Raw genomic sequence first — 56,959 nt, forward strand, 5'->3', positions numbered from 1 at the left:
CCCCCCGCGATGCTCGGCGCGCCGGCGGCGCGAAGCCTCGGCACCGGCGCCGAGCCGAAGTCGCCGCTCGAGAATACGCGAGCGCGGCGCAAGCGTCATCAGCGCCACGTCACATTACGTGAGCGGCCGCACCACGTACCGGCTCGAGCGCGGGCGCCGCGCGCTCGTGCCCCCTTGCCCGGCGGGCGAACGGCGTCAGCCGTGCTCGGCCAGCCGGGCGCGCCTCGCCTCCCCGAGCTCGAACCGCCCGAAGGTCCTCCGCAGCCAGACGAACGCGACGACGCCGAACAGAACGTGCGCGGCCGCGTTCGCCCAGAAGATCCCGAGGAGGCCCACCGCGCCCGAAAGGATCCACGCGAGCGGGATGTAGGCGACGAAGAGCTTCACGAACGTGAGCGCGGTCGCCGGCAGCGGCATGCCGAGCGCGTTGAAGCACGCGGCGGCGACGAGCATGAACCCGAAGCCGCCGAGCGTCGGCGGGACGATCGCGAGATACGCCGAGGCGGTATCAATGACTTCCGCGCTGTCGTTGAAGAGCGACGCGAGCGGCGCGCCCGTCGGCCACAGAATTGCGGCGGCACCGAGGCCGTACAGGATGCAGAAATTACCGGAAAGGTAGGTCATCCGGCGCACGCGATCGAGCTTGCGCGCCCCGTAATTCTGCCCGACGAACGGGGTCACCGACGACGACACCGCGAAGATCACGAGCATCACGAGCGACTCGACCCGCGAAGCCACGCCGAATCCGGCCACGGCTCCCGGTCCGAATTTCGCGACGAACGACGTGATGACGCCGACGGTCAGCGGGTTCAGCAAGTTCGTCGCGGTGGCCGGCACGCCGACATGAAACACGCGCTTCCACGAGTCCCACATGCCTCGAGGCAGCAGGTAGCGGGCGCGGATCAGATGCTCGCGCCGATGCAGGATGTACACCGACGCGACGACGGTCGCACCGTTCGCGATCAGCGTCGCGATCGCCGCGCCGCGCAGCTCGAGCCGCGGAAAACCGAGCAGCCCGAAGATCAGAAGCGGGTCGAGCACGATGTTGAGCAGCGCCGAGAGAGTCAGGATCACGGCCGGCACGCGCGGATCCCCGACGGAGCGCATCGCGAAGTTGCCGACGAGCGGCAGGATCAGCAGGAAGCCGCCGAAGTAGTAGACCTCCATGTACTCCCTGACGAGGGGCAGCGTGCGGTCGTCGGCGCCGAGCAGGCGGAAGATCGGATCGAGGCTCGCGAGGCCGACGACCATCACGATGAGGCCGAGCAGCGCGGCGAGCAGCAGCGAGTGCGTCGTGATCCGTTGGAGCGCGTCGCGGTCGCCGGCGCCGAGCAGCCGCGCGAGAACCGACGAAGCTCCGACGCCGATCCCGAGCCCGACCGCGACCAGCGAGAACGAGACGGGGAACGTGAAACCGAGCGCGGCGAGCGGGAGGGTGCCGAGCTGACCGACGAAATAGGTGTCGACGATGCTGTAGGAGCTGACCGCGACGAGCCCGACGGCCATCGGGGCGGCGAGATCCCACAGATGGCGGCCGATCGGCCCGCTCACGAGCCGCGGAGCCGAACGAGCGCCGGGCGCAGCCCCCGGAGCGCCGATGTCCGCGTCGCCTCTAGTCAACGCGGCGCCCGATCAGCCGACGGCTTGCAGCTCGAACGTGAAGGTCCGGCAGGCGGGCAGCAGGATCTGCTCATCGTTTCGGCGCTCGTAGCGCGACTTCGAGACTGCCGTGAGCGTCGGTTCGCGGAACACCTCGTCCGATATCTCGACGAGGTGCGGATCGCTGATTTCGCCCCTGCCGTCGACCAAGAAGCAAGCGACCGCTCGCCCTTCCTTCGCCTCGCGGATAGCCTCCCGAGGGTAGCTCGGGCTGGCCATGATCGCGGGTACGAGAACCGGCATCAATCCTTCGGCGCCGGGCGGACGGTCCTCGTAGGCGTCGGCGCCGGACACCGGCGCGCACCACCATCCGCCGAGACGGCCCGGAGCGCTCCACGTTCCGCCGAGGGTCGGGTGCTCGAGATCGGCCGTGAGCTCGCGATCGTTCGCCGCGTCCTCGATACGCACCCGCGAGCGAGATTCCGTCCAGCCCGAGAGGTCGCGCCAGACGCCGCGCGTTGCGTCGGCGAGCCATGCGATCGAGGCGGCGCCGTCGGCTTCCGTCCTCAAATAGAACCTCTGGTCGCCGAACGGGCCGTACATCAAGCAGTTCCAGACGCCGATCGGCTCGAGCTCCTCGTCGCCTCGCGAGTGAGCCGGAGCAGCGAGCACCGCGCCGACGAGCAGCGCGGCGCCGGCGACGACGTTCACTCTGCCCGGTCGGCCGACTATTGATGATCCTCCATGATGATGCGCGGCCGCAGGCTGCGCTCATTGATCATGCTGCGGATCTGGCGCACTTGACGCGCGTCCGGAGCAATGTCCGCGGCGACGTCGATGTCGAGCGAGGCCTGCGGGTACATGCCCTTCAGATAGTACGCATACGATCGATTGCTGTACGCGCGCCAGTTGCGGGAGTTGATCGAGATCGACTCGTCGCAATAGGAGATCGCAGTGTCGGGATCGCCCTTCGCGGCATGCGCGGCGCAAAGGTTCGCGAGCGCGGCGGCCCGCTCGAACGGCGTGGCCGGGTAGCGCTCGAGCCCGAGGTTCGTGAGACGGATGCCGTCGTCGTAGCGCCCCGCCCGAATCGCGTCGGCGCCCGCCGACAGCAGCTCGTTGCTTTCCCCCAGGACCGTGCGGCTGTCCGGCTGGGCCCAGCCTCCGGCCGTGATCAGCGCGGCAAGGCTGCTGATGAGCATGCGGCCCATGCGATGGTTGCCTCCTGCGGGTCAGTATAGCATCGTGGACCGGGCGCCGATCACGCGCCGGCCCACGTGCAGATGACCGAAACATACGAAGCCGAACGCCTCATTCTCGAGCGGATGCCGAGCGCCGCGGCGTGCCGCGAGCGGCTCGAGCACTGCGTGGATCGCGTGCTCGCGGAGGACGTCTTCGCCGAGCGTGACCAGCCGCCGTTCGACCGCGTGACGATGGACGGCATCGCGATCGCGTATCGCGACTGGTCCTCCGGCACGCGCCGCTTCACCGCGGCCGGGACGCAGGCAGCCGGGGCGGCGCAGCTGACGCTGCCCGGGCCCGGCCGCTGCATCGAGGTCATGACCGGCGCGATCATGCCGGCCGGATGCGACACCGTGATCCCCGTCGAGCGCGTCGAGCGCCGCGGCGAAGAAATCGAGGTGCGGCTCGAGGCGGAGGTGACGGAGCGGCAGTTCGTGCACCCGCAGGGCAGCGACCGGCGCAAAGGCGCGCGCGTCCTCGCGCGGGGAACCCGGATCGGTCCGCCGGAGATGGCCGTGCTCGCGAGCGCGGGCTGCGCGGAGGTCGCCGTCGCGGCGCTGCCGCGGATCGCCGTGATCTCCACCGGCGACGAGCTCGTCGACGTCGGCGAGCCGCTGGCGCCGCACCAGATCCGCTCGTCCAACGACCGCGCTATAGAAGCCGCCCTGCTCCGCGAGCGGCTCGCGGTCGTCTCGCGCACCCGCCTGCCGGACGACGAGCGCGCGCTGCTCGACGCGATCCAGCGGCTCCACGCCGAGCACGACGCGTTGATCCTTTCGGGCGGCGTCTCGATGGGGCAGTTCGACTACGTGCCCGCCGTGCTCGACCGCCTCGGCGCGACGCTCGTGTTCCACAAGATCGAGCAGCGGCCCGGGCGGCCGATGTGGTTCGGCGTGAGCGGCGACGGCAAGCCCGTGTTCGCGCTGCCCGGCAATCCGGTTTCGACCCTCGTCTGCGTCACGCGTTACGTGCTGCCGGCGTTGCGTGCGTCGCTCGGGCTCGAGCCCTTCGTCGTGGAGTACGCCGTGCTCACGGCGCCGGTAACGATGCCGGCACGGCTCACGTATTTCATGCCGGTCGTCGTCGAGTCGACGTCGGATGGTGTGCTGCACGCGACCCCGCGGCCGACGAACACGTCGGGCGACTTCATCACGCTAGCCGGCACGGCCGGCTTCGTCGAGCTTCCGCACGGCCCACCCGCCTACCCTGAAGGCGCGTCCGCGCGCCTCTACCGCTGGTAACCGAAAAACGTGTCAGACACCATTTTCTCGTGTCCCGCAAATGCCTCTACATGATGCTTGACGGGACGCTCGCACACCCACCCCAGCGCTCACTGTGTTCGCGCAAGGGACCCCGGCGCAGGGACGCGCGCGAGCGAGCCCCCAGGGATGGGTTCACGGCGTTCCCGTCAAGCATCATGTAGAGGTATTTACGGGAGGGCTAGAACCAGAACGACATGAAGATCTGCACGACGTTCGCGTCGAACTCGTACAGCGGCTCCTGGCCGGGCGGGGCGCCGACCGAGGTCAGGTCCCGGAAATCCTCGTACTCGAACACGATGTGGTCGTACGCGAGGTTCAGGCTGCCGCGGTCGACGAATTTCCAGCCGCCGCGCATGATGTCGTAAGCCACGCCGAGGCGAATCGTGCGGCTCTGGAACGTGCTGAGCTCCTTGTCGCGCGCGATGAAGTTCTGGAAGTTCGAGCGCGGAAAGAGATCGCTGTAGAACTCGGCCGCGGTCTGCGAGTAAAACCGGAGCTTCGTCTCGAACAGCCAGCCGCCGTCGAGCGGCTGCGTGTAGCCGAGCTCGAAGGTATCGGCCTCGATGTCCCACGTGTCGGCATACGAGCGGTACTCGCCGTGGATCGCCGCGCGGAACGGCAAGTGATAACGGAACCGAACCGCGCCGGCGTCGCTCGTGCGCGTGCGCGGATAGACTTCCGGCTCGTAGCTGTAGCCGACGGGGCTCTCCTCGTCGATGAAACGCACCGACCGGTAGGGGTTGTTCAGGAAGCCTTCGTCGGTGATCGTCTCGAACGAGAAGCCCATCAGGAGATTGCGCGTCAGGATCTGCGAGAGCCCGAGCCGGTACTGCTGCCGCTGCACCGTATCGCTGAAATCCGGGTCGCCGCGCCGCCCCACCTCGTCGTTGCCGAGCGAGTAGCCGAGTGACAACGTCGTCAGGTCGCCGAAGAAATCCTGGCTGAGGCCGACGCTGAACGTCTCGGCCGAGTAGTCGTTCTCCTCGCTCGTCGTGAAGCCCAAGTTCATCAGCCAGCGGTCGTGGAGATAGTCGACGCCGACCGAGTACTGCGTACGCTGCTCGCTGTACGGGCTTGCCGTCGTCACCACGTCGATCGACGCGCTGCTGACCTTGTCGACGTAGTAGTTCGCGGACGCCGAGAACTTGCTCGCGAACTGCTTGCGGACGAGCAGCGACGGACCTTGAATCGTGACGCCGCCGCCGTCGTAGGAGTGGTAGAGCACGTCCGCGCGGTCCTCGGGCAGAACGCCGGCCGTCGCGCTCGGCGCGCGGACGAGCGCCGCTAACGCCGCGAGCGCGGCGAGCGCGAGCATCGCCGCACGGAATCCGCGCTCGCCGCCCGGCCGTCCCCGGGCGTCAGTTGCAGCCACACCCGCCTCCGGCGCTTCCGGTCGCGCCCCGCGCGCCCTCGCGCGCCTCGTATACGTGGTGGATGTAGGCCGACGAGACCGGATCCCGGTCCCACGACATGATCGGGTCGGCGAGGCGATCCCGCTCGTAAGGCTTGACCCACGGCTCGACGCTGCAGCCGGCTGCGCTCAGCAGGCCGACGGCCAGGGCGAGCGACACGGCGTGCCTCACCGCGCGGCGCAGACCGAAGCGCCCCGCCGGCCGGCATTCCGCCGCCCTCTTCGCCGCCGCCCGGCGCGCGTCAGCTCCCGCGGTGTCGATCACCGTCATGAAACGCCCCCCGTTCTATCGATTCTTGCCTCGATTCTTCACGGCGTCATTCACGCAGCAGCGCGCGAATCTCCGCCTGATAATCGTTCTCGTAGCCGGGCTGATAGCCGTGATGGATGAAGCGCAGGTTGCCCTTGCGATCGATCATCACGGTGCTCGGCATGGCGATCACGCCGTAAAGCTCGCTGACCTCGTTAGCCGGGTCATAGAGGATGTCGAAGCTCACCGGCGTCTCCTCGAGGAACGCCTCGACGCCGCGGGAGTCTTCCTCGACGTTGACCCCGAGGAGCGTGAAGCCGAGGTCGTGGTAGCGCTGGTGCAGGGCCTCGAGGTGCGGCATCTCCTGCCGGCAGGGTCCGCACCACGTCGCCCAGAAGTTGATCATCACCACCTGTCCCTTCAGGTCGGAGAGCGAGATCGTCTCTCCGCTGCGCGACCGGAGCGTGAAATCGGGTGCGGGACCGGAGAGCTGGTCCGCGGCCACCGCGGCGGTCGCGAGCAGCGCGCTCGAGGCCAGCAACACAATCGATCTCAGCATGGCTACCCCTCCATGGCGGACACGAGGAACGCGAGCGGCGGAAGGCCGGCCCGCGCTGAGGCGGCTGCACACCCGCAGCTCATGTCGTTCATGTCCGGCATCGTCGACGTCGTCAAAAGAAGAACGTCACGCCCACGTGGCATTCGAGGTTGTGCGAGGTCTTCTCTTGACCTAGCAGGTCGATGTCGAAGACGTGGTCGCGTACGTCCGCATGCACGGCCAGCCAATCGAGCGGCAACAGCCGTAGCCCCATTCCGACGTTCATCGTGAAACGGTCGTCGCCCGCGAAGGAGGTCTTGCCCACGCCTCCGATTAAGTAAAGCGACGTGTTCAACGCCCTATTACGCCCGATGAAGCTTTCGCCGGGCAAAATGTTGTAGCCCAGCGACACGTTATAGTAGGAATATTCGCGTTCCTCGTCTGTGAGCAGCTGCGCAGCTCCGCTCAATCGCTCGAAGCTCGTCTCCTCCGTCTTCGTGTCGCCTCCCGCGAGCTCGACGAAGAAGCCGGGCGTGATGTGATACGCGAAGCGCGCGCCGACCACGGTGTTCACGCCGAAGTCCTCGACGCTGAGCTGGCCCGCGAACACGCCGATTTCGAAGTCCTCGGTGTCGATGTCCGCCGGCTCGATCGTGCGCCGCTCGACGTCGGGCTCGATGACGGGCGGCGTATCCGCGTCCGCCGTCTCCACGAGACGGTGCCGCCCGCAGCCGGTCAGCGCGAGGCTCAATACCGGCATCAGAAGAAGAACGAGAACCCTGCCTTCCATTCTCTGATTTCCTCGTTGTCGTTCCGGCTGGTGAACACGACGTAAGTCTTGTACTCGGCGCGCAGCAGGAAGCGGCCCGTGAGATACGTGCGCAGACCCGCGCCCGCGTGAGCGGCGGAATCGGTGCGGTCGGTGGTCGCGACGAGCGTCGCCTTCGGCTCCGTCTTCACGGCGCCCGCGCCGAGCGTCAGATACGGCGAGAAGCGGCGGTTCGGATACAGCATGTGGACGATGTTGACGCTCGCGAGCTTGCTGTCCGAAAAGCGCCCGAGCGCCTGCGACAGCCAGAGCTCGACCGACAGGTTTTCCGTGAAGCTGAACGCCCCGTAGACCGAGATCACGTTCGCGCCGCCGAAATCGCCGTAGAGCGCGCCCGCCTCCCAGCGCCGCTCCGCGTAATCGCCGAGCTCGAGACCGGGCACGTCGAACCGCTCGCCGTCCACACCGAGCGTGCGTTGGAGCTGCTCGAGCGCGACCCATCCCTCCTCGCCGCGAGGCACGCGCACCTGGAACCAATCCGTGCGCCGCCTCAAGATCTCGACCGTCTCGCCGCGCTCTGCGACGTAGAAGACCGGGTAGCCGGGTGCGGGGCCCGTGTGGAGCTCGAGGAACGGATCCTGAACCACGACCTCGTAGACGTCCGCGCCGTGTGCCGACCACGACGCGAGCGCGCCCGCGAGCGCGACGGCGGCCTCGACGAGCCTCGATGCACGGCGCACCGGCGCATTGCGGCCCGGCCAGTCCGGGCGAGGCTCTCCGGCGGCTCCGTCCCCCATGCTGCCGGGTCGGCGGTTACGTGCCACTAGTTCTCCGGCACGTCGAACGGGTTGTTGTAGTACTGAGCGCCGATGTCGAGCCACTCGGCGATCAGGCGAAGCTCGGCCGGCGAGAGGAAGCCCTCGTGCGTGCCTCCGGGGTCGAACTTCGAGAAGAAGCGCGACGACGCGTTCGCCCCGGCCGCGCTCATCGGCGGCGCGACCGGAACGTTCTCGAGGATCGGGTTGCCGTCCTCGTCGACGCCGACCTCGATCACGACGTCCTGAAGCGCGCCGTTGACGAGCTCCTGCTCGTTGTCGGTAAAGAGCAGCTCCCGGTACGAGTTGAACTGGTCGGCCTCGTCGGGCGAGAGCCCGTCGCTCAGGTCGAGCTGCGCCGCCGGCACGGCGGTCGCGTTCATCGCGTCGACCGGAGCGTGGCAGCCGCCGCGGCTGCACGTGTTGTCCGCGAGGACGGTGACGCCGTCCGTGTCGAGCGTCTGCCGGAGCGTCGTCCAGAGCGGGTGAATGTGCTGCTCGTAGTTGATGACGACGCGGCAACCCGTGTTCCACGTCGTCAAGCAGTCCGACGAGGCCGGCGGCGGCGTCGTCAGCGCCGAGTAGCGGAGCTCGAGATCCGCATCGGGCGCGCGCACGGCCGGATCGGTCCACACGTCGGAATAGAGAAGGTCGACCGAAGGCGTCAGCGCCGCGCAGTCCGACTGGCAGCTCACACGTGTGCGCGCTTCGGCCATCGTCTCGCCGAAGTCCGGAATGATCGTCGACACGGTGTTCGGGAACGGCACGCCGGTGCTCTGCGCGCCGGCGTACGCCGGATCGAAGCTGTCGGACCGGCCGTGTGACAGGCCGCTCGACGGGTCGTGGCAGCCGTTGCACTCGAGCTCCTGCCCCGGCAACACCTGCAGCCAGTTCTGGTGCCGCGGCGAAAGCCGGCGGCCGTTGCGATCGACGACGGCCACCGCGAGGGGCACGTTCGCCGGAACCTTCACGCGGACCGATCCGTCCGGCTCGATCGGCGCGTACGCGACGATCTCCCGCATGCCCTGGCGGATGTTCGGGCCGAATGCGGTGTTGTCGAGATCGACGAAATCCTCGTCCGGGATCGAGACCGCCTTCACGACCCGCAGGAAACGCGCCGGCCGCTCGTCGGCCGTCGTGGCCTCCGGGTCCGCGAGCGTCGGGATGTCCGGGTTCGCCGTGTCGACGCCGTCGACGTCGTAGACGCTGCGAATATCGAGGATGCCGGCGTTCTCGGCCACGAGATCCGGATCGAGATCGACGCCCGGCACCTTGTCCAGAATCGCGCGCGGAGCGGGCCGCGGCTGGGCCGCGACGACGTCGCCGATCAGGACGCCCTCCTCGCCGAGCACGACCGGGAGCTGCGTCTCGTTGACCGGGTCGTACATCCAGATGCCGTAGAGCGGCGGCGCCGGAAGCGCGGCCGGGTCAGCAAGCATCTCGTCCGTGCACGGCACGATCATGCCGTCGGCGTCGACGAGCCGGCAGATCGCCCAGCTCACGAGCACCCGGTCCGTGCCGTCCCAGAGCGGAAACGCGGAGCTGAAGCGTCCGCCCGGCGACGGCAAGTCGTCCGTCCGCACGTCGTTCGGCGTCGCCGACTCTTGCGCGGGACCCGGCAGCCCGGCGTTCGCGGCCGTCGGCTGCGTGTTCTCGACGTACACCGGCGTATCGATCACGACGATGTCGCCGCCGAGCTCCGGATGATCGAAAGGACGGGCGATCGCCATGATCCGGCCGTCGGGCATCTCGCGCGCGCCAACGAACTGCACGACGCCGCCGTCCGTCCCCGTGGCGTGGCTTTCGGCGCCGTAAAGCAGCTCGAGCCCGGTGCCGTCCGGATTCATTTGATATAGATGAATCCCGTTGACGTTGCCCGCGTGGTCCCAGCGGCTGAAGAGGACCTTGCCGCTCGAGAGCACGGTCGGCTCGAGGTCGTGGCTCTGGTTGAACGAGACCTGGTGCAGGTTCTCGCCGTCGGCGTCCATCACGTGGAGCACAAAGGCCGGCTCGTTGCGGTCCTCGTCGAGCGCGTCGAACTGCGGCTTGCCTTCATCGAGCAAGATCGCCTTCGCCTGGCGCTGCCGAGTCGACGAGAAGATGATCCGGCCGTCCGGCAAGTAGTGCGGAAAGATGTCGTGGCCGGCCTCGGCCGTGATGTCCGACACGATGATCCGGCGCAGCGTATCCGTCTTGAGGTCGTACTCCCAGATGTTCCACGTCGGCTGGTCCTCGTCGTCGAGATTCGGATCGAAGGGGCCGCGCATCGCGAACAGGATTCGGGTGCCGTCCGACGAGATCTCGACGCCCTGCACGTCGCCCATGCCCTGCGTCACCTCGAACGTGACGTTGCGCTCCACGGCGGACGGCGACGCGCGGTCGAGGACGTAGAGATCGGTGCCGACGTTGAAGCGGAGCAGCTCGCGAAGATCGGTCGGGGACTGCAGCTGCATGTCCTCGTCGAACAGCGGCCCCTTCGTGTACGCAATCGGAAAGTCCAGCGCGACCGGGTCCGGCTCCTGGCCGGAGCCGACGCCGAGGCTGCCGTCGCTGTCGCCGCTGCAGCCCGCCACGGCGCCGATCAGGACGGTCAGACAGGCAACGCCCAGCCCGGGCGCGCGGCCGGGCATGCGACGAACGCTCTCTACAGGGATGCCCATCGGAGTTCCCTCTCGCGTCAATCCAACCGCCTGAGCACGGCGCGGAACGGTCGTTGGAACATCATGGACGACAGGCACCCGGCGACATCATGGGAGCGCCATCGAGACGCTGCTCCGCGAGGCCGCGATTCAACGTAATGAAGGCGTCCGGCAATCATGGGCAATGACCCGTCGTGTCTACCGTTAACGCGATCACAAGATCGCGGCGCCCGAGAGCGGCCTCCGCGATACGGTGAGCGGCGTCTCGATCCGCTCCTCGCCGCGCGACATTTCACGTAATCGCGCCGCGCGACCGGTCCGCGCAACCGCTCCTGAAAAAAGCGGCAGCAGATCACCGCCGGCGAGCTTACACGCGGGCTAACCTGCCGCCGAACTGTCGCGGAACCGAGACGTCGCGAAATTTCCACATTACGGAGGAGTTCGCGGGTGTGGTCTACTCGCCCTGCATCCGAATTCTCACTATTCGACGGGACGAAGACGAATGAGTAGCGGGATGATGTCAACCACGGGGGCCTGCATCGCGCTCGTCGCGGCGGCGACCCTCGGATGGGCCTCGAACGCGGTCGCAGGGCCTCGCGAGCAGGCGCAGCGGATACACGACCGCCTTACCGGCGTTCCGCCGAGCGACGCGATGCTCGACCAGATGGAGGCGCTCATCACGAGCGGCGACGCTCTCGGCGCCGCCCTGCTCGCGACGCACGATCCTCGTTTCTATACGGTCACGCTGAAGAACATGGCGGCGCCGTGGACGAACCGCGATCAATCGCCGTTCGTCCCTCTCAACGACTACACGACCCTCGTGATCGGGCTGGTGGCGGACGACGAGCCGTTCGACCAGATCCTCTACGGCGACTTGCTCTATTACGCCCCGAGCGTCTCGCCGGCGCCCTCCGCGTCGAGCAACGCGCATTACGAGGCGCTCGAGCAGGCGATGCTCGAGGAAGACTTCGATCCGGAGACCGACCTTCAGCAGACGACGCAGTCCTCGATCTATCCGCTGCCGCCGGACGCAACCGCCGGCGCGATCACGACGCGCGCGGCGGCCGAGGCGTTCTTCATCGCCGGCACGAACCGCGCGATGTTCCGCTTCACGCTGATCAACCACATGTGCATGGACCTCGAGCAGGTGCAGGACACGAGCATCATCCCGGACCGGATCCGTCAGGACGTCTCCCGCAGCCCCGGCGGCGACAGCCGCGTCTTCATGAACAGCTGCGTCGGCTGCCACGCGGGCATGGACCCGCTCGCGCAGGCGTTCGCGTATTACGACTTCGATCCCGTCGCGGGCAGCATCGAGTACACGGAAGGCACGGTCCAGCCGAAGTACTTCAACAACGAGCTCACGTTTCCGGACGGCTTTGTGACGCCGGACGACTCCTGGGACAACTACTGGCGCGAGGGCCGTAACGCGCTCCTCGGCTGGGATCCGAGCCTGCCCGGATCCGGCAACGGCGCGAAGTCCCTCGGAATGGAGATCGCGCGGTCGGAGGCCTTTGCGCAGTGCCAGGTCGAGAAGGTGTTCCGTGCCGTGTGCCTGCGCGATCCGGTCGACGCGAGCGACCGCGCCAAGATCGACACGATGGCCGCAGACTTCGCGAACAACAACTACCAGCTCCGCGATGTGTTCGCGGAGTCGGCGGTGTACTGCATGGGCGATTAGCCCGACGGAGTCACGACGATGCAGCACACGACCCTTCGATCGCGCGCCGTCGCATTGGGCTTGCTCCTCGCCGCGGCGGGATGCGGCGGCGGAAGCGGCCCCGGCGTCGAGGAGATCCCGGGCACCGGCTCCTCGGGCGGCTCGGACTACGAGGGCCCGGCGCCGTCCACGGCCGACGTCCAATCGTTCAAGATCAACCTGTTCGACAACATCCGCTCGAGCAACCGCTGCGGCGGCTGTCACGGCGTCGAAGGCGGTCAGGCACCGATGTTCGCCCGCAGCGACGACGTGAATCTCGCGTACGCCGAGGCCAACAAGGTCGTCGATCTGACGTCGCCCGACGACTCCATCATGGTCCTGAAGGTCGCCGGCGGCCACAACTGCTGGCTCACGAGCGACGCCGCGTGCGCGGAGATCCTCACGACGTGGATCACGAACTGGGCCGGCGAGCTCGCGGCCGGCGGAGGCCGCAAGATCGAGCTCGAGCCGCCGGCGATCCGCGACCCGGGCCAGAGCAAGAGCTTCCCGGCGGACCCCGCCCAGTTCGCGGCGACGATCTACCCCAAGCTCGAGGAGCATTGCGGAGCGTGCCACACGTCGACGTCGCCGACGCGGCAGTCGCCGTTCTTTGCCGAAGGGCCCGGGACCGACCCGATGGCCGTGGCGGCCGCGTACGAGGCCGCGAAGGCGAGGATCAATCTCGACGATCCGGCGAGCTCGCGCTTCGTCGTGCGGCTGCGCGAGGAATCGCACAACTGCTGGACGAGCGACTGCGACGCGGATGCGAGCGTGCTACAGGCGGCGATCCAGGATTTCGCCGACGGTGTGCCGCTCACCGAGGTGGATCCGGCGCTGCTGACGAGCAAGGCGCTCACCTTATATGAAGGCACGGTCGCGGCCGGCGGCAACCGCTACGAAGCGAACGTGATCGCGCTCTACGAGTTCAAGACCGGCCAGGGCGGCACCGCGTTCGATACGAGCGGCGTTGATCCGGCGATGGACTTGCAGCTCTCGGGCGCGGTCGAGTGGGTCGGGGGCTGGGGCCTCAGCTTCTCCGGCGGCAAGGCGCAGGCCTCCACGGCCGCGAGCGCGAAGCTTCGCGACCAGATCGCCGCCACCGGCGAGTACTCGATCGAGGCCTGGGTCGCGCCCGGCAACGTCGTGCAGGAGGACCGCCGCATCGTCAGCTACTCGGCCGGCACGATGCTGCGCAACTTCAATCTCGGCCAGACGATGTACAACTACGACTTCTTCAACCGCTCGAGCAACTCCGACGAGAACGGCAACCCGCAGCTCTCGACGCCGGACGCCGCCGAGGTGCTCCAGGCGACGCTGCAGCACGTCGTCGCGACGTTCGATCCGGTGGAAGGGCGCAAGATCTACGTGAACGGCATTCTCGTCGCCGATCAGGATCCGGCGCCGGGCGGGACGCTGACGGATTGGGACGACACGTACGCGTTCGTACTCGGCAACGAAGTTTCCGGCGACAAGCCGTGGACCGGCGTGATTCGTCTCGTCGCCATTCACAACCGCGCGTTGACGCCGGAGCAGGTTCAGCAGAACTACGCGGCCGGTGTCGGCGAGAAGTTCTTCCTGTTGTTCTCCGTCGAGCATCTGACCGATGTGCCGGAGAGCTACGTCGTGTTCGAGGCCGCGCAGTTCGACAGCTACGCATACCTCTTCCGCAACCCCTTCTTCATCAGCCTGGATGAGACGGTTCAGCCGAGCGGCATCGACATCGAAGGGATACGCATCGGCCTGAACGGAGCCGAGGCGCCGGTCGGCCAGTCGTTCGCGCGGCTCGACGCGACGATCTCGAGCGACGCGTACGATCCCGAGACCGGGCAAATCCTCGCCGATCTCGGCACGGTCGTGCCACTCGAGAAGGGACCGGGCTCCGACGAGTTCTTCCTCACGTTCGATCGAATCGGATCTCACGTTTTCGACCGGCCGCCTCCGCCGATCCCGGCCCCCCCGGCGCCGCAGGATCTGCCGCCCGCGTCCGACATCGGCGTGCGCACGTTCGACGAGATCAACGCGACGATGGCCGCGATCACCGGGGTCAGCCCGAACGAACCGAACGTCCGCGCGACGTTCGAGACGGTGCGCCAGTCGCTGCCGGCGGTGCCGACGCTCGAGGCGGTGCTTGCGTCGCATCAGGTGGCGATCGCGCAGCTCGCGATCGAGTATTGCAATGCGCTGATCGAGGACACGAACCTGCGGCACGACCTTTTCGGCAGCTTTCCGTTCGGGTCGCCGCCATCCGTCGCGTTCCCGGCCTCGCAGGATGCGCTCTTCGATCCGCTGCTCGACCGCATGCTCGGAACGATTCATCTCGCAACGCAGCCGGACCGCGCGTTCGTCGAGCAGGAGCTCGACATGATGATCAACGGCCGGCCGAGCGACCCGTCTCGGCCGGGCCTCGCGAGCACGGACAGCGGCGATCCCGAGCGGACGGAAACGATCGCGAAGGCCGTCTGCTCCGCGGTGCTCGGCAGCGCGGCGATGCTGGTGCAGTGACGGTCACGAACGCAGTCGGGCCGAACGCCCGTCGATGCAGGACAGAGGTAGCGACGCCATGCTCATCAAGGTGAAACGCAAACCGAGGCATCCGGACGCGCCGCAACGCCACGAGCGGCACCACCGGCCGATGACGCGGCGCGAGCTGATCGGGCAGGGCTTCGTCGCGGGCTCCGCGACCGTGCTCTCCGGCGGTGTGCTCGGGCTCTTCGCGAGCCCGCGGCGCGCACTGGCCGATCTCGCCAGCGACCTCCAGGCGCTGACGGTGGAATGCGGCATCACGAACGGGGCCGGCAAGATCCCGTTCATCTGCTTCGATCTCGCCGGCGGCGCGAACATGGCGGGCTCGAACGTGCTCGTCGGCGGCCAGGACGGCCAGCTCGACACGTTGAGCACCGCCGGCTACAGCAAGCTCGGGCTGCCCGGCGACATGGTGCCGGGCACGCCGGAGGCGACGCCGACGGCGACGAGCAACGGCGACCACACGGACACGAGCTTGGGGCTCGCGTTCCACAGCGACAGTGCGTTCCTCCGCGGCATGCAGGCGAGCTTCCGCACGCCGGGCATCGCGGCCAACATCAACGGCGCGGTGATCCCCGCCCGCTCCGAGAACGACACGGGCAACAATCCGCACAACCCGCTCTACGGCATTCAGAAGGCGGGCGCTGACGGCTCGATCCTGACGCTGTGCGGATCGCGGAACTCCGATTCCGGTGGCAACTCGATGGCCCCGCTCGGGATGATCGACCCGGAGTTCCGGCCGACGAAGGTCGACCGCCCGAGCGACGTGACGGGTCTCGTCGACACCGGCCAGCTCGTCGGGCTCCTCGGACCGGAGGACGCGACGGCCGTGCTCGAGTCGATCTACCGGATCAGCCGCAAGAAAATGGACGACCACGTCTCGACCGGGCTCTCGGTCACGCAAGACGAGGTCGTCAAGGACCTCGTGAAGTGCGGGTATCTGAAGGCCGCGGACGTCGCCGACCGCTTCGGCAACGTGATCCTCGATCCGGGCGCCGATCCGGAGATCGTCGGGCCGAACGGCATCTTCACGGCCGAGGAGTTCTTCGCGAACGACAACGACGGCGACGAGTTCCGCAAGACGGCCTCCATCATGAAGCTCGTCATCGAAGGCTTCGCGGGCGCGGGCTGCATCACGATGGGCGGCTACGACTACCACGGCGGCATGCGCCAGGAAGGCGAGATCAAGGACTTCCGGGCCGGCCGCTGCATGGGCGCGTGCCTCGAGTACGCCGCGCGGGTCGGCGTGCCTCTGATGCTCTACGTCTTCAGCGACGGCTCGCTGTCGAGCAACGGCGTGATCGACGACTCGGTCGACGGCCGCGGCAAGGGCGAGTGGACGAGCGACAATCAAGACACCGCGGCGTCGTTCTTCCTCGTCTACAACCCGACCGGGCGCCCGGCGCTGTTCCAGAGCGGCTCCGACGGCCAGACGGCTGCACAGCATCAGCAAATCGGGTACTTCTCCGCGAACGGCGACGTGCAACGCGCGGGCACGCCGGGCGCGAACAACGTCAACCTGCTCGTCGAGATGGTGCTCCTGAACTACATGGCCCTGCACGGCGAGCAGAACCTCTTCGCGGACCGCTTCCCGACCCACGGCCTCGGCGACAGCACGAACCTCGACCGCTTCACCGCGTTCGAGAAGATCGTGAACGGCACGATCGTCATGCCCTGAGCCCCGAAAAAGGTGTCAGACACCTTTTTCTCGGAAAAGGTGTCTGACACCATTTCCCCCCGGAAAAGGTGTCTGACACCTTTTTTTCCTTTTTTTCTGTCCGGGAGTGAAATCGGCATTGCAGCACATGAGAAGCCCGTGCGGTCGTCGTGCCGCCGGCGACCCCACCGATGAGTGAAGCGCAGGGCCCCGGCGCCCTCCTCGCCTGCCCCCGCTGCGACCGCACGCCGCTCGAGCCGCTCGAGCGCGGCTACCGCTGCGCGGGATGCAAGGTCGACTTCCCGCTGCTCGACGGCATCCCGTGGCTCTTCGCGGAGCCCGCGGCCGCCGTCGGCGAGTGGCGCGGGCGGCTGCATTTCGCGCTGCGCCGGCTCGACCACGAGCAGGCCGGCGTCCGCCGCGCGCTGGAGCGGCCGGGGATCCGCGCGTCCACGCGCAAGCGTCTCGAGCGGCTGCGCGACGCCGTCGCCGGCCAGAGCGAGCGCCTGCGGCGACTGCTCGCGCCGCTCGACGTGGACGCACCGACGGCCGCGTACGAAACGTACCTCGCGCTGCGCACGCGGCCGCCGTCCGATCAAGGCCTGCTCACGTACCAGGCGAACCTCCATCGCGACTGGGCCTGGGGCGACGACGAGAACCGCGCGTCGCTCGCGCTCGTTCGGACTGCGCTCGGTGCGACGGCCCCGGGAAAGACTCTCGTCCTCGGCGCGGGCGGCGGCCGGCTCGCGTACGACATTCACCAAACGCTCGCGCCGGACGTGACCTTCGCGCTCGACTTCAATCCTCTGCTGCTGCTCGTCGCGGCGCGCGTCACGCGCGGGGAGACGGTCGAGCTCTACGAGTTTCCGCTCGCGCCGAAGGACGCGGAAGGCCACGCGGTGCTGCGGCGTCTCGGCGTCGACGTGCCGGCGCGGGCAGGCTTCGAGCTCGTGCTGGCCGATGCGCACCGGCCGCCTTTCGCGAAGGGCGCGTTCGACACGATCGTGACCCCTTGGCTCGTCGACATCCTGCCGGAGCCGCTCGATGATCTGGCCGCGCGCATCAACCATCTGCTCGCGGACGGCGGCCGATGGGTCAACTTCGGCTCGCTGAGCTTTCACGATGCCGACCCGGCGCTGCATTACCCGCTCGACGAATGCAGCGAGGTGCTCGTCGAGAACGGCTTCTCGGCGCCGGAGGCGCGCGAGGAGCGCATCCCGTACCTCGCCTCGCCGGCGAGCCGGCACGCGCGGAGCGAGGAGATCGTGGTGTGGCGCGCGGACAAGCAGCGGCGCGTGAAGCGGCCGCCGCGCCACGAAGCCCTGCCGGACTGGATCGTGCGCGGCAACGAGCCGGTGCCGTTGTCCGCGTCGTTCCGCTCGCAGATCACGGCGACGCGGATCCACGCGTACATCATGTCGCTGATCGACGGAAAGCGATCGTTGAAGGACATCGCGCGCATCCTGGCCGAGCAACGGCTCATGACGGCGGATGAAGCCGAGCCCGCGTTACGCTCGTTTCTGATCAGAATGTACGAGGATGCGCGCCGGCAGCGGGCATACTAGTGTATGCGTCCCGCAAATATCCATACATGATGATTGCCGGGGCGCTCGCGGGCAGGGATGCCCGCGAGCGAGCCTACAGGGACGTATTCACGGCGGCCCCGGCAGGCATCATGTATGGGTATTTGCGGGACACGATACTACTAGGACGCTGCCCGAGAACGAGCCCATGGCCTGGATCATTCTGCTGCTCGCCGGACTTCTCGAAATCGCCTGGGCCATGGGCCTGAAGATCAGCGACGGATTGACGCGTCCGTGGCCGGCGGCCGCGACCGTCGTCGCGATGATCGCCAGCATGGTGCTCCTCGGTCTCGCCGTGCGCACGCTGCCGATCGGCACCGCGTACGCCGTGTGGACCGGCATCGGCGCCGTCGGCACCGTCGTGCTCGGCATCGCGATGCTCGGCGAGCCGGCCACGCTTTCGAGGCTCGCCTGCATCGCGTTGATCGTCATCGGCATCGTCGGCCTGAGGCTCACGGAGCCCGGCGCGGGCTGAAGAGCGCGCGGGTTCAGGATGCGGTCGCGGGCCGCCCTGCCGCGCCGAGCAGCGCGTTCAGCTCCGGGATGCAGGATCCACAGCGCGTGCCGGCGCCGAGCACGCGGCCGACTTCGGCCGCCGTCGTCAGCGATTGCGTACGGATCGCGTCGGCCAGCACGTCGTAGCCGATCGAGAAGCACGCGCAGACGAGGCCTCCTCGCGCCTTCGACCGGCCGGCCGGCTGGGCCGCGAGGACTCTCGACCGCGCGGCCGCATCGACGTGGGCGACGCCGACGAGATCGACGATGACCTCGCGATCGATCGGCAGCGGGGCCGGCGCCACGTAAACGCACGCCTCGAGCCGCGTGCCGTCGAAGCGCGCTGCCCGATAACGCCCCGCCTTCGCGTCGGACAGCCTCACGTCCGCCGTGACCACGACGCGGGCGATCATCCGGCCGCGCTCGTTCACGACCTCGGCGAGATCGCCGGAAGCGAGACCGCGATGCTCGGCATCGATCGGGTGAACCTGCACGAATGGCTCCGCGTGATGGCCCGACAGCCGGGCCGAGAGCCCGGTCCGCGTCATCGTATGCCAGTGATCCCGCACACGGCCCGTGTTGAGCGCGAACGGCGCGGCCGCGCTCGGTGCGTGCCGAGGCGGCCGCGGCAGGACCGGCACGAGCCGCGCCTTGCCGCTCGGCGTGAAGAACCGCCCGTCGGCGAACGGGCGAGCGCCGTCGGTCAGCCCGCGGCCGCCCGCCGGGCACGGCCAAGCAACCGGCTCGAGCGCGTCGTACTCGGCATCGTCGAGGGCCGCGAGGGCACCGATGTCGAATGCACGAGTCCCGGCGTTCTCGTACGCCGAGAGCCGCGCATGCTCGCGGAAGATCTCCGCGGGCGATCGATACGCAAAGGCGTCGCCGAACCCCATGCGCCGCGCGGCTTCGGCGACGATCCACCAGTCCGGCCGGCTCTCGCCGGCCGCCGGCGCGAACGCGCGCTGCCGCGAGAGTCGCCGCTCCGAGCTCGTCACGGTGCCGGACTTCTCGCCCCAGCCCGAGGCCGGCAGCAGCACGTCGGCGAGCGCCGCCGTGTCGGTGCCGCGCATGCAGTCGGATACGACGACGAGCTCGCAGCGCTCGAGCGCTTCGGCGACTCGACCCGCGTCCGGCATGCTGACGACCGGGTTCGTCGCGATGATCCAAACGGCTTTGATCCGACCCCGGTGCATCGCGTCGAAAAGCTCGACGGCCGCGAGACCTGGCCGGCGCGCGACGTTCGTCGTGCCCCAGAAGCGCGCGAGCCGCGCGACGTTCTCCGGCGTGAAGTCCATGTGCGCCGCGAGCTGCGTCGCAAGCGCGCCGACCTCGCGGCCGCCCATCGCGTTCGGCTGACCGGTCAGCGAGAACGGCCCGGCACCACGCTTGCCGATCTTGCCGGTCGCGAGATGCGCGTTGATGATCGCGTTGACCTTGTCGGTGCCGCTCGAGCTCTGGTTCACGCCTTGCGAGAACAGCGTCAGCACGCGCTCGGTGCGGGAAAAGGCCCGGTAGAGCTCGGCGACGTCGGCCTCGGGCACGCCGCAGGCACGCGCGACCGCGTGAATCGACGGCGCGGTCGCGCGCGCTGCCCGAACCGCGGCGTCGGCGCCCTCGACATGCGCATCGAGATGCGCGCGGTCGAGCGCGGCTTCGCCGCTCGCATGGCTCAACAGCCCGTTGAACAGCACGGCGTCCGTGCCCGGCCTGATCTGCAGCAGCAGATCCGCAATGTCGGCCGTCGCCGTCCGCCTCGGATCGACGACGACCACGCGCGCGTCCGGCCTTCGAGCCTTCGTCTCGCGGATGCGCTGAAACAGCACCGGGTGGCACCACGCGGTATTCGAGCCGACGATCACGAAAAGATCCGCCGCCTCGATGTCATCGTACGCCACCGGCACGACGTCGGCGCCGAAGGCGCGCTTGTGGCCGGCCACGGCCGACGCCATGCAGAGGCGCGAATTCGTATCGATGTTCGCGCTGCCGATGAAGCCCTTCATCAGCTTGTTCGCGACGTAGTAGTCCTCCGTCAAGAGCTGACCTGACACGTAGAACGCCACGGCGTCGGGGCCGTGTTCAGCGATCGCTCGAGCGAAGCCGCGCGCGACGGCGTCGAGCGCCTGGTCCCAGCCGGTGCGCCTTCCGTCGACGATCGGGTGGAGCAGCCGTCCGTCGAGGCCGAGCGTCTCGCCGAGGGCGGCGCCTTTCGAGCCCAGACGGCCGAAGCTCGACGGGTGCTCGGGATCGCCGGCGATCGCGAAGCTCCGCGGGCCGGCCGCTTCGTCCGCGCGCGCGACGATGCCGCATCCGACGCCGCAATACGGGCACGTCGTGCGCACGCCGGTCATCGGCCGCGCCCGTCGAACGCCGCAGCGTCGATCGCTCGGACGAGGACGCGCCCGGCATGCACGCGCACCTCGAACGTCGCCGTCTCGCCTTCGTCCGGCTCCGATGCCTCGCCCGTCGCGAGATCGATGACCCAATCGTGTAACGGGCACGTCACGCAGCGGCCGTGCACGAGGCCTTGCGACAACGGTCCGCCGCGGTGCGGGCAGCGATCGAGCAGCGCGTAGACGGCGTCGTCGGCGGTCCGAAAGAGCGCGATGTCGGCCTGCGTGGTGCGGAGCACCCGCGCGCCGCGCCGGGGAATCGAGTCGAGCGGCCCGGCATCGAGCCACATCACGCGGGCTCCGCCGCTCGCGCCGGCTCGAGCGGCACGAACTCGTTGACGTCCTTGCCGGACGCGCGCTCGGCCCACGGATCGACCTGCGCATGCCGCTGCGCTTCGAGAAAGCGTCCGTGCAGCGCGCTGCGCGACGCAGCGTCGTCGACGACTCGCTGCTTCACGTGCGACAGCCCGACGCGCTCGATCCATGCGGCCGTGCGCTCGAGATAGCGGCCCTCCTCGCGATAGAGCTGCAAGAACGCGCCGCAGTGCTCGAGCACCTGCTCCTCCGTCTCGACCTTGCAGAGGAAATCCGTCGCCCGGACCTTCATGCCGCCGTTGCCGCCGACGTGAAGCTCGTAGCCGGACTCGACGCACACGACGCCGAAGTCCTTGATCGTCGCCTCGGCACAGTTGCGCGGGCAGCCGGAGACGGCGAGCTTCACCTTGTGCGGATGCCACGAGCCCCAGGCGGCGCGCTCGAGGCGGATGCCGAGCGCAGTCGAATCCTGCGTGCCGAAGCGGCACCACTCCTTGCCGACGCAGGTCTTGACGGTGCGCAATGCCTTGCCGTACGCGTGCCCGGACACGAAACCGGCGGCGTTCAAGTCGCGCCAGATCTTCGGCAAGTCCTCCTTGCGCACGCCGAGGAGGTCGAGGCGCTGCCCGCCGGTGACCTTGACCGTCGGCACGCGATACTTCTCGGCGATGTCCGCGATCGCGCGCAGCTCGTGCGGCGACGTGACGCCGCCCCAGATGCGCGGCACGACCGAGTAAGTGCCGTCGCGCTGAATGTTCGCGTGCGCGCGCTCGTTGATGAGCCTCGAGTGCCGATCGTCCTCGTACTCGCCGGGCCATGCGCAGAGCAGATAGAAGTTCAATGCGGGCCGGCACTTGTGACAGCCGTCGGGCATCTTCCACTCGAGGAAGCGCATCACGGCCGAAATCGTCTTCAGCCCGTACTCCGTGATCGCCTGGCGCACCTCCTCGTGCGTGTGCACGGTACACGCGCACATCGGCTTCTTCGCGGGCGGCACGGAGTAGTCGCCGCCGAGCGTGTTCGCAAGGAGTTGCTCGACGAGACCCGTGCACGACCCGCAGGAGGAGGAGGCCTTGGTGTGCTTGCGAACCTCGTCGAGCGTGAACAGCTTCTTCGCGGTAATCGCACGAACGATCTCGCCCTTGCAGACGCCGTTGCATCCGCAGATCTCGGCGCTGTCCGGGAGGGACGTCACCGCGTCCGCGCCGGCGGTGCCGGAGTCGCCGACATGCGCCTGGCCGAAGAGCAGGTTCTCGCGGAAGTCGGCGATCGGCGTAGCGTCGCGCATCAGCTTGAAGTACCACGCGCCGTCGACGGTGTCGCCGTAGAGCACCGCGCCGCGAATGCGGTCGTCCTTGACGACGAGCTTCTTGTACACGCCGCGGCCCGCGTCGCGGAACGTGAGCTCCTCGGAGTCGGCGTCAGCGATGAAGTCGCCGGCGGAGAAGACGTCGACCCCGGTGACCTTGAGCTTCGTCGAGACCGCGGAACCGGAATAGCGGGCGATGCCGAGCTCCGCGAGATGATTCGCGACGACTTTCGCCTGCTCGAAGAGCGGCGCGACGAGACCATAACAAGCGCCGCGATGCTGCACGCACTCGCCGACCGCGTAGATCGCGGGATCGAAGGTCTGCATCGTGTCGTCGACGAGCACGCCGCGGTCGCACGGAAGACCGCACGCGCGCGCGAGCGCGACGTTCGGACGAATGCCGACGGCCATGACCACGAGGTCGGCCGCAAGCTCCTCGCCGCCCTCGAGGCGCACGGCTGCGACCCGCCCGGCGCGGCTTCCCGGACCGGGAAGGATCGCCGCGGCCCGCGCGGCCATCCGAAAGTTCAGGCCGCGCTCCTCGAGCGAGCGCCGCAGCAGATCGCCGGCAGGCGCGTCGAGCTGACGCTCCATCAGCGTTTCGCAAAGATGCACGACCGTGACGTCCATGCCCCGCTTCTGAAGGCCGTGCGCCGCCTCGAGGCCGAGCAAGCCGCCGCCGATCACGACGGCCCGGCGTCCCGGCGCCGCTGCCGCGGCCATTCGTTCGACGTCCCGGATGTCGCGGTACGTCACGACGCCGTCGAGCTCGCTGCCGGGTATCGGAAGCAGGATCGGAGTCGAGCCCGTGGCGAGAAGCAGCCGATCGTACGGCGCGCCCGACCCGTCGGCGGTCGAAACGCGTCTTCCCGCGCGGTCGATGCACACGACCTCGGCCCCGGCACGCAGGGTGATGCCGCGCTCGGCGTACCACTCCGCGCGATTCAGCATGATGTCGTCGAACGTCTTCTCGCGCGCGAGCACGGGCGAGAGAAGAATCCGGTTGTAGTTGCCGTGCGGCTCGGCGCCGTAGACGGTGATGTCGTAGAGATTCGGCGCGAGCTCGAGCAGCTCCTCGATGGCCCGCACGCCGGCCATGCCGTTGCCGACGAGCACGAGCCGGCGCCTGGCACGGCGAGGCCGCATCCTTCCTGGCCGAGCAATCGCCGACGCGTCGAGAACCGGTTCCATTCGTCCTCACCTCTCCTTTCCTTTCGCGGCATTCGCAGCGGCCGTGTGGCCGGCGGCCGAGTCCAATCTCGCGAGCGCCTTTTACAAGCGTCGTGCCACGTCGCCGTGGAGGCGGGGGGCCGTGCGCAAGTCACTGAACCCAAGAAATTTTCTCCGGCCGAAAGGCCGAGCGGATCAAACGAGGACACCTGCCCCGCGCACCGGGAGAAGGCAGCGGCCTGCGGCGAGGCGCCGCCGCGGTGCAGCGCACGGTGTGATGCGTCCCCGTGTTGCCGATCGGATCGAGAGCGTGCGTCGCACCGGCTCGCCGGACTGTCGAAGCGCGCGCCGTCCGCGTAAGATCGCGGCATCCGTTTCCGCAGGATGACGCGATGAAAACCATACGAACCGCCACCATCTGCCTCGCCGCCCTCGTCACCGGCGCGGCGCACGCCGCCTATTACTACGAAGCCGTGACGACCGTTGAAGGCGACGGCGTCGGCAGCCAAAGCTCGTCGGTTCGCGGATGGGTCGACGGGGCGAACGCGCGCATCGAGTTCGTCACGGGCGATCCCACCGGTCTTTTCTCCGCAGGCAGCTACCTGTTGAGCAACGACGGAGGAGAGACGCTCTATGTCGTCGACCCCGGCGCGAGAACGGTCGCGGAAGTCGACCTCGCGCAAATCTTCCGCTCCGTCGGTGCACTGACGGAGGCGACGGGCGGCGCGCTGAAGATCGAGTTCAGCGACTTCACGACCGAGCAGCTCGGCCGGGAAGCGGGCGCGCCCATCGTCGGCCACGCCACCACGCGCTACCGCTTCAAGACCGGTTACACGATGAGCGTCGGCGTGCTCGGCTTTTCCCGCGAGAGCCGCGCGGACACGGATCTCGAGATCAGCTGCACCGAAGAGATCGACGACGCCGGCTTCGCGGTGTGGCTGCGGCCGGATCGATTCCGCACGGGCGACGAGGACATCGATCGCCTGATCGCGCAGCAAGTCGCGATCCCGGGCTGCGTCACGCTGAGAAACCGGAGCGTCACGACGATGACGGCCGAAGGCGGACGCGCCTCGACGACGACCACGACGATGGAAGTGACGGCGCTACGCGAGGAGGCGCCCCCCGAGGCCGCGTTCGTGCTGCCGGCGGATTATGAAAGGACGTCGTTCTTCCCGGACCTCTCCGAGCTCGGCGCAACGCCGCCGCCCGAGGAAGCGAGCGGCGAGGGCCGGGGCTTTGGGCTGCGGGACCTGATCGGACGCTGAGCGCGGCCCGGCGCGCGGACGCGAGTCGAACTTCGTTGCCCGGAGAGAAGCTTACGGCTCATTGCGAGCCTTCGCCCAGCAGGTACGTGACCGTCACGTTCGCCGTGACCTGCACGCGGCCCGGCTCGACGGAGGTCGCGGCAATGTCGACCGCCCGCTCGGCGAAGTACGGCGTCGGCGGCCGCACGTCGTAGCCGCCGGCGACGACCTCGCGGACGCCGGCGATTCGCATCCCCATCGCGTCGGCGACGGCGTCGGCCTGAATACGAGCCTCCTCGACGGCGAGCCGCATCGCTTCCGCACGGGCGCCGGCATCGTTCCGGACTCGGAACGAGATGCCGTAGAGCTGGTTGGCACCGGCCTCGATTCCGGCATCGACGATCTCGCCGATGCGCGCGAGCTCGCTGACCTCGACGCTCACGACATTGCTCGCACGGTAGCCGACGACCCGCGGTTCCTGCGGGCTGTCGGCCGGCGACCGAGGCGGATTGGAGTAGACGGGCGAGAGCGAGAGCTCTTCGGTGCGCACGGCCGAGTCCGGCACGTCGCGGCCCTTGACCGCCTCGAGCACGCGCTGCATCACGCCGTTCACCTGATCCTGCGCGGCGGCCGCGTCTGCCGCCTGGGCGGTGACCCCGAGACGGACGACGGCTTGATCGGGCTGCACGGCCACCTCGGCGCTCGCCGAGACCGTCACGGTCGGAGGCCCGGCCGCGCGGTCCGCCCCGTTGCCGCCCGATTGGGCGAGCGCGGGACCCGTGGTCACGAGAAGAGCGCAGCCGGCCGCGGCCGCTCGACGCATGCTGATCATGCTGTTGCCTCCGTTCGTTCGATGCTCCACCGAGGACGGCGCCGCGCGCCGGTCCATGCCCTCGGCCGCTGCCTGCGGCCGAGGCCGCCGCTTCGGCCGCGCGTTCCGTCGCGCGGGCGGCGCTCCGCGGGCCTGGGCGCCGCGATCGCAAGCGTAACCGTTCGGTGGCTGGCCGGGTAGGTGCCCGGGAGCCCGCGCCGAAGTGAGAAAAGGCGCGCCGCATTCGCGGCGCGCCCCTGGCTCGTCGGAGGGGTGGCGGCCGGAGGTCAGCCGGGCCGCTGGTCGACCGCGAGAACGGTCAGCTCTCGCGTGCTGCCGTCTTCCATCCGCCAGCGAATCGACTGGCCGACCGAGAGGCCGATCAGCGCCGCGCCGATCGGCGACAGAACGGAGATTCGCCCCGCGCTCACGTCGGCTTGCGCGGGAAACGTCAAGCGGACCGTCTGCGTGCGCCCCGTGGCGCCGTCCGCGAACGTCACTGCGGCGCCGAGCTTCACGACGTCGGCCGGCACGTCGGCCGTGGGCCGGAGCTCCGCACGCTCGACCTCCTCGAGCAGCTGCCTCGCGAGCTCCGGTGCGCGCTTCTCGGCGCCGATCGCGAGCCCCGCGAGCAGGTCGTACTGCGCGGTGTCTATGATCAACGGCGGCTTGCCGGCGTCGATCGAAACTCGATTCGCGTCAATCTTCGTGGCCACGTCATCGTTCCTCCTGAGCATCGAATGCCTTTGCGCGGCCGTGTCGGTCGCCGCACCGCCGTGCGTCGATTCGCGAAGGCGTTCGGTGGTGCGGGAGACGCCGCATGCGCCGGCGGCGCGCTCGGCATTTGGATCATGAATCGGATTCCCCCGGCGTGGATGCGAGGCTGTGCCTCGCGCGCCCAGCCGGGGCTAGGAGCGTGCGAGGAGTTCGCCTGCGTGCTGCAAGAAACGCCGAGCTTCGATAATCGCGTGCATGGTCGATTTCATGCTGGCCGAGGGTCGCATATTTGTCAAATCGGGGCTCGGATCGTCGATTTCAACGGTCGATTTCAACGGTAGAACACGTGGCGGCCGATCCTCGCGACGCGTTCCTTGGTCCGCGCCCAGGTCGGCTCGACGCGCGTCGCGTGGTAATAGAGCGCGCCGTCGAGCGCCGGGGGCCGCTCGTTGTCATAGACCTCCTCGGCCACGCGAAGTGCGCGATCCCAGGCCGGGCCGACGGGTGCCGGGAGCGGCTGAAGCTCCGTCCACGAGAACGCACCGACGAAGCGGTCCCGCAGCGGGTCCCATCGCCGCTCGTGCACGACCTCGCAGACCGTGTCCGGAAACTGCGGCGAAGCGACGCGGTTCATCGTGACCTCCGCAACTCCGTACTGGCCCGAAAGCGGCTCGCCGCGGGCCTCGTAATAAACGTTCTCGGCGAGGCAGACGAGCTCGGCACGCCGGTGACGCTCGGCCCGTATGCGCTCGTAGTCGCCATGGGCGAGGTAGATCAGCCCGCCGAGCAGCACGAGCGGCAGCGGCAGCAGCGAGAAAAAGAGGAAATTCCCCTTCTCCCAGCCGTGCCAGCGCAGAAGCAAACGGTATCGCCAATCGGCGATCCTCGACGGGCGCCCGACGCCCTTTCGGGGCCGGCGCGGGCGCGCGGCCCGGCTCAAGTGTCGAAAAGGCCTTCCAGCCGATCGAGGTCGTTGATCACCCGCCAGGTCCCGCCTTCGGCCTCGACGCGCTCCCGCCATTCCTCGAGGCGCCCGAGGTAGTTGCGCGGGTCGAGATTGTCGGTACGCAGCTTCGTGACGTTCAGCGCGATGACCTCGAAGCCGTCGAGAGGCACGGTGATGTCTCGGACGTAGCCTTCATCGAGGTCCTCCTCGAGATCGGAGAAGATCAGCACCGTCTTGCGGGCGGGCTCCTTCTCGTTCAGCCACTCGACGGCCTGAAGCAGCCCGCCGGTGATGTCGGTGTGCTGCGCGGGCTCCACGTGATCCAGAAAGTCGGCGACGGTCTGCGAGAACTTCCGCTTCTGCATGTTCGCCGTGCTCGGCCGATCGTCGAACGTCACCTTCGCGATGATGTCCTTCTCGCTGAAGCTGCCGGTGTCGATCCTCGCGACCGCGAACGAATCGTTCGCGTCGAGGCGCGACAGCGTGTAATTGATGATCTGCTCGGCCTTGTCGAGCTCCTCCCGATAGGTGCCGGACGTGTCGAGAAGGAGATACACGCCCGTGCCCCGGGAACCGGAGGACGGCGCGCACGCGGCGGTAGCGACCGCCGCGGCCGCTGCGAGCGCGAGCGTCGCGCCGCGAACCGCCGGGCCGTTCATGACGCGATCTCCGCATACTGGTCGGCAACGCGGTCCGCGGCCGTGCGCTGCGCCGCATCCCGTTTCCGGTACGCCGACTCGATCCAAAGCGGCATGAAGATCGGGATGTCGTACAGCCTCACGAGCGCGTTGCCCGCGTGCAGGAAAAGGTTCCCGAGCAGCCGCAGCACGAGGTGCACGGTCCTGAGAAGGCCGATGCCGCAGAGCCCGAGAACGGTGCGCAACGAGTGCACGAACGTCTCGAGCGGAATCGCGACGAACACGAGCGCGAACGGCAGCGTGAAGCCCATGCCCATCTGCGCGGCCGTCGTGATCCAGACGTAGTCGCTCTGCGCGATCGGCTCGCCGCCGCGCAGGAGCTCCGCCGTCGCGAGCTCGTCCTGCATCAGGATCTCGCGCATGTAGGCGAGCCCCGCCTCGACGGACGCGAGCAGCAGCAGAATCACGAAAGTGACTGCGACCATGCGCACGCGCAACTTGTCCGGCAGAGCGCCGATCACCGGGAAGAGCCGCGTGATCCGCAGCGATTCCATCAGGAACAGCCCCATCGAGATCTCGACCATGATGATCACGAGCGCCGCGATCTCCGCCGTGCGGAATCCGCCGATGAAGACCGTGCCGCCGACCATCTCGGCCATCGGCCTCGCGATCAAGGAGAAGTTGATCGCCGCGCCGCCGACGGCGACGGAAAGCACGAGCGCCGACACGAAGAACTGCACGAGCGACGACGAGGAAAGCACCTGCAACGCACGCTCGGTGCCCTGCACGATCTCCCGGTACTCGTCGATGTGGCGGTCGATCGAGCGCGAACGGTCGAGCAGGCTCTCGACGTTCTTGTTCACGCGGTGCAGGGTCTGCTGGATGCGCCGCCAATGCGGCATCATCCGGCGCAAGAGCTCGTGCCGCTCGCGGCTCGCGTTGCGGTACTCGGCGAGCGCCTTGTCCTGCGCTTTGATCAGGGACTCGTGGATGTCGGCGAGAACCTCCGCCACGGCGCCGTCCTTGCGCGCGTCGATCTTCGCGATCGCGTCCACCGCCTTCACCCATCCGGGCGGGTCGGGCGGCACGTCGACGGCTTGCTGATGGTCTTCCTCGATTCGCGCGATCGATTCGCTCAGCGTGCGCTGGAGCGCGGGGTATCCGGAGAGATCGCGATGCACGCTGTCCGCGACGCGGTCGAACTCGCGCTCGATGATGCGCTCCTTCGCCTCGCGGCCGGCGGCGAGCAGCACCTCGCGGTTGCGCTCGGAGAGCCGCTGCTCGGCGGCATGAAACGACTGCGCGGCGAGGCGCAGCACGTCGTGCATCGCCTGACAGACGGTGATGATGACTTTGTGCGCGGACGCTCTCGCGAGATACAGCACCCCTGCCGCGAGGACGAGCCAAAGCACGGCGGACACGGCGGGATACGGCGTGATCGCGAGGAGATTGTCGAGAGTCATGACGATTCTCCGTTGGCGCGCCCCAGGCCCGGGAAACACGCTCGACGGAGGGGTGGGGGTACGGTCCCACGACCGCCGTACCGGCAACCCCGCTGTCGTAGGTTTCCCCTTAGACCGGTGGCTTTGCGACCCCTTCTTGCGAAAGGTGTGCCTTTTTCAGTCGCCGCGAAGCATCTCTCCGGCCCGGTCGAGTGTCAATCAACCACGGCGCAAATCGGCCTCGGCACTGCCCCTCGGCCCAAGGCCGCGGCTCGTTATGTGAACTGCAGGTGCGGTCGGTCGTAATTGGTGTCTGACACCTTTTTCTCGTTATTGGCGTTATTGGTGTCTGACACCTTTTTTTCTATTCGTGTCTGACACCTTTTTGCGCGCGGTGCGCATTCCGTTAAATGCTGGCTTGAACGGCGAGCCCGAGCCGCGCAGACTCGTGGGCTGCCGCAAACGAGGGCAAACCCGCCGAAAGGCGGGGACGCAAAGCTTCCGGTCTAAAGGCGCGCGCGAGCCGCAGCTCGAACCGCGCTCACGACAGCGGGGTTGCCGGTGCGATGGACGCGATTCCTCAGCCTCCCGATCTCTTCGTCGCGATCGAAGCCGCAAAGCCCCTTACGCTCGCCGATCTCGGCCCGCTTCTGCTCATGCTCTTCTTCCTGCCCGGCGATTGGCTGATCTGGGCCGCGCTGACTCACGCGCCGGCCGTCGCCCGCTTCCTCGAGCTCGCTCCGCAGAGCTACGGCGGCCTCTTGTCCGGGTTCGTCTCGGCCTGCGCATGGATCGCGCTCCTCATCGGCACGTCGATGACTTACACGGCGATCCGCGATTTCGACGAGGCATTGACCCGGCGCATCGTGAACCTCTACCAGGACGCGTGCCGGCGCGCGCGGATCGCTGCGGCGCTGACGGCTTACCGTTGGCGGCGTTTACGCGGCAGCCTGGAAGCGCGGCAGACGCCGCAGCTCTCGGAAGAGCTCGTGCTCACCGACGAGGAAATACGCGTGCTCCGCGCTCACGCGAAAGTCGGGCCCGGATATGCGCTCGCCGTCGGCGAGCTCGCCGCCGCGCTCGGCGCCCGCACGTACGAGGTGCAGCGCACGCTCGAAAGGCTGACGCGGCTGAACCTGCTACGTTCCACGATCGGCGGGCTCGACGGGCAGAACGCGTACCATCTGACGCCGGCCGGCAGAGCCTTTCTCGTATTCAGGCAGATGGCGCCGAAGGATGCGTAACTCCTCCGGATTCCTCCCGGCGCACGAGCAGAGACAGCGTCAGCAGAACGAGCGCGGCCAGATACAAGACCGCTCCGACCGCGTGCGAGTATTCCCATTGTTGCCGGAGCGCCTCCCAGCCGTCCGGCAGCATCGTCCAGTTCAGCGTCTGCTGATTCGCCGGGAACGTGAACGAAAAGAAAACGGCGAGGCTGCCGGCGACGCAGATCGCCGCCGCGAGCGTCAGTCGAAACTCCGACCGCGCGCCCCGCAGCCGAAAGGCGAGGATCGACGTGGAGAGCAATGCGCCGATCACGGCGATGCCGAGCAGCGCCCAGCCGCGGTAAATCTGCTGCACGGTGAGGTAGGCGTCGCGCGGCAAGCCGATCTTGTTCGGCAGCGCGAACAAGTGGGCGAGACCGGCCGACATCGAGATCGCGACGAGCAGGATGCTGACGAAGCGAAGGACGTTCGTGAGCGTCACGATCCGCCTCCACTCCCCTCCGCCCTTCTCGACCAGGCCCGCTCGACCAGGATCCTTACGAGCGCGTCGAACGACACGCCGGCGGCCTGAGCGGCCTCCGGATACAGGCTGGTCGGCGTCATGCCCGGCAATGTGTTGACCTCGAGCACGATCGGCTCGCCATGCTCGGGCACGACGAAATCGACCCGCGACAAATCCCGGCAGCCGAGCGCCGCATGCGCGAGCTGGGCGAGCGCCTGCGTGCGGGCGTACTGCGCCGCCGGCAGCTCGGCCGGGAGCACGTGCTCGCTGAAGCCGGGCGTGTAGCGGTGCTCGTAGTCGTACCACGATCCTTGCGGCGTACGAATCTCCGTGACCGGCAGCGCCTCGACGACGTCGCGCTCCAGGATGCCTACGGTGATCTCCCTCCCGGCAATTCGCTCCTCGACGAGCACCGGGTCGCCGTACGCGAGCGCGTCGGCGAGTGCCTTCGCGAGCTCTTGGGGGTCCTGCGGGAACGCGACGCCGAGCGCCGACCCTTGCCGAGTGGGTTTCACCACGACGCGCGGCCCCAACTGCTTGATCGCGCGCGCGGCCGCCCGGGCGAGATCCTCGCCGGGAAACACGATGACGTCGCGAGCGACGGGCAAGCCGCGGTCACGAAAGAGATGCTTCGCGACGCGCTTGTCCATCGCGCACGCGCTCGCATGTACGCCGCTTCCGACGTAAGGCAGCCGGGCGACCTCCAGGAACCCCTGAAACGTGCCGTCCTCGCCGGGAGGACCGTGCAGCACCGGGAACACCACGTCGGCGCCGCTCGCGACGACCGACTCGACGATGCGCTCGTCGAATTCGAGCACGACGACCCGGGAGAACGTGGCCCGCAGCGCGTCGGCGACGCCGCGGCCCGACACGCGCGACACGTCCGCCTCCGCGGAAGGGCCGCCGCAGACGACGGCGATCTTCAGATCGTCGAGCGGGGTCATTGCCGAATGCCGAGCCGAGCGACGGCCTTGCCGGCGGTCTCGATGATTCCGCTGCCGGGAGCGGGAACGAATGCGGTCGTCGCCATGGCGTACAAGGTAATGCTTTCTCCCGGAATCAGCCAACTCGGTTGACGGTGCGCCGCTTGCGGCCCGGGCGGCGGCAAGGGAGCTGCGGACATTGCCCGGGCAGCGCCCCCGCGTCCCGCCGGGAGCGCCTTCGGCTCATCGTACAATGGGACGTCCCCTCCACGGACGGGCGAGGCACCGCCGTCGGCGGGCCGCAAATCACCGCGTGGGATTCTCCAGGTCGATGTTCGAGCTGAATCACGCGCCGCAGGGCGTTCTCACATGCTGCTCACGCTGATCGCCGCGCTGCCTTTCCTCGGCTGCGCTGCGGCGGCGCTCCTGCCGGCCAAAGCCCGCAACGCCGCGGCGTGGCTCGCGGGCGCGGTCGCGATCGCCTGCACGGTGCTCGTCGCGGGCCTCTACCCGGAGGTCACGAGCGGAGGCGTCGTGCGTACGGTCGTGCCCTGGCTCCCGCAGCTCGGGCTCGACCTCCACTTCCGAATGGACGGCTTCGCGTGGCTGTTCGCGCTGCTCGTCTCGCTGATGGGCGCGCTCGTCGTGCTGTACGCGCGCTACTACATGTCGCCGGAGGACCCGGTCCCGCGCTTCTTCTCGTTCCTGCTCGCGTTCATGGGCGCGATGCTCGGCATCGTGCTCTCTGGGAATCTGATCCAGCTCGTCGTGTTCTGGGAGCTGACGAGCCTTACCTCGTTCATGCTGATCGCCTACTGGTACCACCTGCCGGATGCCCGGCGTGCGGCCAGGATGTCGCTGATCGTGACGGTCGGAGGCGGGCTTTGCCTGCTGCTCGGCGTGCTGATGCTCGGCGAGATCGTGGGCAGCTATGCATTGGACGACGTGCTGACCGCCGGCGATGCGATCCGCGCGCATCCGTGGTACGACGCGGTGATCGTCCTCGTCGCGCTCGGCGTGCTGACGAAGAGCGCGCAGTTCCCGTTTCATTTCTGGCTGCCGCAGGCGATGACGGCGCCGACTCCGGTGTCGGCGTACCTCCACTCGGCGACGATGGTGAAGGCGGGCGTATTCCTGCTCGCCCGGCTTTGGCCCGCGCTCTACGGCACCGAGCTCTGGTTCTGGCTGATCTCGGGCGCAGGCGCGGCATCGCTCCTGATCGGCGCGTTCTCCGCGACGTTCCAGCGCGACACGAAGGGCGTGCTCGCGTACTCGACGATCAGCCATCTCGGCCTGATCACGATGCTGCTCGGCATGAACAGCGAGCTCGCGCTCGTCGCGGCCGTCTTCCACATGATGAACCATGCGACGTTCAAGGCATCGTTGTTCATGGGTGCCGGCATCGTGCAGCACGAGACGGGCACGCGCGACATGAAGCGGCTCGGGGGCCTCGCACACTCGATGCCGCTCACGGCTACGGTCGCGACGGTCGCGGCCGCGGCCATGGCCGGCGTCCCGCTGCTGAACGGGTTCTTATCGAAGGAGATGTTCTTCGAGGAATCGATCGTCGTCGGCGGTGCCACCGGGCTTCGCTTCACGCTTCCGGCGCTCGCGACCATGGCCGGCATCTTCAGCGTCGCCTATTCCGTGCGCTTCATCCATCAAGTGTTCTTCGGGCGCGGCGCCGCGGATCTGCCGCGCCCGGCGCACGAGCCGACGCGCGGAATGTTGTTGCCGAGCGCGCTCCTGGTCCTCGCGTGCCTGCTGGTCGGCATGCTTCCCGCGCGAACGATCGGTCCGATCCTCGAGACCGCGATGCTGTCTATCCTCGCCGGCAACTTGCCGGAGTACCGGCTCGTGGTCTGGCAGGGCTTCACGCCTCCGCTCCTGATGAGCGCCATCGCGCTCGTCGGCGGCACCGGCTTTTATCTGCTGCTCCACCGCCGCGGGCGCACGATGCAGCCGACGCCGCTGCTCTCCCGCTTGAACGCGAAACGCATGTTCGACGTGGCGAACGTCGTCGCCTTGCGCGGCGCCGCGCGCCTTGCGCACCTTTTCTTCACGCGGCGCCTTCAGTCGCAGCTCCTCGCGATCGTCGCGATCGCGCTCGTCGCCGGCGTCTCGGCGTTCGGGGCTGCGGGCTGGTCCGCGGGCGGCGGCCACTCGGCATTCGATCCGCGGTTCGCGCTGCTCTGGCTCGGCGGCGGCGCGTGCGCGGTCGGCGCCGCGCTTCAGGCGAAATTTCATCGGCTCGCGGCGCTGATCATGCTCGGCGTCACGGGCCTCGTTACGAGCCTGACTTTCGCCTGGTTCTCCGCCCCGGATCTCGCGCTGACGCAGGTGACCGTCGAGGTGGTGACGATCGTGCTGCTGCTGCTCGGGCTGCGTTGGCTGCCGCGCCGAATCGCGTTCGACGACCCCCGCCGGCGGACGCTTCGCGCGCGCGGGCGGCGAGCCCGCGACGCGCTTCTCGCGATAGCGGCCGGCGCCGGCGCTGCCGCGCTCGCGTTCGCCGTGTTGACCCGGCCCGGGCTGTCTCCGCTTCCGGCCTACTACATCAACAATGCTTTCGACGCCGCTGACGGCCGCAACGTCGTGAACGTGCTCCTCGTCGACTTCCGCGGCTTCGACACGCTCGGCGAGATCACCGTGGTCGCGATCGTCGCGCTGATCGTGTACGCGCTGCTGAGGCGCTTCCGTCCGGCGGCCGAAAGCGTCGATCTCCCGCGTGCGCAGCGCGCCGATCCCGCCCCGTCGACGGATGCACTCACGGACCCGCTGCCGCGGGGCTACATGAAGATTCCGGCCGTGCTCGTCCGCCTGCTCGGGCCGATCGCCGGGCTCGTATCGGTGTACTTCCTGCTGCGCGGTCACGACGCGCCGGGCGGCGGCTTCGTCGGCGGGATCATCATGGCGACGGCCGTGATCACACAGTACATGGTCGGGGGCACGATGTGGGTCGAATCGCGTCTGCGGATCCATCCGCAGCTTTGGATCGCGCTCGGGCTCCTCGCGGCCGGTGCGGCCGGCATCGCCGGATGGTTCGCATCGCAGCCTTTCCTGACGTCGCTCGCCGTCGATCTGCACGTGCCCGTGATCGGCGACGTGCATCTGTCGAGCGTGCTGCTGTTCGATCTCGGCGTCTACATGCTCGTCGTCGGCGCCGTCGTGCTGATGCTCGTCGCGCTGGCGCATCAATCGCTGCGCAGCCCGCGCCGCGCGGAGGCGGCGATCGAGACGGCGCACGACGAGCTCTACGCGGCGAGCGAGAAGAGAGGAGCGGCCGGCTGATGGAAGCGATCTACGCCCTCGCGATCGGCACACTGGTCGCCGCCGGCGTCTGGGCGCTGCTTCGGCCGCGTACGTTCCAGGTCGTCGTCGGGCTGTCGCTGCTCTCGTACGCGACGAATCTCTTCATCTTCGGCATGGGGCGCCTCGGCGAGAACCGGCCGCCGATCCTCCCCCCGGACGGGGGCGCCAGCCCCACGCTCTACGCCGATCCGTTGCCGCAGGCCCTCGTGCTGACGGCGATCGTCATCGGCTTCGCGACGACCGCACTGTTCCTCGTCGTGCTCCTCGCGCTCCGCGGCCTCTCCGGCACGGATCACGTCGACGGGCGGGAGCCGGACCGATGAACGTCATCGCGCCGCATCTGCCGATCCTGCCGATCGTCCTGCCGCTGCTCGCGGCCGGCGCGCTGCTCTTGGTGTCGGAGTCGCAGCGGACGGTGCGGCGCTCGATCGCGCTCGCGTCGATCGCAGGGCAGCTCGTGACCGCGTTGACGCTCCTCTACCTGACCACCGATTCGGTTCCGGAGATCTGGTCGCGTGGCATCGGGGTCTATTCGCTCGGCGCATGGCCTGCGCCTTTCGGCATCGTCCTCGTCGTCGACCGCTTGTCGGCCATGATGCTGGCCCTCGGCGCCATCGTGGCGCTCGCAACGCTCGTTTACTCGATGTCTCACTGGGATCGACCGGGGCAGCCGTTCCACCCGCTGTTTCAGCTCCTGACGATGGGCCTGAACGGCGCGTTCCTGACCGGGGATCTCTTCAACCTGTTCGTGTTCTTCGAGGTGCTCCTCGCCGCCTCCTACGGGCTCGTGCTGCGCGGCGTCGGCACGGTGCGGGTGAGAACCGGCCTCCACTACATCGCCATCAACCTCTTCGCATCGTTCCTGTTCCTGATCGGGGTCGCATTGATCTACGGTACGGCCGGCACATTGAACATGGCGGATCTGCTCGGCCGCGTCCAGGCACTCGAAGCGGACGAGCGCGCGCTGTTCGACGCGGGCGCCTGGATCCTCGGTATCGCATTCCTCACGAAAGCGGGGAGCTGGCCGCTGAACTCGTGGCTGCCGGGCGCGTACTCCGTGTCGATGGCGCCGCTCGCAGCCGGTTTCGCGATGATGACGAAGGTCGGCGTCTATGCGGTGCTGCGGATCGGCACGCTGCTCGGCGAGGACCAAGCCGCTGCCGCGATTCTCGGCGAGATCCTTTACTACACCGGGATCGTGACCCTCGTGTCCGGCACGATCGGCATGCTCGCGACCTTGCATCTCCGTCGTCTCGTCAGCTACTCCGTGATCGTCTCGTCGGGCCTCCTGCTCGCGTCGCTCGGCCTCGGCATCGAGGCGTTGACCGCGCCGGTGCTGTTCTATCTCGCGACGTCGGTCCTGACGACCGCGGCGTTTTTCCTGGTTGCGGGCATGACGGACCGGACGAGGCTCTTCTTCGACGCGGCCGGGGCCGAAGTGCCGAAGGCGCCGCCCGCCTCTTCGCCTGGCGCCGTCCCCGAAACGGGGACTCGCGCGCTGCCGGGCTACATGGGCTTCGGCGTGCACGAGCCCGATCCTTACGGGACCGAGGAAGAAGTCGGCACGCCTATCCCGATCGCGATCGCGTTTCTCGGCTCGATGTTCGTCTGCTGCGTGCTGCTCGTCACCGGCCTGCCGCCGATGCCGAGCTTCATCGCGAAGTTCGCGCTGCTCTCCACCGTGCTCGAGACGGCGCCCGCGGCCGGCGAAGCGGGAGCCGGGTGGGGGCTCGTCGTCGCGATCCTCGTCTCGGGTCTCGTCGGCATCGTCGCGCTGACGCGGATCGGGATCCGGCTCTTTTGGACCGTGACGCAGCGGCGCACGCCCCGGCTGCACGTCCTCGAAGCGTCTCCGGTCGCGTTCCTCGTGTTGCTCTGCCTCGCGCTCGTGGCGGCATCCGGCCCCGTGATGGGCTTTCTCCAAGCCACCGCGCGGTCGCTTCACGACCCGGGCACGTACATTGAGAGCGTGCTGTCGGCGCGATACGCGGACACCGGACGAGGGACACAGCCGTGAAGGACGCGATTCGGCGGCTCCCCCCGGTGCTCACGATCGCGCTCGCCGCGATGTGGCTGCTGCTGAACGAGTCCGCGTCGCCGGGGCAAATCGTCCTCGCCGTCGCCCTCGCCGTCGCGCTCGGATGGGCAAGCACGAACCTTCGACCGCTGCGTCCGCGCCTCCGGCGGCCGTGGGTCGCGGTGCAGCTCGCCGTGATCGTGCTCGCGGATATCGTCCGCTCGAACGTCCACGTCGCCGCGATCGTCCTCGGGCTCGTACGAGCCCGGCGCGTGCGGTCGGGCTTCGTGCACATTCCGCTCGAGCTTCGCGATCCGCATGCGCTTGCAGTACTGGCCGCGATCGTCACGTCCACGCCTGGGACCGTCTGGGCCGACCTCGCGCCGGACGGCAGCCGCCTCACTCTTCACGTGCTCGACCTTCGCGACGAGAACGCCTGGATCCAGTGGATCAAGCACCGCTACGAGCGGCCGCTGATGAGGATCTTCGAATGAACGCCGTCCTCGCCGCGGAGCGATCGTCGTAGTAGGTAGCGCTCCCCTGTCGCACGTCGCGCCCGGCGGCGTACGCTCGTGGCTACACACACCTTTCCGCGCGGTCGCGTCGGCCTCGTCTTGGACGACGCAAGCGCGCTCTGCGAGGGAATCCCGATGCAAATCACCGACGTCCTGGCCCAGATGGGCGGTCTCCAGTCCATCGCACGCGAGCTCGGCATCACCGAGGAGCAGGCGGCACGCGGGACCAGCGCGCTCGCCCCGGCCGTGCTCGGCGGATTCAAGAAGCAGGCGCAGTCCCAGCCTTCGGGCCTCGAAGGTTTAGGCGGCATCCTCGGCCGCCTCGGCGGCGGCGAGTTGCTCGATGACGTGCTGGCGCCGAAATCGACGAACGTGAATCGCGGTAACAACGTGCTCGGGCAGATCTTCGGCTCGAAGGATGTCAGCCGCGCAGTCGCGCAAAACGCGTCGTCGCAGACCGGGTTGAGCCCGGACCTGCTGAAGAGAATGCTGCCGATGATCGCGATGATGGTGGCCGGCTACATGGCGAAGCAGGCGGGCGGAAGCGCCGCACGCCGAGGCTCGACCCGCGGCGGATTGGTCGGCCTCCTCAGCAGCTTCCTCGGCGGCAGTCGCCGTTCAGGCGCGCTCGGCGCGCCGTCGCGCCGCACGCGCGCGGGTGCCGAACCGGGAGCCGGCGGCTTCGCATCGATGCTCGACATGGACGGCGACGGCAACCCGCTAGACGACATCATGCGCACGGTAGGCAAGCGCTGAGACAGGCGGGCGGCAGCGACGCGCAGGGCGTCGATTCCTTACGCCCGGCGTTCGGGGATCCCTGCCCGGACGAGCGCGGCAAGCAACGGCGCTCTCGTCGCCTCCTCCCGCTGCGGAAAGCTGCGCTGCAATATTTGCACGCTGTAGCCCGGATGACGCTCGAGCACCCAGCGCGCGTTGCGCCTGGCGTCGTCGGAGCGGCCAGCAAGCTCCAGGCACGCGGCAGCAATCGCATAGATGTGGAAATGGGCGTTCGCTTCCTGAGTCGCCCGCATCGCCCACGCCGCCGCCTCGTCGTAGCGCCCCCCTGGTTCGCCAACGAAATCGCGCGGCTCGATTTCATCGCGAACAATAGAGGGTCGAAAGGGCTCAAGCGCTCGGCCACGTCCAGCGCTCGCAGCGACTCGTCGTCGATTCCTGCATGAACGCCGATGAAGCCCTTGGCGTAGTACGCCTGCGCGTAGTTGGGATTGATCGCGAGCGCCCGCTCGACGGCATTCAACGCCTGATCATGCTCCCTCGACAAGAAGAATGCCCGGCCGAGCGCCCAGTGCGCCATCGCATCGCCGGTACCGAAAGCCACGCTCCGTCGACCGGCTTCGAGCGCCTTGTCGATCTCGCTCTCGACGTCGTCGACTCCTCGCAAGAACGCCCGCGAGAAATGCGAGAAAGAAAGCCCCGCGTATGCGCGAGAGAAGCGCGGATCATGGGAGATGGCGCGCCGGAAGAGCTCGTGCGCCGCTTCGTTGTCCTTGTCCGTGAAACGAAAGCAGTGCCAGAGCCCTCTATGAAAGCACTCCCAGGCCGTCAGGCTGCTCGGCGGCTTCAACAACGCCCGCTGCATCTCGGCCCGCTCGATCATGGGCTCGATCGGCGCGAGGACCGAGCCCGTGATGTCGTCCTGGACCTCGAACAGATCGTCCAGCGAGCGGTCGAAATGGTTCGACCATATTTCCGTGCCGCTCATCGCATCGAGCAACGAAACGGTTACTCGCGCACGCTTGTCACTGCGCTGCGTGGAGCCCGTGATCAAGTAGCGAACGCCGAGCATTCGGCCGATTTGCTCCGGCGCGAGCCGCATTGCGCTGACCTTGGCTGCCGACTCCCTGGTGGTCCGGCGGAGGAGAGCCGCGGGTCAGTCTGTGCCACGCGAGGAGCAAATCCCGCTCCGGCTGCTTTTCGGCTCGATAGCGCGCGCGGACCTTCTCGAAGGCTTGCCGAGCTTCGTTCAACCCGACCTTCTCGACGACGACGGCGAGGTAATCGGCGTTGGCCGCGTCGTCCAACGGCTCCAACGCGACCCGCTTGGCCGCCAACCGAAGTCGGGTGACCAACGGAAGCGAGCGATCCCCCACGAGCCTTTGCAGGAGCTTGGAATGCAGCTCGCGCAGCGCGGCGCGTTCGGTCTCGATCCACAGCTGAAATTGCACGCTGCCGAGGCCGTCGAGGCCCTTGAGACAGCCGTCCTCGAATTGCGTCTCGAGCTCCAACAGCGCGTCGGCGCCGGCCTCATCGAGGCCTGTCGCAAGCCGTTGCCGAAGCTCGGGAAGATCGACGGCAACGAGCTCGCGGTCGATGGAAACCGTATCGCGATCCGCTCGCAGACCGCAGGCGTCGCCGGCCCTCAGCAGCGTCCGCAGTCTCGACACGCTCCACCGCAGCGCGGCGCGCGGATCGTTCGGCACGTCCCAGAGGAGCTCGCAAAGGTCCTCGCGGCGACGCACCCGATCGTGCGCCGCCAAGAACGCGAGCAAGCCGCGGGTCTTGCGCGAGCGCGGCAGCACGGCCGGAGCTCCGCCGCGGACCACGCGCAGCTCGCCGAGCAACTGAATATGGATCGGTTTGGGCGCGTCCATCGGCCGACGTCCGGAGTCGGCGTCCTCCGCATTGCCACGCACTTTTCGACGCTGCTTCAAACGCTCGCTCAAACCCCCAAGGCCCAAGCTTACACCCGTAGCGACGCGCTACTCGGCCGGAAGCCGGGAACCCGATAAAATTTCAGCGCAACCTGGATATCGGTGACGGAAATCGTCGGAACCGCCCGACCGTACTTTATGCGAGAGACTTCAGATTCCTGAGTTGACATAGACTGCTCCAAGACTCGATCAGAGCCCCCTGCTTTTGGCGACGTAGATCGACAGCACCTGCTACCGTTGAGCGGAGCGGTGTCCGCAGTGCCATATCGGCTCGCCCGCTCGTTCGGCGTCATCGCCCGGCCTTGTCTCGTAGTCTCTCTGCGACCGCTTTGCGCTGGAGCCGTGTTGAAAATCGCACCGAACGTCTGATGATCATGGCGCCTGACGGAGTGCATCGCTCGCAAGACTAAGCAGGAACGTAGGTCAACCTGATCACGTCCTCGTCAATCCGATCATGAGCCACGAGACGGAGGGGCGGCCGCGGTCCGGCGAAATATGGCTTGCCGTGACCAAGCACGACGGGATGCAGATAGATCCGATACTCATCGATCAAGCCAAGTTCGGTGAGACTTTGAGCCAAGACGGGTCCGGCAACTTCGATCTCCCCTTCGCGCTCGGCCTTCAGCCGGCGAATGACACCCTCGAGACCACCCTGAACAAGGGTGGCATTGGGACCGACCGAGTGAAATGAGCGTGAGACGACCCATTTCGGCTGGTTCCGCCACGCCGCAGCGAACGCCTGTTCCTCTGCATCCCACTCAGGATGATCGTCGTCCCAGTAACGCATGACCTCGTACATCTTCCGACCGTACACGCTGCCCGCCTGCCTCCGAGCCTCTTCGATGAAGTGGCGGAAAAGCGTGCGGCTTGGCCCGAACGCCATATGATCGACGTAGCCGTCCAGAGACTGGTTCATTCCGAACACGAGTCTAGCCATAGTCACTTCCTTTGCTTGCAAGCTCCTCGCGCGGCGCGGAACGCTCGAGCACCTTCCTGACGGGCCGCCTCAGGGCGCGTGGTAGCGCCCCCACTCGATCTGCTACCAAAAAGCGGATCGGTTCTGCGCTGGTGAACACACCCGCCGCGAAGAGAAGACGAGCGAGCCGCCCGACATACGGGTGCACCGAAGGATCAGCTCGCACCTTGCTCGTCGGCGGCAACGCAATCTGCCTCAAGCTCAACCAGCCAGCCAGGATTGATGAAACTGACGACCTGAACGAACGTGCATGCCGGGCGTATCCTCCCGAACACCTCTCCGTGTGCACGCGCGGCCTCTTCCAGCGAGCGATGTCCGTAAGCATGACCCGTGTGCGGATGACCGACTCTGCGGTGAGGCCCGTTTCCGCGATTGCTTGGAGAATAATGTCGAGACAGCGCCTGGTCTGTCCGTAGACGCTTCCCGGCGAGGCAACGCCGCCATCAGGCGCAATGGGCGCAGTGCCCGCAACGGCGACGAATGGGCCCATCCGAACGGCGCGAGAGAAGCCGATTTGGGGCTCGTGAGGCGACCCAGAAGATACGAGCTTCCGCCGCAGCGCCTTGTTAGGATGCGTCGCCTTCATCTCAGAAGACGAATCAAAACGCCTGCCAATATCATGCCGATTCCGGCAAAGAGCGGTATGTCCGTGTACCGCAGCATCCGCTCGTCTGCAAGGCGTCCCCGCAAAGCCGGCTCAACAATGCGCTCTATCTCCTGCTCGTCTTCCAAGCCACGAACTGACAGTAAGACTCGCAACAGATTGAAACTGAATACCGAGATATTCGTGCCCAAGAAAAGAACGGCGCCCCAAAAAATAATCAGCGCGGGCTTGAGAAAGGCCGGAGCATTCTGAACGGGGTCATAAAAGAGGAAATGAGCGGTCGCAGACACCAGGCCGCCCGCAAGCACTGCGATGAGTCTGGTAGTTTTCGTGGTCATTGTTAATCGCGCCCGAAGCGGTGACAAGTATCTCGACTACTTCGATGCCACTCGAAGAATCGGTACCCAGTTATGCCCCCTCACTGCGTCTCCACGCTTGGCAGGAGGGCTGCAGCCAAACCTTCGATTTCTCCATTTAGCTCGCGGCGTCGCGGCGACGCCGTATCACAGTCCGCCGCAAGGCGTGTTATATAGCGTCACTGTTTTGGTGCCAATGACCCCTTTCCGCCAGAAGCGAACGTCACCAATCAGCCCATCGCTGGCTTTCGCTTGTTGAACGCCAGTTGGGCAGCGAACGCTCGCTGATAGGCAGGCCGCGCTTCGCCGCGAGCGACGTAGGCGGCCAAGGTCGGGAACTCGTCCAGAATGCCGGACGGCTTCAGCCGAAGCAGGACAGACACCATGATCAAGTCGCCGGCGCTGAATGCACCGTCGAGCCAGTCGGCACTGCCGAGGCGAGTCGAAAGTGCGTTGAGCCGGTCGCGGACACGATCCTCGACGAGCGGCAGGCGTTCCTTGCTCCAGGGTTTATCTCGTTCCAGAATTTTGGCGTTTGCAAGCTCGAGGATCGGCGGCTCCACCGTATTGAGCGCGGCAAACATCCATGCGACTGCGCGGGCCCGTGCATTGGCATCGCCCGGCAGCAGGACCTCATGGCGCTGAGCGATATGTAGGACTATTGCCCCTGTCTCAAACAACGTGAGATCGCCTTCTTCGTAGGTCGGAATCTGGCCGAACGGGTGGAGCGCCAGGTGCGCGGGCTCCTTCATCGCGCGAAACGACACCGGGCGGACCTCGTAGTCTTGCTCAGCCTCTTCGAGCGCCCAGCGCACACGGGTGTCGCGCGCGAGTCCCATGCCGCCATCGGGTGACCGCTCGAAGGCGGTAATGGTGACCTTCATCGTGAGGCTCCTTGGCTATTTGTGCCTTAGGATGGACGCGTCTATAGGCCTGCCCGGCATTCCAACCTGCACCGTTCATTCGTGACGAGAACAGAGCCGTGTTAACCGGAATTGTGCTATCGGGATTCGAATAACCACCCAGGAAAGCGTTGGCGAACACAGCACGAGCGTAATCGCGACTATTAACAGCTGCGCCGTCGTCAGCAGAAATGGCTTCATCCGCAAGCCTGACAATGAACGACGACTCGGAAGGAAGGGTTGCCTCCTGGGCGCTACCTCCGCCTGCAACTACGCAGCAACCGATGACGAACCATGCGATTCGCGAAACCATGGCGGCTAACGCTCCGGTTGAGCGGCCGCCCGCCACCGTTTCATGCGCGGCGCGAGCGCGCATAATCTCGTGGCGTGCTCGCGCCGCGCACTCGCCGACAATGTCGCGGTCCGCTCCAACCGGTTGTTCGGCGCCCACTGCCGGCGCGAAGCGGAGGCATCATGCGATTGCACCGCTATGGTAACCTTGCATCCATGAAGCTGCCGGCTGGCGACAAGGCGATCGTCGATCGAGAGAAGCTTGGCGGCTACTGCCTTAATCCCAGTCACCCTCGAGGAAAGCACAAGGCACGCGTTTTCGCCGTTGTTCTGGGTTTCACTAAAGAGCATGCCGAAAAGCTCCGGGAAGCGCTCCTTACTGCAGCGGCCACCGAAGAGGCGACGCCGGCTCACAACGACCGCTTCGGGGCGCGTTACATTATTGATTTTGCGATAGCGGGCCCGAACGGCACGGCAACCTTGCGGAGCACCTGGATAATACGGCAAGGTGAAGCTGTACCTCGGCTCACTAGCTGCTATGTAAAGTAGAGAAAGCCATGGACCGCCAACCGCGCCTATTGGATGTCGTAGCTCTGCTAACCGATATTCCGGAGCATGGGCTCGTCCGCGGACAAGTCGGCACTGTCGTTGAACTCCTGTCCGGCGCATATGAAGTGGAGTTCTCAGACGACGAAGGCCGGACATATGCCCAGTTAGCGCTCGAGCCACAGCAGCTCCTCGTATTGCATCACCGACCGCAGCGCGCCGCGTAAGCGCAGCTCGCCTATGGGCGCGCGCGGCGCGACTATGACGCCAAACGCTCTTTGTCCGTCTGCATCGCGTTGTTAGGCGTCACTCGGTAATCCTCAGGGACTCGCATCTCTAAGTTTCCTTCTGATCATCATGCATAGTTTCGATGTGCGAATAGAAGGGACGAGATGCTCTTCACTGTGCTGCAAGCGCTGAAGAACCTCGCGAGGGAGAGCCTCGTCGATCCAGCGGTTCCAAATCTCAACGAATTCCAGAAGCGGCGCGTAGAAGCTGCGAGTTTCCACTTCAGCTAACCAGTATTGATCCCGAAAGAGGTCAACCATCCTCCGGTAGGCCGGAAGCAAGTCCTCATGCAGCTTTGTATTATCGTACTCAATAATACGTGTGAACTCAGGACTGCGTTCTTTCGTCATCTGCTGTCGCTTCTCGATATCGAGTTGTTCATTTTCTGCGCAAAGCGCCCGCCAGGCCTGGTTGGCCTCGTTCTGGATACGCAATCTCAGCTCACTGTGCGTCTTTATCTCGTTCCGAAGGCCAAGCATAGGAGAATAGAAGCGACTCAGCTGCTTCTCCAGGAATGCTAGCTTGTGCTGATTGCGCTCACGTCGAGAGGCTAACCACGCACCAATCGCAACTCCCGAAAGCGCGGAGAGGACAGGCACGATGACGGTGACTATCCACTGCAGCATCTCGAATCGCTTCTACGCGGTGGCCGCGGCCTTTGGGTGACGCCTAACGTTCCGGATGAGCGGCGCGCTGCCCACGTCTCTGAAATGGCACTTTATCCATACCCGCGTCCGCTCGATCCGGTTGTTAGCCGTCACCGTCCAACAGGTCACTCTGCCGCGCCCTGAACGAGTTCCAGCGCGTCTCTATAGAGGAACGGAACCCAATACTCAGGCGCCTCTCGCGAACCACGGCGTTCGAAGAATCCAACCGAGACGAGGTCGTTGGCTCGCCCATGAGCTTCAATGGGGCTTATACCCCAAATCTTGGCCAAAGTTTCCGGGCGTTGTAGCGTTCTTTCATCTCGCAGCAGTTCGATATGCTCACGCAATTCCGGATACTCTGCGTACAGTGTCTGATTCAGCCGCACCTCCGAAACCTCCGGCAATGCCGGCTTAAACGCTGCCCTCGCGAACAGCGCCTCGCCTTCCGGGTCAGGCTCGCCCAGCTCGTATCGTCGCATCTGTTGTGTGCGGAGCGACCCCAGGAAGTCGATGAGCTCTCTGGGGGCATTGATCTGCGTGCCGTCTCGGGTCCGGCTAAGCAGCCAGTCGAGCGTAGATGGCTTGTTTGGGCCGACATCCACTTGATCGGGAAACATTCGAAAAAAGAAGTGCTCCTGAGACTCTGTGGACGCAAGCACTGCGTCCTTTGCGATTTCATAGTGGACAGCGACCGCTTCATTGTGCAGGGCTCGACGCACGATTAGGTTGAGTAGCGACGAGCGGTCCCATGAGATCGTAACGTGACGAGTAATGTGACTAGCTTCGCGAAAGCCTTGCTGAGTAATGCGATTCCAGATATCTGTACGCAAGGAATACCTTCACATGTAGATACTGGAAATTTAGTAGATCGAGATACACACGGAACAACGCGCGGAGGGCATTCTGTTCTAGCTCAGCGCTCTCAACGCGGATTGCACGCGACCTTGCAACGTCTGCTTAGTCTTTGCCAGGCCTTCACGTGCTAGGACTTCTTTCAGGTGCTTGGCAGATTCACCAACGATGCCATACTCGTCGAAACATGAGGCCAATAGAGATAAGGAATATAGTTTCCAGAGGTTGATGAACTCTGCCTCCGTAGCTGGTGGATCCGTAGTTAAGTCGCGAAACGCTGGCGTCCCCCGTGGATTCTCCGCTGGTACGAGAATGATATCGCGATCGAATAGATCGTTCGTACGAGCAACGAGCAAGGAGTATAGCGCGCTCTTGCCAGAGCCCTTCGGGCCATAAATTACGTCGATATCTCCGGCGAATACCCGTCGCCAATTGTCTGTCTCGACGAAGTATGCAGCGAGCGCTTCGCCTTCCTCCTCGGCCACACGTTGACCGAAGTCGATTGCCGCTAATGTGTCACGTTTCGACATGCGTCTACGTCCAAGTAGGATCGCGGCTAACAGTTGAATGGACGGAATCGCCAAGTCGCGCGATAGCCAGATGCACTTTTTCGCGTTCTTGGCGCGATTCCGTCCATTTCCCGCGAGCACGATACTCCCGTTGCACACTGCTGCGAGGGTCGAGAATTTGCGGTCGACAAGACTAGATTCTGCCATGCGCACATCGGCGGAAAGCAGAGCCGCCGCGGATCCCCAACCGTGGGCTCGCTTCGTGGCCGCCCTGCATGAGCAGGAATCAAGCCGCAGTTCGACCGCTGGTACGCCCGGAGCGGTTGCAACGCACGCCCAGCCCGTACCGAGTCCGACATGACGGTGGTTCTAACCTCGGCGTGATCAGTGGGCTCCCTTCCGCAGAGCTGAGCGTCACTGGGCCGTGAACGAGACCGTCCGCTCGCCGTTGATGTGCACCTCGTACGTGCGGCCGGACTCGAAGTCGCCGCCGAGCGCCGCTGTATTGCGTGCCGTGCCGTAGATCATCGTGCACACGACGTCATCGGATACCGGCACACTGTTCCAAACCATCACTTCGATCGAGTCGCCCTCGCGCGCTACGTCTAGGCGGCTGAACCGCGCGCAGCCGCTCGGCAGACCGGAGACGATCTCGAGGGCGTACTGCGGCGGGAACGATTCGCGAACCAGGATGTCCGCGCCGTCGATCGGTGCGAGCACTTCCTTGCGTGCCGTGGAAATCGACTGCGAACGTGCGCCTGTGCATGCCGCGAGCAGCAGCAATCCAAAGGAGAATATCAATGCGATGACGATATTGCGCATGCGGGCGATGAGGCTTGCGACGCGATTGGCGGCCGGAACCCATTCTAGGCGACCTCGAACGCACCGAAAGCATTCTTGAAAGAACACCAGCTAGAATGGCCGAAAACGAACGGAGACTTCAAATGGCCGCCCGAGCCTCTGTATCCACGCCCCGAAGGCGCGCCCTCGCAAACGCCCACCTCCTCGTCGCCGCCCTCTCGCTCCTCGCCGCCGCGTCGCGAGTCGCCGGCCAAACGTCCGAGGCGTTCCAGGTCGAGGAAGCCACGATCGCGGATATCCAAAGCGCGCTGCTCGACGGCCGCATCACGACCGTCGGGCTCGTCGAAGCCTACCTGCGCCGCATCAAAGCCTACAACGGCACGTGTGTGAACGAGCCGCAGGGGCGGCTCGGGCCGATCACGACGATACCGCACGCCGGTCGGATCAACGCGCTGTCCACGCTCAACCTGCGTCCCGCCGCACTTGCGGAGTGGGGCTTCGACCCCCGCAAGGCGCGTACGTTGACCGACCCGGCCGACGACGATCCGCGCATGCCGGACGCGCTCGAGGTTGCGGCCGAGCAGGACGCCCGGCTCGCGGAAACGGGCGAGCTCGTAGGTCCGCTGCACGGCGTGATCATGGCAGTGAAGGACCAGTACGACACGTTCGATCTGCGCACGACTTCCGGCGCGGACGTGCAGTATGCGGACGACCGCCCGCCCGACGACGCGACCGTCGTCGCGCGCCTCCGCGCGGCCGGCGCCATCATCCTCGCGAAGTCCAACATGGCCGAATATGCCGTGGACGGCGCGCGCAGCTCCTTCGGCGGCACGTTCTGCAACCCGTACGACACGGAAAGGGAGCCGGGCATGTCGAGCGCGGGATCGGCGACCGCCGTGGCCGCCAATCTCGTGACCTGCGCGATCGGCGAGGAGACGGTCGTCTCGATCCGGTGGCCCGCGGCGGTCAACAGTCTCGTCGGGCTTGCGCCAACGCAAGAGCTCGTGAGCCGCGACGGGATGATCGGAGCAGGTCTCGTCATGCGCACGGGCCCGATCTGCCGGATGGTGCAGGATGCGGCCCGCGTGCTCGACGTCATCGCGGGTTATGACCCGAAGGACGAGATGACGGTCCATAGCGTCGGCCGCGAGCCGGTCGACCCATACGCGAGCTTTGCGTTGCCGGGACGCCTCGACGGACTGCGCATCGGCGTCGTTCGAGAATACATGCAGACGGAGCTGTTCTCGAAAGCCGACGAAGAGAGCATCGAGCTCGTCGAGCGTGCCATCGACGACTTGCGCGGACTTGGCGCGACGATCGTCGATCCCGGTCCTCGCGGCGCGCTGTTCCAGGACTGCATAAACCGCTACGTTCCGGAGCTGCTCACGTCCGCGTTCATACGCCGCTATCCGGAGCTCTTTCCGTACGACGCCGACGGGCAGCCGGCGACGGACCACATCGCGGCGCTGCTCGACATGCATTTCGATCCGCAACGCGTGCCGCCGCTCTCGCTCCGCGACCTCGGTGACTTCGCGCCCGGCTTCGGCGTCCCCGGAGAAGGCCGGTACATGATCGATCGATACTTGCGCGAGCGCGGCGACGCGAACATCGAGAGCAACGCCGACCTGATCGCGAAGGCGACGTTCTACGACGACCCGAATTTCCCGGATCGCCGGCGGGCACGCGAGAACGCCCAACGCGCGCGGACTATCGACACTTCCCTCCGGCTGCAAAACCGCTTCGCGTTCCGTACGATGATTCTCCAGTGCATGCAGCAGCAGCGGCTCGACGTCCTCGTCGCGCCGACCGCGAGCGTGCCTCCGCGCAAACTCACTGCCCCGCGCGAGCCGATGGTGAACGGCCGCTCGCCTGTCGGCTGGTCGTTCATCGGTCAGCAGGGATTTCCGGCAATGACCGTTCCCGCGGGCTTCACGACAGAGGTGTGGGACCGCGTGCGCACAGCGGACGGTACACGGCTCGTAGGTCCGGTTGCGGCAAGCCTCCCGGTCGGCGTCGACTTCATCGCGCGCCCGTTCGACGAGGCAGTGCTGTTTCGCGTGGGCGCGGCATACGAGGCGGCGACGCACCATCGCCGGCCGCCGCCGGAGTTCGGGGCGGTGGCAGAGTGAATCCGGCCGCCTGACCGTCGTGCGGGCCGCCGGCAAACGGCGTTGCCGATAGTCGCAGCTCAGCCTAACCGGAGACGACCGAGAGAGCTTCATCCCTGGACGGCGCGTCGGCAGGACGCCTACATTATCGTACACGGGACGATCCAGGCCCGGGCGGAGAACAAAAACAAGGAGATCTCCAATGTTCGCCAAGCTATCCGCGGAGCTCGTCGGCACTTTTTGGCTCGTTCTCGGAGGATGTGGCAGCGCCGTGCTCGCGGCGACGTTTCCCGAAGTCGGCATCGGTTTTGCAGGAGTTGCCCTCGCTTTCGGCCTCACTGTTCTCACGGGCGCCTATGCGCTCGGTCCGGTGTCCGGGGCGCATTTCAACCCCGCGGTCTCCGTCGGCCTCTGGGCAGGCGGCCGCTTCCCGGGCGCGCACGTGCTGCCGTACGTCGCGGCTCAGGTCGCGGGCGGCATCTTGGGTGCAGGGGTGCTCTATATCATCGCGAGCGGGGCGGCCGGCTTCACGGTCGCCGACGGATTCGCCGCCAACGGCTACGCAGAGCACTCGCCGGGCGGCTATTCGATGGTCGCCGCTGCCGTGTCCGAGCTTGTCATGACGTTCATGTTCCTGGTCGTGATCCTCGGCGCCACGCACAAGCGAGCTCCCGTAGGCTTCGCCGGCATCGCGATCGGACTTGCTCTCACGCTGATCCATCTGATCAGCATTCCGGTCACGAATACGTCGGTGAATCCCGCGCGCAGCACGGGGCCCGCGCTCTTCGTCGGCGATTGGGCGTTGCAGCAACTCTGGATGTTCTGGATCATGCCGATCATCGGCGCCGTGATCGCCGGGTTCGCTTACCGCGCCTTGCTCGAAGGCGAGCGCGCGGAGCCTCCGATCACCGGCGGGAGCCGAGTCCGTCGCGCTGACCGAAGTTGGACGTCCGAAAACGCCTGCCGCATGACGCGTGCGGCGATCTCCGGACTGACGAGGATCTTCGAATGAACGCCGTCTTCGACTACGCCGCTTGGCTGGCATCGCTCTGCTTCGCGCTCGCGATGCTGCTCGCGCTCGTCCGGCTCTTCCTCGGGCCGGCGGCCCAGGACCGTATCCTTGCGCTGGATACGTTTTATCTCAACGGGATGTTGACCTTGCTGATGCTCGGCATCCGCACGCGGTCGACGGTCTACTTCGACATCGCGCTGCTGATCGCGCTGTTCGGCTTCGTCAGCACGATTGCGCTCGCGAAGTTCCTGCTGCGCGGCGAGGTCGTCGAGCCGTGACGAATGGCGATCTTCCGCTCTGGGTCACGGTGCCGGGCACACTGCTGCTCGTCGCGGGCGGCCTGCTCGTGCTCGTCGGCGCGATCGGCCTGGTCCGTCTGCGCACCTTCTACGCACGAATGCATCCGCCGACGATGGGCACGACCCTCGGCGCCGGGTGCGTGCTCATCACGTCGATGCTGGTCTCGTCGGCGCTCGCCGGCCGGCCGATGCTGCGCGAGCTCTTGATCACCATTCTCGTCGTAATGAGTGCTCCGGCGTCGGCGATGCTGCTGATGCGCGCAGGGATCTATCGCAGCGGTCTGCGCTTCGACGAGCAACCGCGCACGACGGCGTCGCCGATCGATGCCGACCGCCCCGACGAGACGCGAGGCGCGTAGAAAGCGCGTTACAGGTCGTCGTCCGGATCGTCCAGGTCGTCGTCATCCTCCGGATCGATCTGCCCGCGAATCTCGCCGGCCGGGAAGCCCGTGGTATGCACGTTCGCGTACGCCGCTTCCGCGCGCATGGCCGCGACGAGCTCCTCGAACTCGCCCTCGTCGAGCCCTTGGTCCGCCGGTCCGATGACTTGGGCCGCCATGATCGTGCCGGTGATCTCGGCGGTGCCTTCCGGACACGTCTGCGTGTCCGGCGGTCCGTTCTCCAGGTTCGTGCACAGGAACACGCTGATGCCGCCGTTCGTGTGCACTTGCCCGACGTGGATATGCGCCTGCTCGACGTTCTCCAGGCCTTCGTAGGTCAGCGTGTACGTGATCATGCTGGCCGCCTCGTCGAGCTCGGCGCTGAACTCGCCCTGCCCCGCCGAGGAGATCGACGGCACTTCCTGAATTCCTCTGAGCAGGGCGACGAAAGACGTGGCGGTCGCATCGTCGTCGTCGATGAGGCCCTGCTGAGAGTCGCCGCCCACGATGCCGCCGTCGACATCGTCACCATAGATGTCGTCGCCGTAGTCGTAGTCCTGAGCCGAGGCCGCGAAAGCCAGAGAGCCGGAGAAGAGCAGCAGCAACACACGGTGGGTCTGCCATCGTTCCATCGGAGCACCTCCTGCCGGATTGGAATGAGACGCCGCGCTGCGCCATCCGCGCGCGCACGCTCGACGCGACCTACATAAGTCCCACGGCCGGAGGCGGAAGTTCGGGGGATAGGGAATCGCGCCCAGGCAAGAGTACGCACGCTCGGCGGAATGCAAAAAACGCTTTGTCAGCCGCTGCCGCGCGCCCTCAACCGATGAAGCCACGCGTCCGGCAACGACAGCGTCACGGCGACGCGGAGCCGCGTACGGAAGCCCACGACGTAACGCGGCTTGGGCCGCCGGGACGTCAGCGCCTCAACGATAGCGGCGGCCACCCGGCCGGGAGGCTCGCCCGCGTCCTCGAGCTCGCGCAGCCGGCGCCTTCGGACGCCGAGCGCAGCCGCGTAGCGATCCCTATCCTCGCAGCGAAGCCGGGCAGCAAGCGCCTCCTCTGCCGCGCGAGCCTTCTTCCAGAGCGGTGTGGCGACGACGCCGGGCTCGATGAGGCTGACCCGAATGCCCTGCGCATGCAGCTCCGCGGCCATCACTTTCGTCAATGCCTCGAGCGCGAATTTCGACGCGCAGTACGGCCCGATCATCGGACCGGCGATGCGTCCGCTCGTGGAGCCGACGTTGACGATCCGTCCTCCGGAGCGCCGGAGCAGCGGCAGAAAGGCCTGAACCACCGCGAGCGGTCCGACGACATTGACGTCGAGCTGGCGGCGAAAGTCGGCGAGCGACACATGCTCGAGCGGCCCGGACACGACGATGCCGGCACTGTTCACGACGCCCGCGAGCACGCCCTCCTCCCCGAGCTCGCCGGCCACCGCGTCGGCAGCCGCGCGGACGCTCTCTTCGCGCGCCACGTCGAGCTCGAGCGGCGCGAGCCGCGTCGAAGCCGCGGCGGCCAGCCGCTCGGCGGCCGCGGGCCCGCGCACGCCCGCGAAGACCTTGAAGCCGCATCGGTCGAGCTCGAGCGCGGCGGCCTCGCCGATCCCGCTCGACGCGCCGGTCACGACGACGGCCCGGACGGCGTCCGCACCGTCCACTCTCTCCGCCCGCGGAACGCCGAGCGTGCTCATCGGAGCGGCAACGAGCCTGCGGCGGGCACGGGCCGTGGGGGTCGACCGGGCGCGACGGCGTCGCCCGGCCGGCGGTACCGCGCGACGTCGTAGCACCACGCGGGGTCCGCGATCCTCGCGCCCGTCACCGGCTCGAACTCGGACTCCCCGTACCTCGCGACGTAGTCGCGCCATGGGCCGTCGCAGACGAGCGCATAGCGGCATCGGCGGCACGCCGGCAGCCGCTTCTTGCGCAGCAGCTCGACGATTCGCGTGAAGCCGATGACCCTGAAGCCGTCGAGGCCGAGACGCCGCGCGGCCGTCCAGTCTTTCGCGAGCAAGCCGCCGAGGAGCGCGGCGAGATCGAACGCGAGGGCTTTCGGTTTCGTGTCGGCCCTGCGCACCTTGTTGCTCAAGTAGTAGTTCCAGTCGTCCGGGTCGAAGCTCTGCTGATACAAGTTCATGACGTACTTCTCGTAGCCCGTCATGAAGCAGAACGGTATGTACTTCACGCTGAGCGGCGGGAGCCGAGGCTCGTGGCGCTCGATCGCGCGTCTGATCGCGGCGCCCGCGTCCGAGTACCTCACTTGCATCCCTGCGGACGTCCCCTTGGCCTCGCTGACCGGGCTGAACACCGCGAGATTGATACAGTCCATCTCGAGGGCGACCAGCATGCCGAGGATGTCTTCGAGGTAAGCGTAGTTCGCCCCGGTCACGGTCGTGCTGCTGCGGCACCGCGCGCCGCACGCCTTCACGTTGCGGACGGCCGCCATGATGCGATCGAAGCTGCCCCGAATGCCCGTGTGAGCGTCGTGAAGCTCGGGCGTGTGGCCGTGAATCGAAAAAAGGAAATCGTTCGCTCCCGCGCCGACGACCACTTTCGCATACGAGGGCTTCGCGAGTCGTAAGCCGTTCGTGATGACGGAAACGTTCACGAAGCCGAGCGCCGCCGCATGGGCGATCAGCTCGACGAGATCCGGCCGTATCGTCGGCTCGCCGCCCGTGAACTCGACCTCCGTCGCGCCCGACGCGCGCAGCAGCTCGATGCGCCTCCGCAGCTGCGCGGTGGTCGGCTCCTTCTCTATCGGATTGTCGAGCGAGTCCTGGTAATAGCAGAAGCCGCAGCGGGCGTTGCAACGGTAGCCGAGCCGCACGTCGCCGCGCTGGGATAAGGCGATCGCCGCAGCCAACTCAATGCACTCGCACGCCGAGGGCGGCGTACACCGACACCATCCGCCGGCGATAGACGACGGCGTCGAAGCGGGCTTCGGCCGTCGCTCGCGCAATCCGCCCCATTCGGATCAGCTTCGCGTCGGGCGCCGCCGCGGCCTCGCGGAGCGCCGCGGCGAGCGACTCCACCGAGCCGCTGCGAAACAGCCAGCCGTTCTCGCCCGGCGTGACGATCTCCGGGATACCGCCGATGTCGGCGCCGATCACGGGCTTTCCCGCCGCGAAGGACTCGAGCACGCTGATCGGCGCATTTTCGTACCACTCCGCGGGCAGCACCGTGGCCCGGCACGCGCGCACCGCGTCGTAGAGGCGCTCGGCGGAGAGGCGCCCGAGAAATTCGACCTCGGCCCCGGTCCTTTCCGCCTCGCGCTCGAGCACGGCGCGCTGCGGCCCTTCGCCCGCGAGCCGCACGGCAGCGCCCGCCTCCGCCGCCGCACGGAGCAGCGTCGTGAGCCCTTTCTCCGGGGACAGCCTCCCGAGGTAGAGGAAGCCGCGGCCGGGCGAGAGGCTCGGCCGAATGGTCGAGCAGTCGACGAAGTTCGGTACGTGCACGAAGCGGCTCGCGTCCCAGCCCCACTCCGCGAGCTTGCGCGCATAGAACTCGCTCGGCACGACGAAGCAATCGACGTTCCTGCCGTACGAGTCGAGCAGGCGATGCAGCACCGCTTCGGCCATCACGATCGCGCTCAGCGTCACGGAGCCTTTGCTGCAGCGGTTCACGAGCACCCTGTGGAGCCGGCCGCCCTTGCACTCCTCGCACGCTCCGGCGCCGTTGAACATGTGGTATGCGGGGCACGCGAGCTTCAGGTCGTGCAGCGTCATGACGACGGGAACCCCGCGCCGCTTCAACACGCCGAGTATCGACGGAGAGAGGTGGTGGTAGATGCTGTGGCAGTGGCCGACGTCGGGGCGAACACGGTCGAGCAGCGCCGAGAGCTTCCGCCGCGCCTCGAGCGAGTACACGACCTTCGGCACGCGCCGCAGCTTCTGCGCCGTCGTGTACGCCGCGCCGAGCTCGAGCTCCTCGACGAAGAACTCGGACCACGGCGACGGCTCGTTCTCGGCGTGATGCATCGAGAACGGGACGACGGTCCAGCCGGCGCCCTCGAACATGCGGTTGTGACCGAGATACACGGCTTCCGAGCCGTCGCGCCGGTAGAAGTAGTTGTTGATCGACAGCAGCGTCGTCATCGGGATCGCTCGGCGGCCTGCTCGGGCCTCTGGACGACGCGGTCGAGAACGGCGGCCGTCTGCAGCGCGATGTTCGACCAATCGAACCGCTCGTCGAGCTTGCCGGAATCCGTGCGCGGCGCGGCGAGAAGCCGCTCGAGCCGCAATGCGAGGTCGGCGACGTTGCCGCGCTCGAAGTAGTGCGCGCGCGGCAGCCCGAGCTCCTCGTGCGCGTCGATGTCGGAGAGCAGCACGCGCGCTCCGCACGCGAGCGCTTCGAGCACCGCGAGCGGCATACCTTCGTAAGTCGACGCCATGACCGTGCACGCCGAATGCCGGTAGAGCCACGGCAGCTCGCGCGGCGCGACGTACCCGGCGAGCACGATTCGGCGGTTGCGGGCGGCCGCGGCGCGGACCCGCTTCGCATAAGGGTCGTCCGTTTCCGTGTTACCGCACACGACGAGGCGCCGGCTCGCGAGCGCCGGGGCCTCCATCGCCGCGGCCACGTCGAGGATCCGCTTGTGCTCGGTGATGCGCCCGACCATCAGCACGTAGCTCCCCGGCTCGAGCCGCCCGAGACGGCCGGTCGGACGCACGTACGGGCCCGAGCCCGAAGCCGCGCCGTTGTAGATCGCGTGGCACCGCACGCCGGCGGAAGCCTCGACCGCGCGCCGGATGGAATCGGAGACGCAGATCACGGCGTCCGCGTGGCGCACGCCGGCGCGCTCGCCGATCCTGAGCAGCGCGCGCGCGAAACGCCCCCATTTCGCGGCGTCGTAGTCGCGGCCGTGGTGCGTGACGACGACGCGCAGACCGGCAAGCCGCAGCAACGGGGCGAAGACGGCCGGGCCGATGCCGTGAACGTGCACGAGCTCCGGTCGCGCGGCGATGCAGTAGCCCGCGCACAAGAACGAGTGAACGAACGACTCGACGCCTTTCCCCCGCGGCGCCCAGACGCGCTTCGATTCGAGGCCCGGCACGTCGTCGCCGGAGCACGCCGGCCGGTAGCCGCACCGCACGAGCACGGTGATCTCGTATCCGAGCGGCGCGAGCCGCGAGTAGAGCTCGCGCGCGTGAGTCTCGATGCCTCCCTCGACGCCGCGGAGTTCCCGAAAGCCGAAGGCGACGAGGCGGCGGCGTCTCAAAGCCCGTCACCGCCGACCAGCGTCTCGGCGCAGATTTCCGCGGGCGCAGCCGGACGAGGACGTTGCGGATCGCGGCGCTCGGCGGCGGCCGCCTCGCTCAGCACACGGTCGACGATGCGGACGCCGGCGCCCGGCGGCCCGTAGATATCCGGCCAACCCCGGCGCTGCGCCGCGCACGCTTCCTCGACGCTCGCGAGGATCGGACCGATCGCGAAGCCGGCGACGACGTTGGCGCCGTTTGCAACGGTCAGGTGCCGCTCCGTGTTGTTCCGCAGCGTCACGCAGGGCACGCCGAGCAGATAGGCTTCCTCCTGGATGCAGCCGCTGTCGGTCAGAATCGCGAGCGCATGCTTCTGAAGCGCGAGAGACTCGAACGGCGAGACGGGATCGACCGCCTCGATCGCGCCGAGCTCGCGATCGAGCTTGTATCGCCGCAACGCATCGGCGGTCCGCGGGTGAACGGGAAAGACGACCGCGCGGCGCTCCGCGATTCTGCGCAGGGCGTGAAGGAGCGCCGTCATCCGCTCGCGCGAGTCCGTG

At 67.2% G+C, this 56,959-nt stretch carries 52 protein-coding genes, 2 pseudogenes and 2 riboswitches (1 of these 56 cut by a window edge); of the genes and pseudogenes, 19 read left to right on the top strand and 35 right to left on the bottom strand.

The window, feature by feature from the left end:
* Positions 1 to 195: 195 nt before the first annotated feature.
* From VF329_01545 to VF329_01555, 3 genes are all read right to left on the bottom strand, one after another.
* Positions 196 to 1,551 carry an MATE family efflux transporter gene (locus tag VF329_01545; protein ID HEX7079682.1) on the bottom strand — a complete coding sequence of 452 codons (1,356 nt, stop codon included), beginning with the start codon at positions 1,549 to 1,551 and terminating at the stop codon, positions 196 to 198.
* An 81-nt stretch (positions 1,552 to 1,632) separates the two neighbouring features.
* On the bottom strand, positions 1,633 to 2,310 hold the full coding sequence (locus tag VF329_01550) for an energy transducer TonB (GenBank protein ID HEX7079683.1): 678 nt from the start codon (positions 2,308 to 2,310) through the stop codon (positions 1,633 to 1,635).
* A gap of 17 nt (positions 2,311 to 2,327) precedes the next feature.
* Positions 2,328 to 2,810, bottom strand: a complete 483-nt coding sequence (locus VF329_01555) for a hypothetical protein (GenBank protein HEX7079684.1) — start codon at positions 2,808 to 2,810, stop codon at positions 2,328 to 2,330.
* A gap of 72 nt (positions 2,811 to 2,882) precedes the next feature.
* On the opposite strand from VF329_01555, the gene VF329_01560 reads away from it, so the two are divergent.
* The gene (locus VF329_01560) at positions 2,883 to 4,082 is read left to right on the top strand and encodes a molybdopterin molybdotransferase MoeA (protein HEX7079685.1); all 1,200 of its coding nucleotides are present in this window, start codon (positions 2,883 to 2,885) and stop codon (positions 4,080 to 4,082) included.
* A gap of 199 nt (positions 4,083 to 4,281) precedes the next feature.
* Here VF329_01560 and VF329_01565 read toward each other — a convergent pair whose 3' ends face one another.
* The 6 genes from VF329_01565 to VF329_01590 form a co-directional block, all read right to left on the bottom strand.
* On the bottom strand, positions 4,282 to 5,475 hold the full coding sequence (locus tag VF329_01565) for a DUF3570 domain-containing protein (GenBank protein HEX7079686.1): 1,194 nt from the start codon (positions 5,473 to 5,475) through the stop codon (positions 4,282 to 4,284).
* Positions 5,462 to 5,674, bottom strand: coding sequence for a DUF4266 domain-containing protein (locus VF329_01570; GenBank protein ID HEX7079687.1), 213 nt, complete (start codon positions 5,672 to 5,674; stop codon positions 5,462 to 5,464). Before VF329_01570 ends, VF329_01565 begins: the two co-directional genes overlap by 14 nt.
* A 157-nt stretch (positions 5,675 to 5,831) precedes the next feature.
* Positions 5,832 to 6,323 (bottom strand): TlpA disulfide reductase family protein, encoded by a 492-nt coding sequence (locus VF329_01575; protein ID HEX7079688.1) that lies wholly within the window; start codon positions 6,321 to 6,323, stop codon positions 5,832 to 5,834.
* 112 nt (positions 6,324 to 6,435) lie between these two features.
* Positions 6,436 to 7,092, bottom strand: a complete 657-nt coding sequence (locus tag VF329_01580; protein ID HEX7079689.1) for an outer membrane beta-barrel domain-containing protein — start codon at positions 7,090 to 7,092, stop codon at positions 6,436 to 6,438.
* Entirely contained in the window at positions 7,062 to 7,895 is an 834-nt protein-coding gene (locus VF329_01585; GenBank protein HEX7079690.1) for an SH3 domain-containing protein, read from the bottom strand. The genes VF329_01580 and VF329_01585 overlap by 31 nt, the downstream gene beginning before the upstream one ends.
* On the bottom strand, positions 7,895 to 10,546 hold the full coding sequence (locus VF329_01590; protein ID HEX7079691.1) for a hypothetical protein: 2,652 nt from the start codon (positions 10,544 to 10,546) through the stop codon (positions 7,895 to 7,897). The genes VF329_01585 and VF329_01590 overlap by 1 nt, the downstream gene beginning before the upstream one ends.
* A gap of 493 nt (positions 10,547 to 11,039) precedes the next feature.
* Between VF329_01590 and VF329_01595 the strand changes: the two genes are divergently transcribed.
* From VF329_01595 to sugE, 5 genes are all read left to right on the top strand, one after another.
* Complete coding sequence (locus VF329_01595) at positions 11,040 to 12,206, top strand: hypothetical protein (protein ID HEX7079692.1); 1,167 nt, start codon at positions 11,040 to 11,042, stop codon at positions 12,204 to 12,206.
* An 18-nt stretch (positions 12,207 to 12,224) separates the two neighbouring features.
* On the top strand, positions 12,225 to 14,726 hold the full coding sequence (locus tag VF329_01600) for a LamG domain-containing protein (protein HEX7079693.1): 2,502 nt from the start codon (positions 12,225 to 12,227) through the stop codon (positions 14,724 to 14,726).
* 58 nt (positions 14,727 to 14,784) lie between these two features.
* Entirely contained in the window at positions 14,785 to 16,425 is a 1,641-nt protein-coding gene (locus VF329_01605; GenBank protein HEX7079694.1) for a hypothetical protein, read from the top strand.
* Positions 16,426 to 16,595: 170 nt separating this feature from the next.
* Positions 16,596 to 17,969: a class I SAM-dependent methyltransferase gene (locus VF329_01610; GenBank protein HEX7079695.1), complete on the top strand. Its 1,374-nt coding sequence runs from the start codon at positions 16,596 to 16,598 to the stop codon at positions 17,967 to 17,969.
* Positions 17,970 to 18,135: 166 nt separating this feature from the next.
* Positions 18,136 to 18,462, top strand: a complete 327-nt coding sequence (gene sugE / locus VF329_01615; protein ID HEX7079696.1) for a quaternary ammonium compound efflux SMR transporter SugE — start codon at positions 18,136 to 18,138, stop codon at positions 18,460 to 18,462.
* 13 nt (positions 18,463 to 18,475) lie between these two features.
* On the opposite strand, the gene VF329_01620 is transcribed toward sugE, so the two are convergent.
* Genes VF329_01620 through nirB form a run of 3 tightly spaced genes read right to left on the bottom strand, consistent with a single transcriptional unit; the run spans position 18,476 to position 23,642 of the window.
* On the bottom strand, positions 18,476 to 20,830 hold the full coding sequence (locus tag VF329_01620) for a molybdopterin-dependent oxidoreductase (protein HEX7079697.1): 2,355 nt from the start codon (positions 20,828 to 20,830) through the stop codon (positions 18,476 to 18,478).
* Positions 20,827 to 21,162 carry a nitrite reductase small subunit NirD gene (nirD, locus tag VF329_01625; GenBank protein HEX7079698.1) on the bottom strand — a complete coding sequence of 112 codons (336 nt, stop codon included), beginning with the start codon at positions 21,160 to 21,162 and terminating at the stop codon, positions 20,827 to 20,829. Before nirD ends, VF329_01620 begins: the two co-directional genes overlap by 4 nt.
* Entirely contained in the window at positions 21,162 to 23,642 is a 2,481-nt protein-coding gene (gene nirB, locus VF329_01630) for a nitrite reductase large subunit NirB (protein ID HEX7079699.1), read from the bottom strand. Before nirB ends, nirD begins: the two co-directional genes overlap by 1 nt.
* Positions 23,643 to 24,058: 416 nt before the next feature.
* Between nirB and VF329_01635 the strand changes: the two genes are divergently transcribed.
* Positions 24,059 to 24,931 (top strand): hypothetical protein, encoded by an 873-nt coding sequence (locus tag VF329_01635; protein HEX7079700.1) that lies wholly within the window; start codon positions 24,059 to 24,061, stop codon positions 24,929 to 24,931.
* 58 nt (positions 24,932 to 24,989) lie between these two features.
* On the opposite strand, the gene VF329_01640 is transcribed toward VF329_01635, so the two are convergent.
* The 5 genes from VF329_01640 to VF329_01660 form a co-directional block, all read right to left on the bottom strand.
* Positions 24,990 to 25,742 (bottom strand): SIMPL domain-containing protein, encoded by a 753-nt coding sequence (locus VF329_01640; GenBank protein ID HEX7079701.1) that lies wholly within the window; start codon positions 25,740 to 25,742, stop codon positions 24,990 to 24,992.
* A 266-nt stretch (positions 25,743 to 26,008) separates the two neighbouring features.
* Positions 26,009 to 26,437 (bottom strand): nucleoside diphosphate kinase regulator, encoded by a 429-nt coding sequence (gene rnk / locus VF329_01645; protein HEX7079702.1) that lies wholly within the window; start codon positions 26,435 to 26,437, stop codon positions 26,009 to 26,011.
* A 332-nt stretch (positions 26,438 to 26,769) separates the two neighbouring features.
* On the bottom strand, positions 26,770 to 27,300 hold the full coding sequence (locus tag VF329_01650) for a cell wall hydrolase (protein HEX7079703.1): 531 nt from the start codon (positions 27,298 to 27,300) through the stop codon (positions 26,770 to 26,772).
* Between the two features lie 74 nt (positions 27,301 to 27,374).
* A complete protein-coding gene (locus VF329_01655; GenBank protein HEX7079704.1) occupies positions 27,375 to 28,043 on the bottom strand; it encodes a VWA domain-containing protein in 669 nt (222 codons plus the stop codon).
* Positions 28,040 to 29,485, bottom strand: coding sequence for a hypothetical protein (locus tag VF329_01660; GenBank protein HEX7079705.1), 1,446 nt, complete (start codon positions 29,483 to 29,485; stop codon positions 28,040 to 28,042). Before VF329_01660 ends, VF329_01655 begins: the two co-directional genes overlap by 4 nt.
* A 79-nt stretch (positions 29,486 to 29,564) precedes the next feature.
* Positions 29,565 to 29,647: riboswitch (cyclic di-GMP riboswitch) on the bottom strand.
* Positions 29,648 to 29,921: 274 nt separating this feature from the next.
* Positions 29,922 to 30,027, top strand: a riboswitch (cyclic di-GMP riboswitch).
* A gap of 3 nt (positions 30,028 to 30,030) precedes the next feature.
* Here VF329_01660 and VF329_01665 point away from each other — a divergent pair.
* A complete protein-coding gene (locus VF329_01665; protein ID HEX7079706.1) occupies positions 30,031 to 30,708 on the top strand; it encodes a hypothetical protein in 678 nt (225 codons plus the stop codon).
* Here the strand turns inward: VF329_01665 and VF329_01670 are convergent.
* Complete coding sequence (locus VF329_01670) at positions 30,680 to 31,171, bottom strand: DUF1772 domain-containing protein (protein HEX7079707.1); 492 nt, start codon at positions 31,169 to 31,171, stop codon at positions 30,680 to 30,682. The two genes, VF329_01665 and VF329_01670, sit on opposite strands and share 29 nt — an antisense overlap.
* On the bottom strand, positions 31,168 to 32,136 hold the full coding sequence (locus VF329_01675; protein HEX7079708.1) for a D-alanine--D-alanine ligase: 969 nt from the start codon (positions 32,134 to 32,136) through the stop codon (positions 31,168 to 31,170). Before VF329_01675 ends, VF329_01670 begins: the two co-directional genes overlap by 4 nt.
* 348 nt (positions 32,137 to 32,484) lie before the next feature.
* Here VF329_01675 and VF329_01680 point away from each other — a divergent pair, with 348 nt between their 5' ends.
* The 5 genes from VF329_01680 (at position 32,485) to VF329_01700 (ending at position 38,715) form a co-directional block, all read left to right on the top strand.
* Positions 32,485 to 35,406 (top strand): monovalent cation/H+ antiporter subunit A, encoded by a 2,922-nt coding sequence (locus VF329_01680; GenBank protein ID HEX7079709.1) that lies wholly within the window; start codon positions 32,485 to 32,487, stop codon positions 35,404 to 35,406.
* Positions 35,406 to 35,750 carry a Na+/H+ antiporter subunit C gene (locus VF329_01685; GenBank protein HEX7079710.1) on the top strand — a complete coding sequence of 115 codons (345 nt, stop codon included), beginning with the start codon at positions 35,406 to 35,408 and terminating at the stop codon, positions 35,748 to 35,750. Before VF329_01680 ends, VF329_01685 begins: the two co-directional genes overlap by 1 nt.
* Positions 35,747 to 37,444 (top strand): monovalent cation/H+ antiporter subunit D, encoded by a 1,698-nt coding sequence (locus tag VF329_01690; GenBank protein ID HEX7079711.1) that lies wholly within the window; start codon positions 35,747 to 35,749, stop codon positions 37,442 to 37,444. The genes VF329_01685 and VF329_01690 overlap by 4 nt, the downstream gene beginning before the upstream one ends.
* 8 nt (positions 37,445 to 37,452) lie before the next feature.
* Positions 37,453 to 37,938, top strand: coding sequence for a Na+/H+ antiporter subunit E (locus VF329_01695; GenBank protein HEX7079712.1), 486 nt, complete (start codon positions 37,453 to 37,455; stop codon positions 37,936 to 37,938).
* A 156-nt stretch (positions 37,939 to 38,094) separates the two neighbouring features.
* Entirely contained in the window at positions 38,095 to 38,715 is a 621-nt protein-coding gene (locus VF329_01700; protein HEX7079713.1) for a DUF937 domain-containing protein, read from the top strand.
* On the opposite strand, the gene VF329_01705 is transcribed toward VF329_01700, so the two are convergent.
* The 6 genes and pseudogenes from VF329_01705 to VF329_01730 form a co-directional block, all read right to left on the bottom strand.
* On the bottom strand, positions 38,690 to 39,796 hold the full coding sequence (locus VF329_01705) for a tetratricopeptide repeat protein (protein ID HEX7079714.1): 1,107 nt from the start codon (positions 39,794 to 39,796) through the stop codon (positions 38,690 to 38,692). The genes VF329_01700 and VF329_01705 overlap by 26 nt on opposite strands.
* Positions 39,720 to 40,571, bottom strand: coding sequence for a hypothetical protein (locus VF329_01710; protein HEX7079715.1), 852 nt, complete (start codon positions 40,569 to 40,571; stop codon positions 39,720 to 39,722). Before VF329_01710 ends, VF329_01705 begins: the two co-directional genes overlap by 77 nt.
* 466 nt (positions 40,572 to 41,037) lie before the next feature.
* The gene (locus VF329_01715; GenBank protein ID HEX7079716.1) at positions 41,038 to 41,568 is read right to left on the bottom strand and encodes a dihydrofolate reductase family protein; all 531 of its coding nucleotides are present in this window, start codon (positions 41,566 to 41,568) and stop codon (positions 41,038 to 41,040) included.
* Between the two features lie 194 nt (positions 41,569 to 41,762).
* A pseudogene (locus VF329_01720) lies at positions 41,763 to 42,193 on the bottom strand (RidA family protein).
* The gene (locus VF329_01725) at positions 42,190 to 42,549 is read right to left on the bottom strand and encodes a hypothetical protein (GenBank protein HEX7079717.1); all 360 of its coding nucleotides are present in this window, start codon (positions 42,547 to 42,549) and stop codon (positions 42,190 to 42,192) included. The pseudogene VF329_01720 and the gene VF329_01725 overlap by 4 nt, the downstream one beginning before the upstream one ends.
* A 248-nt stretch (positions 42,550 to 42,797) precedes the next feature.
* Complete coding sequence (locus VF329_01730) at positions 42,798 to 43,451, bottom strand: glutathione S-transferase family protein (GenBank protein ID HEX7079718.1); 654 nt, start codon at positions 43,449 to 43,451, stop codon at positions 42,798 to 42,800.
* Between the two features lie 492 nt (positions 43,452 to 43,943).
* Here VF329_01730 and VF329_01735 point away from each other — a divergent pair, with 492 nt between their 5' ends.
* Together VF329_01735 and VF329_01740 are read left to right on the top strand one after the other, a co-directional pair.
* The gene (locus VF329_01735) at positions 43,944 to 44,309 is read left to right on the top strand and encodes a hypothetical protein (GenBank protein ID HEX7079719.1); all 366 of its coding nucleotides are present in this window, start codon (positions 43,944 to 43,946) and stop codon (positions 44,307 to 44,309) included.
* Between the two features lie 8 nt (positions 44,310 to 44,317).
* Complete coding sequence (locus tag VF329_01740; GenBank protein ID HEX7079720.1) at positions 44,318 to 44,533, top strand: DUF4926 domain-containing protein; 216 nt, start codon at positions 44,318 to 44,320, stop codon at positions 44,531 to 44,533.
* A 93-nt stretch (positions 44,534 to 44,626) separates the two neighbouring features.
* On the opposite strand, the gene VF329_01745 is transcribed toward VF329_01740, so the two are convergent.
* From VF329_01745 to VF329_01760, 4 genes are all read right to left on the bottom strand, one after another.
* The gene (locus VF329_01745; protein ID HEX7079721.1) at positions 44,627 to 45,220 is read right to left on the bottom strand and encodes a hypothetical protein; all 594 of its coding nucleotides are present in this window, start codon (positions 45,218 to 45,220) and stop codon (positions 44,627 to 44,629) included.
* A gap of 146 nt (positions 45,221 to 45,366) precedes the next feature.
* Positions 45,367 to 46,071, bottom strand: coding sequence for a hypothetical protein (locus tag VF329_01750; GenBank protein ID HEX7079722.1), 705 nt, complete (start codon positions 46,069 to 46,071; stop codon positions 45,367 to 45,369).
* Positions 46,072 to 46,149: 78 nt separating this feature from the next.
* On the bottom strand, positions 46,150 to 46,809 hold the full coding sequence (locus VF329_01755; protein HEX7079723.1) for a hypothetical protein: 660 nt from the start codon (positions 46,807 to 46,809) through the stop codon (positions 46,150 to 46,152).
* A 207-nt stretch (positions 46,810 to 47,016) separates the two neighbouring features.
* Positions 47,017 to 47,322: a hypothetical protein gene (locus VF329_01760; protein HEX7079724.1), complete on the bottom strand. Its 306-nt coding sequence runs from the start codon at positions 47,320 to 47,322 to the stop codon at positions 47,017 to 47,019.
* Positions 47,323 to 47,546: 224 nt separating this feature from the next.
* Here VF329_01760 and VF329_01765 point away from each other — a divergent pair, with 224 nt between their 5' ends.
* The 4 genes and pseudogenes from VF329_01765 to mnhG all read left to right on the top strand — a co-directional run bounded on the left by VF329_01765 (position 47,547) and on the right by mnhG (position 51,181).
* Positions 47,547 to 49,532: an amidase gene (locus tag VF329_01765; GenBank protein ID HEX7079725.1), complete on the top strand. Its 1,986-nt coding sequence runs from the start codon at positions 47,547 to 47,549 to the stop codon at positions 49,530 to 49,532.
* Positions 49,533 to 49,713: 181 nt separating this feature from the next.
* Positions 49,714 to 50,409, top strand: a pseudogene (gene aqpZ / locus VF329_01770) (aquaporin Z).
* A 110-nt stretch (positions 50,410 to 50,519) separates the two neighbouring features.
* Positions 50,520 to 50,801 carry a K+/H+ antiporter subunit F gene (locus tag VF329_01775; protein HEX7079726.1) on the top strand — a complete coding sequence of 94 codons (282 nt, stop codon included), beginning with the start codon at positions 50,520 to 50,522 and terminating at the stop codon, positions 50,799 to 50,801.
* Positions 50,798 to 51,181 (top strand): monovalent cation/H(+) antiporter subunit G, encoded by a 384-nt coding sequence (gene mnhG, locus VF329_01780; GenBank protein ID HEX7079727.1) that lies wholly within the window; start codon positions 50,798 to 50,800, stop codon positions 51,179 to 51,181. Before VF329_01775 ends, mnhG begins: the two co-directional genes overlap by 4 nt.
* A gap of 8 nt (positions 51,182 to 51,189) precedes the next feature.
* Here the strand turns inward: mnhG and VF329_01785 are convergent, their stop codons facing one another.
* The 6 genes from VF329_01785 to wecB all read right to left on the bottom strand — a co-directional run.
* On the bottom strand, positions 51,190 to 51,834 hold the full coding sequence (locus VF329_01785; protein ID HEX7079728.1) for a CHRD domain-containing protein: 645 nt from the start codon (positions 51,832 to 51,834) through the stop codon (positions 51,190 to 51,192).
* Positions 51,835 to 52,001: 167 nt separating this feature from the next.
* Entirely contained in the window at positions 52,002 to 52,862 is an 861-nt protein-coding gene (locus VF329_01790) for an SDR family NAD(P)-dependent oxidoreductase (protein ID HEX7079729.1), read from the bottom strand.
* 29 nt (positions 52,863 to 52,891) lie between these two features.
* Entirely contained in the window at positions 52,892 to 54,064 is a 1,173-nt protein-coding gene (locus VF329_01795; protein ID HEX7079730.1) for a radical SAM protein, read from the bottom strand.
* Between the two features lies 1 nt (position 54,065).
* Positions 54,066 to 55,295 (bottom strand): glycosyltransferase, encoded by a 1,230-nt coding sequence (locus VF329_01800; GenBank protein HEX7079731.1) that lies wholly within the window; start codon positions 55,293 to 55,295, stop codon positions 54,066 to 54,068.
* Entirely contained in the window at positions 55,292 to 56,419 is a 1,128-nt protein-coding gene (locus tag VF329_01805) for a glycosyltransferase (GenBank protein ID HEX7079732.1), read from the bottom strand. Before VF329_01805 ends, VF329_01800 begins: the two co-directional genes overlap by 4 nt.
* A protein-coding gene (gene wecB, locus VF329_01810) for a UDP-N-acetylglucosamine 2-epimerase (non-hydrolyzing) (protein HEX7079733.1) crosses the window boundary here: on the bottom strand, positions 56,416 to 56,959 show its 3' portion. Its footprint extends 584 nt past the window's final position; the window shows 544 of its 1,128 coding nt (coding positions 585–1,128); its start codon lies off the right edge, out of view — the gene reads right to left on this strand; the stop codon is at positions 56,416 to 56,418. Before wecB ends, VF329_01805 begins: the two co-directional genes overlap by 4 nt.

This window comes from Gammaproteobacteria bacterium, from assembly GCA_036381015.1.
Classification (GTDB): Bacteria; Pseudomonadota; Gammaproteobacteria; order Steroidobacterales; family Rariloculaceae; genus ZC4RG20.

Bases quoted from the DNA above. Each gene is read 5' to 3' on its own strand.
- VF329_01705 (HEX7079714.1), bottom strand. From the start codon at position 39,796: ATGCGGCTCGCGCCGGAGCAAATCGGCCGAATGCTCGGCGTTCGCTAC.
- VF329_01640 (HEX7079701.1), bottom strand. From the start codon at position 25,742: ATGATCAGCATGCGTCGAGCGGCCGCGGCCGGCTGCGCTCTTCTCGTG.
- VF329_01555 (HEX7079684.1), bottom strand. From the start codon at position 2,810: ATGGGCCGCATGCTCATCAGCAGCCTTGCCGCGCTGATCACGGCCGGA.
- VF329_01610 (HEX7079695.1), top strand. From the start codon at position 16,596: ATGAGTGAAGCGCAGGGCCCCGGCGCCCTCCTCGCCTGCCCCCGCTGC.
- VF329_01675 (HEX7079708.1), bottom strand. From the start codon at position 32,136: ATGACCCCGCTCGACGATCTGAAGATCGCCGTCGTCTGCGGCGGCCCT.
- VF329_01665 (HEX7079706.1), top strand. From the start codon at position 30,031: ATGGACGCGATTCCTCAGCCTCCCGATCTCTTCGTCGCGATCGAAGCC.
- VF329_01685 (HEX7079710.1), top strand. From the start codon at position 35,406: ATGGAAGCGATCTACGCCCTCGCGATCGGCACACTGGTCGCCGCCGGC.
- VF329_01575 (HEX7079688.1), bottom strand. From the start codon at position 6,323: ATGCTGAGATCGATTGTGTTGCTGGCCTCGAGCGCGCTGCTCGCGACC.
- VF329_01590 (HEX7079691.1), bottom strand. From the start codon at position 10,546: ATGGGCATCCCTGTAGAGAGCGTTCGTCGCATGCCCGGCCGCGCGCCC.
- VF329_01725 (HEX7079717.1), bottom strand. From the start codon at position 42,549: ATGACCACGAAAACTACCAGACTCATCGCAGTGCTTGCGGGCGGCCTG.
- nirB (HEX7079699.1), bottom strand. From the start codon at position 23,642: ATGCGGCCTCGCCGTGCCAGGCGCCGGCTCGTGCTCGTCGGCAACGGC.
- VF329_01775 (HEX7079726.1), top strand. From the start codon at position 50,520: ATGAACGCCGTCTTCGACTACGCCGCTTGGCTGGCATCGCTCTGCTTC.
- VF329_01735 (HEX7079719.1), top strand. From the start codon at position 43,944: ATGCGATTGCACCGCTATGGTAACCTTGCATCCATGAAGCTGCCGGCT.
- VF329_01755 (HEX7079723.1), bottom strand. From the start codon at position 46,809: ATGGCAGAATCTAGTCTTGTCGACCGCAAATTCTCGACCCTCGCAGCA.
- VF329_01800 (HEX7079731.1), bottom strand. From the start codon at position 55,295: ATGACGACGCTGCTGTCGATCAACAACTACTTCTACCGGCGCGACGGC.
- VF329_01580 (HEX7079689.1), bottom strand. From the start codon at position 7,092: ATGGAAGGCAGGGTTCTCGTTCTTCTTCTGATGCCGGTATTGAGCCTC.
- VF329_01700 (HEX7079713.1), top strand. From the start codon at position 38,095: ATGCAAATCACCGACGTCCTGGCCCAGATGGGCGGTCTCCAGTCCATC.
- VF329_01765 (HEX7079725.1), top strand. From the start codon at position 47,547: ATGGCCGCCCGAGCCTCTGTATCCACGCCCCGAAGGCGCGCCCTCGCA.
- VF329_01745 (HEX7079721.1), bottom strand. From the start codon at position 45,220: ATGCTGCAGTGGATAGTCACCGTCATCGTGCCTGTCCTCTCCGCGCTT.
- VF329_01680 (HEX7079709.1), top strand. From the start codon at position 32,485: ATGCTGCTCACGCTGATCGCCGCGCTGCCTTTCCTCGGCTGCGCTGCG.
- VF329_01595 (HEX7079692.1), top strand. From the start codon at position 11,040: ATGATGTCAACCACGGGGGCCTGCATCGCGCTCGTCGCGGCGGCGACC.
- VF329_01785 (HEX7079728.1), bottom strand. From the start codon at position 51,834: ATGGAACGATGGCAGACCCACCGTGTGTTGCTGCTGCTCTTCTCCGGC.
- VF329_01605 (HEX7079694.1), top strand. From the start codon at position 14,785: ATGCTCATCAAGGTGAAACGCAAACCGAGGCATCCGGACGCGCCGCAA.
- VF329_01660 (HEX7079705.1), bottom strand. From the start codon at position 29,485: ATGACTCTCGACAATCTCCTCGCGATCACGCCGTATCCCGCCGTGTCC.
- VF329_01560 (HEX7079685.1), top strand. From the start codon at position 2,883: ATGACCGAAACATACGAAGCCGAACGCCTCATTCTCGAGCGGATGCCG.
- VF329_01710 (HEX7079715.1), bottom strand. From the start codon at position 40,571: ATGGACGCGCCCAAACCGATCCATATTCAGTTGCTCGGCGAGCTGCGC.
- VF329_01655 (HEX7079704.1), bottom strand. From the start codon at position 28,043: ATGAACGGCCCGGCGGTTCGCGGCGCGACGCTCGCGCTCGCAGCGGCC.
- VF329_01635 (HEX7079700.1), top strand. From the start codon at position 24,059: ATGAAAACCATACGAACCGCCACCATCTGCCTCGCCGCCCTCGTCACC.
- VF329_01715 (HEX7079716.1), bottom strand. From the start codon at position 41,568: ATGGCTAGACTCGTGTTCGGAATGAACCAGTCTCTGGACGGCTACGTC.
- VF329_01730 (HEX7079718.1), bottom strand. From the start codon at position 43,451: ATGAAGGTCACCATTACCGCCTTCGAGCGGTCACCCGATGGCGGCATG.
- VF329_01690 (HEX7079711.1), top strand. From the start codon at position 35,747: ATGAACGTCATCGCGCCGCATCTGCCGATCCTGCCGATCGTCCTGCCG.
- VF329_01620 (HEX7079697.1), bottom strand. From the start codon at position 20,830: ATGACCGGCGTGCGCACGACGTGCCCGTATTGCGGCGTCGGATGCGGC.
- VF329_01600 (HEX7079693.1), top strand. From the start codon at position 12,225: ATGCAGCACACGACCCTTCGATCGCGCGCCGTCGCATTGGGCTTGCTC.
- VF329_01740 (HEX7079720.1), top strand. From the start codon at position 44,318: ATGGACCGCCAACCGCGCCTATTGGATGTCGTAGCTCTGCTAACCGAT.
- sugE (HEX7079696.1), top strand. From the start codon at position 18,136: ATGGCCTGGATCATTCTGCTGCTCGCCGGACTTCTCGAAATCGCCTGG.
- nirD (HEX7079698.1), bottom strand. From the start codon at position 21,162: ATGTGGCTCGATGCCGGGCCGCTCGACTCGATTCCCCGGCGCGGCGCG.